The following is a 56,224-nucleotide window of genomic DNA, read 5'->3' as shown; positions in this document are numbered from 1 at the left end:
TCGTTCTCAAATTGTCCCCGACAGTGGCAGAATAACCGTCCGGCTCGATCAGAAACTATAGGCCGCCCCAAAAAACACGGAGCGCCCGGTCGTGCTGAAGACGCGCTGCGCCTTGCGGTCCTTGCCGCTATATTGATCGCCTTTCTGATCGGTGAGATTCAGGAAATCGCCGGTGATCTTGAACCGCTTGGTGATCGCGAGCGACATCGAGGCGTCGATGTTGGTGGTGCCGTAGCTGTAATAGCCATCTTCTACGCCGGGCTTGAACGGCATGCCGATTAGATAGGCGCTCCGGTACGCCGCCGAGACATGGGCAGAGAACCGTCCGTCATCATAAAACAGCGTCGCGTTGACGGCGTGCGGCGAAACGTTGACGAACTGATCGTGCGTTGCCGGCGCGTTGGGCGCTGTGGACAGGTAGTAGAGCACGGACGACTTCACATAGGTGTAGTTCACCGCTGCCCCGAAATGCCCGAGGAAGCCGGGCAGGAAGGTAAAGGGCTGCTGGAGATTGACCTCGACACCCTCGATATAGCCGCCCGGCGTATTGCGTGACCGCGTGACGGTATAGATCGTCGTCGCGTCTTGTCCCACAGGCAGGAGGTTGAGCGGTAGCCCGGTGTTCCCGTACGGCTCGAGCGAAGCCGTTGTCTGGATCGTGCTGCCGACATCCTTGTAGAACAAGGCGATGCCGTAAAACGCGCCCTTTTGCGGGTAATATTCCAGGCTCAAATCGTAATTCTTCGCCCGATACGGTTTGAGCAAGGGGTTGCCGATCGACGCGCTTTGCGCACCGAAATTCGTATTGATCGATCCGCCGGGATTGAGATTGCCCAGGCCAGGACGCGCCATGACCTTGGCCGCCGCGGCGCGTAAGATCAGACGGTCGGTGACGTCCAGCGACACGTTGGCCGAGGGCAGGAAGTCGTCATATCCGTTGGGCACGCTGACGCGCGTACTGCCGGTAAAGCCGGCCGACACGACATCGGTGCGAACATAACGCAGGCCCAAATTGCCCCGCAGCGAGCGACCGTCCAGTACGTCGAAGTTGAAATTGACCTGGCCGTAAAGCGCTTTGTCTTCCTCGCGCACGTCCCTGTTCTGACCAAGCGCAGCGGAACTGTTGACGGTGAAATCGCCATATTTGTTGACGCAATTGCACAACAGATCGAGCTTGCTGATGAAGGCGTTGACGTCGGGCACCACCCAACTGCTGACCGAACCCGTCGGGAGGCCCAGCCCCTGGCCAAAGCCGGTCACGCTGGTGCTGAGCGCCGAGAGGTTCGGGAAGTCAGCGGCAAATTGGGCAAAGCCGAACTTGGTCAGATCGGGCGTATTGTTGCCGCTGGCCGCGGGACGCTGATTCTGACGCGCGTTGAAATTGAATCTCTTATATTGGGCGCCGGCCTTGAACGACAAAGCGCTGTTGGCGCGATAGGTGAAGCTGGCGGCGGCGGTGAACAGATTGTTCTTCACGCGCGCATTCACCAGCCGGATATCCGGCGTCAGGCCAGTTCCGGCGTTGGTGAAGGTGACGTTCGCGGCGTTGTTGACGTCGTAGCCATAGTTGATCAGCGGGCGCCGGCTGTCATTTCGCGCGTCGTAGATATAGCCGTTCTTGTTGAAGCCGTCATAGGAAATGAAGACGTCATAAGGCTGATTGAAATCCGACCCGGCCGCACCGATTTTCGCATCGAAGGTCAGATCGTCGGACAGATCCTCCTTCAGGGTAAGGCCGAATTCGTAAGTCTTTGTACGAGTCTTGCTGACCTCCTGGATCTGTTTGATGTCGACATTGTTGAGCTTCATGTAATCGACCTGCCCGGTCGGATCGACATTGACGTCGATCAGCTGCGTATCGACGCGTCCGGCGAACAATGGAAATGCGGCGGTCGCGCCGTTGACGTTGCGGTTATTGGACGCCAGCGACAGGGCGAAATCCTTGCGATTCTGGTCGAATTGCGAATAGACGCCGTCCAGCGTGATCTGCGTTTTCTCGGACGGTTTGTATTGCAGCGCGACCGTTATGCCGAGCCGCTTTTGGTCGAGCGTGAACCGCCCCAGCCCGGGATTTCTCGGCAGGAAGACGTTCGGCTGGTTGACCTTCGAATAAGCGGCGTCGTTTGACGGGAGGCCGGAGAAACACTGATTGGCCGGCCGATTGCCCGTTCCGGAAAGCGGATTCACGTAAGGGATCGGCGTATTCACGACCTGGCTACCGGGTTGGTTGGGATCGTCGGTCGCGCGTCCGCAAAAGCCGTTGAGCGCGTCCGAATAGTCTGATTGCGACGTATCGCTATAGCCGTCTTCCTGCGCCTTCCGCGTACTGTAAGCGACCGATACCAGCGCGCCGAAATCGCCGAACGTATCGCTGATCAGTCCAGCGACGCGCGGAGCGAAGGTCTTGTTATTGTCGTAATAGGCACCCTGCCCCGACACCGCGAAACGGAAACCCTTCTTGTCGAACGGACGCGCGGTTTGAAGATCGATCGTCGCGGCCAGCGATCCTTCGTCCATCTCCGCCGATTGCGTCTTGCTGACGGTGACGCTGTTGAACAATTCCGACGCGAAAGTGGAGAAATCGAAACCGCGCGTGCGGTTGATGCCGGCGACCTGGCCCAAGGTGGATCCGGTGGTCGCGGAATAGGCCTCGATACCGTTGAGCAGGGTGCGAACGAAATCGCCGCCGAGCCCGCGAACGGTCACGTTCCGTCCCTCACCGCCGTCTCTGGTGATCGAAACGCCCGGAATGCGCTGGATCGACTCCGCCAGATTGGCGTCGGGGAAGCTGGCCATGTCGTCGGCCTTGATGACATCGACGATATTGACCGCGCTGCGCTTGCTGTCGATCGCGCTTTCGAGCGAAGCGCGGTAGCTGGTCACGACGATATCGTTGGGGGCGCTCGTGTCCTGGTCGCTCGGCGCAGCCTTTTCAGGCCCCTTGTCGGCGGCGGAACCGGCCGGCGGCGTCGCTTGCGCATAGGCAGCGCCGGAAAAACCGATCGACACCGACGCCGTGGCCAGCGCCAGAAGCGACGGCCGCAGAATCCGCGCCCGACTGCGACCAATGCTCTTCGAAATCATCCCCATTTCCCTCTCCCGATGAGGGCAGCTTCGGCGAGCCGCCTCTCTTTTCATTTCGGATGCGCCATCGACAGTTGAGCCGCCCCCTCCAGAGCGAAAACACTGCGAGGGCTCGCATCACCTCCCATGCGCCATCACGCGCAAACCGATTGTCCGACAGATTACGTCGCGCTGTAAAGACCAAATATTGCGTGCATGTTCCATATTGTGGGAAAATGAGAGATTTTCTCGTTGAAGCGTTTTCCGAGGCTCCATGATTCTATTTCGGCAAACCTGGTGTGAGGGTGGCGATTCGGTCTCAACTCTCGCGACCAGTCGGACGCACGATCCGCAAATGGACCCATTCCGATCTTAGGATTGGAGGTGTCGCGACGGGCGCCAAGAGGGCACTTGCGGTGGCTGGCTGGGGGTTGAGGCGATGACGCAGATCGAGCGGCGACAATTCTGGACGGCGATCCATCGCTATTCGGGGTTGGCGATGCTTGCCTTCCTGGCCATCGCCGCCGCCACCGGCTGTCTGCTCTGCTTCGAAAAGCCGCTCGATGCGTGGCTCAACCCCGAATTGTTCGCGCCGAGCAGCCCCGCGCTGATCCAACCGCTCGCCGCGGTCGAACGTCTCGAACGCGACCATCCAGAGCTCGTCGCGACCTATTTTCCGGTCAATGCGAAGGCGGGCCGCAACCTCATCGTTGCGGTCGAGCAAGCCCCCGGCAAGCCCGCGCTCGATTATGATCAGGTCTTCCTTGATCGCGCGACCGGAACGGTCGCTGGCACGCGCAGGACTGGCCCAGGATGGGACCGCCCGCATCTGATGCAGGGCGTCTACCAGCTCCATTTCACGCTGCTCGCAGGCGACTGGGGCCGCTGGCTGATGGGCCTGATCGCGCTGACCTGGCTGATCAGTAATCTGGTCGGCATCTATCTGACCTGGCCGCTCAAGCGCCCGTATCTGCGCAACTGGAAGAGGACCTGGACCTTCAAATGGTCGAGCCCGCTGCCGCGTCTGTTGCTCGACCTTCACCGGTCGAGCGGCTTGTGGCTGATGCTGCCGCTGGCGGTGCTTGCCTTTACCTCGGTGGCGATGAACTTCTTTGGGGAAGCGTTGATCCCGGCTGTGAAGCTTCTGTCGCCGGCCCGGCCCTCGCCGTTCGACGGCCCTGCATTGGCGGCGCCCGTCGCGCGCACGATCGATTATCGCCAAGTGCTGGCCCAAGGCGCCGCGCTTGCCCAACGCAACCATCTGAGCTGGGCACCGTCGACGCTGCAATACGAACCCGATCGCGGGCTGGTCGGGCTGCGCTTCAGTCCGGGTGGGATCGAGAATTACCGCGCGCTCGGGCCGGTGACCTATTGGTTCGACGGGCGCGATGGCCGCTTGGTGAATGAAGATAATCCGTACAGCGACAGCGCCGGGTTCAAGCTGATGCGCTCGCTCTATCCGCTTCACACTGGCGAGATGATCGGAACGGTCGGCGTCGCGCTCGACCTGGTGCTCGGTATCGTCACGCTCGGCATGTGCGTCACCGGGGTCTATCTCTGGCTCAAGCGCCGCCGTCCGCGCGTTTCCGCCCGTAAGACCCGACGCAAACGCGCCGCCGCGGCACGAGCAGCCAAGACTAGCGCCTAAAGTCCGTTAAGCTTCCAGCCGCTTGCGGTTGATCCGCCGCATCCAGCGGACCAGCGTTGGGTCGGGGTGCCGGTCGAGTATTTCGCGCAACGTCCCAATATTCTCGTCCTGCCCCAATTTGAAGCGCGGCTCGATCCGGGTGACGTCGGCGCGAAAGGCGATGATCGCCTGCTCCATCGCGCGGTAGCGTGGGCCGGCGTCCGCCGGACGCCATCCGGTCTTCTCCTCGGCATCCATTGTCTCGACCAGTTCGAGCAAGGCGGCGTCACCGCCGGCCGGCTCGAGCGTGATCCTGGCCTCGACGCGCACTTGCCCGTAATTCCAGGTCGGCGCCCAGCGTGGGTTGGTGACATGGGCGTTGGACACATAACCCTGCGGCCCGGTGAACAGGATCAGCGCCTCGGGCGATGTCTCGAACGCCGCGACCAACGGATTGCGGCGGCCCATATGACCGATCAACGTGACAACCCGCCCCTCCGCATCGGTCCGCGCGAGCAAGGGCAGCAGATGCGGCTGGCCGGCGTCGGCGCAGCGCGGCAGCACCCAGGCCAGCGGATAGTCGGCGATCAGCGCCGCGATAACTTCATTCTCGATCGCGTAGATCGAGAAGTCGACCAGCGTAAATCCAACCGCTTCGCTGGCCGGTTGCGCCGGATCGGATCCGCTCGGTTCGGTCAAATCTCAACCCCTTTGCCCGGCGCAGCCGGTATCGATGACGCTCATGCTCCGCGCCTTTGGCCGATGCGACAAGCGCCAAGTCCGACAAATTGCGGGGACCAACCGCCGCCTTGTGCCGCGCTTGGCTTCGGCTAAGCTGGACCCGTCCATATTGGATTGAATGGGAGAAGCGGGGACCAATGCTGCGCCCCTGGAAGATCACTCTCGGCGAACGGATCGACCCCGCTCGGCCGACGCCGATCTATCTCCAGATCGTCCATGCGATCATCCACGAGATCGAGCGCGGGCGCCTGCCCTCGGGCACTTTCCTGCCCAGTAGCCGCGAACTCGCCCAGCTCTTGTCGGTCAATCGCAAGACCGTGGTCCTCGCCTATGAGGATTTGATCGCGCAAGGCTGGCTGACATCGCACGGCACGCGCGGGACGATGGTCTCGAGCCTCCACGACGACGACAAGCCGGCACTGCCGGCAGCTGCCCGGCGCAACGCGGAAGCGGAGCGAGACCGTCCCGCTTATCGCTTCGAGCCGCCGCCCGAACGCGCGCTCGCCTGGTCGGCGGATCGCGGTATCAAGCTCGACGAAGGGTCGCCCGATGGCCGGCTGTTTCCCGTCGACATATTGAGCCGCGCCTATCGCACCGCGATCAAGCGCAGCGCGCGTGCCGACAGCATGTCGTATCGCGACCCGCGCGGGACGGCGCTGTTGCGCGCGACGATCGCCGACATGCTCAAGGCCGAACGCGGGCTGGCGGTGACCGCTGATCACATCTGCATCACGCGCGGCAGCCAGCACGGCATCTTCCTTGCCACCCAATTGCTGATCGCGCCCGGCGACGCCGTGTTGGTCGAGAAACTGACCTACGAACCGGCGGTGACCGCGTTCGCGGCGCGAGGTGCGCAGATCGTGCCGGTCGGGCTCGACGATCAGGGGATCGACGTCGAGGATGTCGAGAAAGCGTGCCGCAAGCACAATGTGCGGGCGATCTTCCTGACGCCGCACCACCAATTCCCGACCACTGTCGCGCTGCGCCCCGAACGACGGCTGCGCTTGCTCGAGCTCGCTCGGCAATTCGATTTCGCGCTGATCGAGGACGATTACGACCACGAATTCCATTTCGAATCGCAGCCGCTGCTGCCGATGGCGAGCTACGCCCCGGCGCGCGTCATCTATGTCGGATCGCTGTCCAAGCTGCTGCTGCCGGCATTGCGCATCGGCTATATCGCGGCACCGCCGCCGCTGATCGACGCGATCGCGCATCAGGTCTCGACGATCGACGGCATGGGCAACAGCTTCACCGAGGATGCCGTCGCCGAGCTGATCGAAAGCGGCGAACTCCGCCGCCACGCGCGCAAGGCGTCGCAAATCTATGCCGACCGTCGCACTGCCTTTGCCGAGGCATTGCGGGGCCAATTGGGCAACAAGGCCGACATTCGCGTGCCCGATGGCGGGCTGGCCTTCTGGCTGCGCTTTCCGGATACCGCCTTGCTCGACCGGATCGAACGCGCGGCTCCCGCTTTGGGTCTCCGTTTCGCCGACTCCCGCTCGTTCGCGACCAGCCCCGACGCCGAGCGCGGGCTGCGGCTCGGCTTCGCCAGTACGACCGAGGCCGAAGCGCGCGCCGCGATCGCTTTGCTTGCTCAGGCGGCGGTGTAACGCTGCTTCCCACCGACAAAGGTGTGCAGCACCTTGGCGTCCTGAACCTTGAGCGGGTCGGTCGTCAGCAAGTCGCGGTCGAACACCGCGATGTCGGCGTAGAAGCCGGGCGCGAGCTGGCCGGTGCGGTCCTCCATGAACCCCGACCAGGCATTGCCGCGCGTATAGGCGACCAGCGTCTGTTCGGCGGTCACTTTCTGGTCGGGTAGCCAGCCATTGGGATTGGCGCCGTCGATCGTTCGCCGGGTGAGCGCGGCGTAGAGCCCGGTCAGCGGATCGAGCGGCGCCACCGGCCAGTCCGACCCGAACGCGACATGCGCGCCGCTGTCGATCAGCGAGCGGAAGGCATAAGTACCGTTCAGCCTTTTCTCGCCGATCCGCTTCACTGCCCAGCGACCATCGTCGATCGCGTGGAACGGCTGGACCGAAGCGACCACGCCCTGTTTCGCGAACCGCCCGATGCTCGACGGGCCCAGATGCTGGGCATGTTCGATGCGGAAGCGACGGTCCTTGGGCCCGTTGGTCCGTGCGACATCGGCGAAAATGTCGAGCATGTCGTCATTGGCGCGGTCGCCGATCGCATGCGCCGCGACGTGCAGCCCATGCGCGTCGGCCGCGCCGATCCATTCGCGCAGGTTCGCAAGGCTTGTCACGCGCACGCCGCGCTGCCCAGGCGCGTCGGTATAATCGTCGTAGAACACCGCGGTGCGCGACCCGAGCGACCCGTCGGTCAGCGCCTTGACTCCGCCCCAGCGCAGCCAGTCGTCGCCGCGACCTTCCTCCGCGACGATCTTCGCCATTTTCTCCCAATCGACCAGCGGCACGAAGGCGTAGAACCGCATGTCGAGCGCCTTGCGGGCATGTAGTCGGCGCAAAGGACCCCAGCTGGTCCAGTCTATCTCGGGATTGTGAATGTGGGCGACGCCCTTGCTCAGCCCGTGCCGGATACCGAGCAGCACCGCGTCATCGGCATCGGTATCGCTCGGCGGGGGGATGACGCGATCGACCAACTTGGTCGCATTGTCCTTCAGCACGCCGGTCGGATTACCCTGCGCGTCGCGGACGATCACGCCGCCGGCGGGGTCAGGCGTGTTGCGGTCGATACCCGCGAGTTTCAATGCGACGCTGTTGAGCAGATAGGAATGCAGATCGGTGCGCGGCAATGAGACCGGCGTGTCGGGCGTGGCCGCGTCGATCCACTCGTGCGTCGGTAAGGCGCGCCCCAGTCTCTGCTCGTCCCATGTCCCACCGAGGATCCATTTGCCTGGTCGCGCGCGCGCTGCCGCGCCCAGCCTGGCGGCAAAATCGGCGCGGTCGGTCGCGCTCAGCAAGTCGGGCTGGGTCAACGTCACCGAACCGTGCAGGAAATGGGTATGACCATCGGTGAAGGCCGGCATGGCGAACGCGCCGCCGAGGTCGATCACGCGCGTCCGGACCGTCGTCCGCGCCTTCACGGCATCGGCACCGAGCACCGCGATGCGGTCGCCGACGATGCCCAAAGCGGCCACGCGCGACCGTCCGGGTATGCCGGTCCAGAACGCCCCGTTGACCAGCGCGACGTCGAGCCCGCGATCGGCAGCGAGCGCGCCGACGCGCCACGCCAGCGCGGTGGTGGCGGCTGCGCCCAGGAAAGTGCGGCGATCCATCATTTGCTCCCCTGTCGTTCGCGACCGGACGATGCTGCTCCTTACCGCCGCACAGGCGAAACATCCAAGCTCGCGAGGCCGAGGGGTCCAAGCGTTGGACCCGTCGATATCCGCATTTTGGATGTTTCCGGTTCACCAACTTGGACCAAGCTGCGACGGTGTAGGGGCGCCGGCGACATCGGGCGGAGCGACAGACAGTCCGAGCGAGGCGCAGCAGGAGACACATAGCGGCCTGTCCGCGCTCGAACAAAGGGGTCCAACGTGCGCATTTCTCGCTCTCTCAGAACCACGTCTGTCGCTACATTGGCGCTCGCTATCGCGCTCGCCGCGCCCGGCATGGCGCACGCGCAATCGGCCGCCGCGGCGCCCGCCAATGCCAATGACGACAGCTACGCCAACAACGATAAGGACATCATCGTCACGGCGACCAAGCGCGCGGAGAGCCAGAGCCAGATCGCCATGCCGATCAGCGCGATCAGCGGCGATCAGCTCAACAAGATGAACGCCAATAGCCTGTCGGACTATATCAACCGGCTGCCCGGCGTCGTGTTCAACGATTATCAGCCGGGCGTCTCCGAGGTCGTGATCCGCGGCATCGCGGCGACTACCTATCACGAGCAGGGCCAGACGACCGTCGGCTATTATCTCAACGAAATCAACGTCGTGGAACCCGGCTTCCCGATCGGCATTCCCGACGTCGACACGTTCGACCTCGACCGCGTCGAGGTGTTGCGCGGACCGCAGGGCACGCTGTTCGGCTCGTCGACCCTGGGCGGACTGGTCAATTACGTGGTCAAGACCGCCGACCCGACCAAGCTCGACGCCGCGGCCGAAGGGCTGATCGGGTCGACCGCGCATTCCGGCGGCGACCTCAATTATGCCGGCAAGATCATGTTCAACCTGCCTATCATCAAGGACAAGCTGGCGGTCCGCGTGATGGCGTTGCAACGCTACGACGCCGGCTTCATCGATAATGTCGGGCTGACGCCTGAGAAGAAGGGCAGCAACGATTTCCGTACGCGCGGCTTGCGCGGATCGATCGTGTTCACGCCGTTCGAGGGGACCAAGATCACGTATCTCGGCGCCTATCAGGACACCAAGCTCGACGATCAGACCTATATCACTTACGCCAACAGCTACAGCCGCAGCACCGGGCGGGTCGAACCGCAAACGACCAGCTTCCTGCTCAACAGCCTGCGCCTAGACCAGGATCTGGGCAACGTCGCGACGCTGACCGTGCTCGGCGCGATCGACGAGAAGAAGAACTACACGCTCTTCACCGATCCTTATGGCTATGTCACCGGCACCTTCACCGGCCCGAACGTGGCCTATGACTATGCCGACGCGAACGCGAACATCAAGACGATCGAAGGACGGGTCGCGTCCAAGGACAATGGCGGCCCGCTCAACTGGCTGATCGGCGTCAGCTATATGCGCGCGACCAAATTCTCCTACGACCAGATGTTCGCGCCGGGCGCCAATGCGTACATCACCGCCAATCCGGCCGGCTTCGCCTATCCGGCCTCGGTGCTGGCGCCCAACGACCGCATCTACGGCTATCTGTCGGACACGCTGAACACCGATTTCGGCGTGTTCGGTGAAGCGACGTGGAAGCCGCTCAAGGGCTTCGAGATCACTGTCGGCGGGCGCTATTACAGCACCCGCGCCGAGGGTGACGTGACCAACAAGGCAGGCTTCGTCAGCGGTAGCCCGGTCGACCTGTCGGGCCACACCGATCAGAAGGACCATGGCTTCACGCCCAAGGCGTCGCTGGCGTTCCGCCCCAATTCGCATTTCCTCGCGTACATGACTTATTCCCGCGGCTATCGCGTCGGCGGGATCAATCCCAATGCCGGCCTGCTGCCGACCATTCCCACCGCTTATGCCAGCGACAAGGTCGACAATTACGAAGCGGGCATCAAGACCACCTTGTGGAACCGGCTGACGATCGACGCCTCGATCTACAATATCGACTGGCACGGCATCCAGGCGCGCCTGTTCGGTCCGGCGCCGCAATATTATTCCTACGTCACCAATGCCGGCAGCGCCAACATCGTCGGTGTCGAGTTTGCCGGATCGTTCCGCGCGACGCATGCGCTGACGCTGAGCACCAACGTCACCTATTCGGAGGCCGAACTCACCACCTTCCTGCCCGATACGTTCGCGGTGGGCGGTGGCTATGTCTCGGGATCGACGCTGCCGGGATCGTCGAAATGGTCGGTCGCCAACACGATCAGCTATGATCGCGACGACTTGCCGGGCAAACCCTCGTTCGAGGTCGCGCATCGTTACCTGTCCAAGGCCCCGGTCGCGTTCGGATCGACCAATACGCGCGGCGATTTCAACATCTTCGATGCGCGCGCCTCGTTCACTCTGGCGAGCCATTTCCGGCTGACCGGCTTCGTCAACAATCTGTTCAACGAATACGGCATCCTCAACGCGCCATTCACGTCGCAATTCGCCCCGGCTTATTCGATCGTGCGGCCGCGCACCTATGGACTCCGTATCGACTGGAAGCTGTAACGGTGCGGATCATGATCCGCCGTCTCACCGCAGCCCTGCTGATCGCCCTGTCCCCCGTGCCGATGGTACAGGGGGCGAACGATCCGGTGCCGATCCCCGCGGCATCGGGCGGACCGATCACGCCCGACGACATCATGAAGCTGCGCGACATGCGCGATGTCGCATTGTCGCCCGACGGCCGCACGGTCCTGTTCACCGTGCAGGCGCAAATGTCGACCTTCGCCTCGCCGCACCAGACGATCTGGGCGGTACCGAGCGACGGCAGTGCCGCGGCGCGACCGTTCATCGTCAGCGCGGGCATCGACAGCGCGCCGCATTGGTCGCCCGACGGCAAGTGGATCGCGTTCCTGTCCAACCGTCCCAACCCGCTCGCGACGGACAAGGGAACCAGTTTCGCCTTCTCGACGACGACCGCCGCCGGTCCCAATCCGCCGGTCGCCGGCACGCCGCCGGCGGGCGCGGCGGAGCCGGGAATTGCGTCGACCCAATTGTGGCTGATGCCGGTGAGCGGCGGCGAGGCGATCCCGCTGACCGCGATGCCCGGCGACGTCAACGACATTGCCTGGTCGCCCGACGGCAAGCGGATCGCCCTCCTGAGCGTCGACCCGCAGTCGCCTCAGGAGAAACAGGCGATCGCCGGTGGCGCCAACTGGACCGAGGTCGACCGCGACCGCCATTTCAGCCGGCTCTGGGTCCTCGACCTCGCCAGCCACGCCGCGCGCCGCGCCTCGCCCGAGGGTGTCAATGTCAGCGCGATGGACTGGTCGCCCGACGGCAAGCGAATGGCATTGCGCGTCGCCGACACGACCCGGATCAACGATTATTTCTATCATTCGCGACTGGTCCTGTTCGACCCCGCGAGCGGCACGATCGGTAAAACGCTGTTGGAGAACGCCGCCGAGGGGCCGTTCTGGTCGGCCGACGGCAAGTCGATCCTGAGCGAGGTGATCCGCTTGCCGGGCTTTATTGGGCTGGGCTTGCGGATCTGCGACCTCGACACGGGCGCGGTCCGCCCGCTCGCCGACGATCATCCCGGCCTGTTCACCAATATCCGCTGGTCGGCCGACGGCAGATCGGTGCTGGCGCTATCGTTCGAGAAGACGCGCTCGGCCATCGTGCGGATCGATCGGCAAAACGGAACGGTGACGCCGCTCGCGGCACTCGACGGCGAATCCAGCGACTTCGACGTCAGCCGCGACGGCCGGCAGATGGTCGCGGCACTCTCCAGCCCCGACCGTCCCGCCGACGTCTGGGTGATCGCCGGCGGCAAGGCGCGCGCGATCACCCGGATCAACAGCCAGGTTACCGACTGGAAGCTCGGCAAGGTCAGCGAGATCAGCTGGCGCAACAGCAAGGATGACAAGACGATCTACGGCGTGCTCGTCACGCCACCCAATTATGTGCCCGGCACGCCGACCAAGATGGTGGTCGAGATCCATGGCGGTCCGGAATGGGCGTGGTGGTCGGGCTGGCTCGGCAGCTGGCACGAATGGGCGCAGATGCTCGCGACGCACGGTTATGTCGTGTTCCTCCCCAATCCGCGCGGATCGGACGGCCAGGGCACCGATTTTGCCCGCGCGGTCGGCAACGACTGGGGCGGGATGGACTATCAGGACGTGATGGACGGGGTCGAAGCGCTGATCGCGCAGAAAGTTGCCGATCCCAACCGGCTGGGCATCGGCGGCTGGAGCTATGGCGGGTTCATGTCGGCCTGGGCGGTGACGCATGGCGACCGCTTCAAGGCGGCCGTGGTCGGCGCTGGGCCCACCGACCTGGTGCCGTTCGCAAGGATCACCGACACGCCCGACTTTCCGCTCGGCTATTTTGGCGACCTGACCAAGCACATAGCCGACTACGACCGCAGTTCGTCAGCGCGAATGCTCGAGAATGTGCGGACGCCTGTGCTCGTGCTGCACGGTGAAAATGACACGCGCGTCCCGGTAACGCTGGGTCTCGAATTCTATCGCGGGCTGAGGATGCTGGGGAAAGAGTCGCAGATGGTGAAATATCCAAGCGAGCCGCACTGGTTCCACGATCCAGCGCACCAGCGCGATGTCCAGCACCGCGTGCTCGCTTGGTTCGACAACCATCTTTGATTGCTCAAAGCGACCTTTGTTCCGTGCCCGCTATGATCGGCCATGACGTCCAATGCAGGCGGGACGCTGCTCGCCCGCCATCGGGCCGCGGCGCGCCGGTCTCGTTCTAAGGGCCGTGCGCTTTCTTTTGGAGCTGATGCCTTCGCCGCCAAGGAAGCGCGATAGCGTGCCTGTATCTGCCCGCGACGAGCCCGGTTCGGATCTACGAGATCCGTGCTTCACCAGCGCGCAAGGCGTCCGCGTTCGTGTGAACGGAGGCCTAGCCTAACGCGAGCTCATGCTCGTGTGGCGCCGCGGCGCCCACTACGACCTTCGCATCATCAGACCATGCATGAATATACCATGCTTAGCATACCGATACCGGCCTCACCCATCTCACTGGTGGCGCAGGGTCTTCTCGAATCCCTCATTCGCTTTCGTCATCTTGGCCAGTTTCCTGAGATGCGTGCGAACATGCCGTTCGAACCGCGCATCGTCATAGGTACTCGTCGCCTGATATTCGTCTTGGCCGATAAGCTCCTTGAGGCGCGTGGCGAACGCAGCCTGGTCATTTGTGCAAGCGGCGCCCTTTAACGCGCGGCAGGTCCATTCCTCGGCAGCGGCCTTGTCATAGTCGTCCCGCGCCTCATAGCCGCGCCTGTCCGCCACCGCCTGGTCGAGCCGCGAGGCCTCGAAACGACGCTCAAGCCATTTGCGGACCAGCTCTCCGTCCCACGGTTTCGACAGATTGGTCATCGCTCTTTCCCAGTCATTCGCAGCAAACGGCCGGCGTTATGCACTTGCCAATGTGATGCTGCCGTTCGCATCGCTATAGGCTGAACGAGATCAAGGCAGTTAGATCGACATATGGCCCGCAAGCGTTCGAAACACGACCCCTATGACCACCTCCCGCAAGGAGACGAGGCTCCAGCAGCGCCGGTGCTCTGCTGGCTCTGTGGTCGGCCGACCGGCAAGACGGTCGTCTGGCATCATCCCGTGCCCAAGAGCCGTGGCGGCCGCGATGTCGTGCCGATGCATTCGATCTGCCAGCAAACGCTGGTCGCCAATTTCACCAATTCCGAACTACAGCGCCATGGGATGGAGGTGGCGGGCCTGCTCGACAATCCGAATGTGCGCAAATTCGTGGATTGGGTGGCGAACAAGGATCCGGACTTCACCGCGACCATTGCGAAGAAGCAACGCTGATGGATAAACGAATGGCTGGTAATATTTGATTTTGTTCGGGAAAAAATACCATTCCGGACGTTGCCAGGATGAAATCCGAACAAGGGGAGCGCTTAGGTCCCTTGGTAGCGGAGGAGGGTTGCGGCCTGGACAGTCCGCTCAAGAAGTTCCGCGCCTAGCTGAGGCAGAGCGACCGCTGGCCATCATCCTCGAGCATGCCGGCCTCGCCGCGCAGCTTCAGCAGGGTGGCGGGTTCGATCAATTCCTCGGGGTCGCCGGGGATCGTCCAGAACACATTGGCCTGCGCCGTCAGATGCTCGTCCTCCGACGGGGGCTTGATCACGACCAGCATCGTGCGCGTGACCCGCACCGACACCGCGCAGTCGCATTCGCGCACGTGGAGCGCCACGCCGGGCTGGTCGCTGATCGTCGCGCGCTTGCCGTCGATCGACAGCACCGCCGTCTTGCCCTTCTCCAGCGTCTCGTTGCCGATCACCAGATACCAGTCACCGCGCAGCTGCTTGACGATCGACATGCGACTCACTCCGTTCCGTTGCCATGTCCAACATGAGAACAAAACAGGAATGAAATGTCAAATCAGCGCGACCAGAAGGCGGGCGTGCGCTCCTCGATCAGCCCCGGCCGGGGCACGCACAGCGCGAGCGCATCGCCCGGCTCGCCATCGAGCCAGGCGGCATAATCGCCGCGGTCGAGCAGCACCGGCATGCGGTCGTGGATGCGGCTGACGGGTGGTGCGCTTTCGGTCATCACCATCGAATAGACCCGGCCCCATTCGTCCGAGTCGCGCCACACACCGGCTGCGGTGAGCAGCGGGCCATCACCCCAATACCAGGTCACCGTCTTGCCGCCCTTGGGCCCCTCGGCCTCGGCGAAGCGCGACAGCGGGATCAGGCAGCGCCGCGCCTTGAAGCTCGTCGACCAGAAATTGGTCGCCAGCTTGTCGGTGCGCGCGTTGTTGACCGGCTTGGGCTTGAGCCGCTGGCCCCTGGCGCCGATCGGCGCGAACGGGAAGCCCCAGTGCATCTGGCGCAGCATGCGGTCGGCGGTGACGACGCGGCCGGGAAAGCCGGGGTGGACATAGACCGGGGGCGTGTTCGCCGCGACCTGGCCCGACAGGCCATATTCGTCGCGCAATATCGCCTCGTCGATCTCATCGGCATAGCGGTTGCACATGCGCTCTTCGCTGAGCGCGACGTCGATCGCTGTCAAGCGGGCGCGCTCGGCCTGGTGCACGGCGAACGCCGCCGCCGCCCGCTGCCGGCGCGAGTCGGCGACCTGCCGCTTATGGTTCGCGCGCAGCAGGTGGAACAGCGAACCCGCCAGCCGGTCGCTTTCGGGATCGTACGAATCGCCCATGCCGCCAATGTGGAACATTGCGCGAACAAATGGCAAGGGGCCTAGGGCTTCTCCGCCTTCGCCCGCGCCTCGGCGAGCTTGGCCTGGGCGATCGCGTATGCCGCCACCGCAGCATCGCCGCGCGCCGCACACGCTGCGTAGAGGACCGCCGCCTGAGCATCCTTAGTCGCAAGGTCGCCGAGCGATCCTGTGACCGCGGGCAGTGCCGGGCACGGCACCTGCACGTTGGCGGGCAAGTCGTCGATCGTCGGGAATCCGATCGCCGGCCGGGCGTCCCCGCATCCGCCTGCCATCAAGGGAACGGCGAGGATGGCGATCATCAGGCGCTTCATGGCTCGGCTCCCGGTCGCGGCTGGCGCGATAGCGCGCGGCCGGCGTTGATCTGATCGCGAACCTCGGGCGTCAGGTCGCAATTGGGATCGGCGTAGCGCGGCGCCGCGGCGATCGCCTTGGGCATCTCGGCCGAAATCCGCGAACTGGTCGCGTCGATCGCCGCCAACTTGCCGCCGAACCGGTCGAACTCGGTGCGCAGCGCGCCGCTCAGCGATGTCTGGAAATCGGCGAGCGCGGCCGACCTGGCCGCCTTCTCCGCGTTCCACTTGGTCTGCACCTCGTCGCGCCCGGCTTGGCGCTGCGCCGCGTCGTGCGCATTGACCGCGAGCACCAGCCCGGTCACCGCAGCAATCAGCAGCAGCGCCGCGCCTAACCCGACGGCGATCTTGCGCCCCGTCGACAGCGCGAGAAACCACCCGATCATGGCACTACCTCCGTCTTGGTCGTCGTGGTGACGGTCGGCGCCGGCGTGGGCGCGGGATCGTCCTGGCCGCCGCTGGCGGAGAATTCGGCCGCGCCGAACTTGCCGCTGATCTGGCGCATGGCCACGGTAAAGCTCAGCCCGATCAGGACGATCGCGATCAGGCAGATCATGCCCATCGCCAGCCGATAGACGAGCGGCGCCTCGCTGCGGATCAGGTACGTCATCCAGACCAGCACGGGCAGCATCGCCATCCCCGCGCCACAAAAGACGAGCGTCGTCACCGTGCGGCGAAAATCGAAATCGGTACGCATCACAGCTGCGTCGCCACGTCGAACGACGGGCAGGCCTTGTTCACGTCCGGCCAGTCGCGATGCCCGCGTACCACGATGCCGGGATACTTCGCCTTGTATGCAGCCACGATCGCCCGCAGCGTCGCCTTTTGCGCGGGCGTGCGGGTGTCCTTGGGGTGCGCGTTCTGCGCATCCATCCCGCCGACATAGCAGACGCCGATATTGCCGGTGTTGTGCCCGCCGACATGCGCGCCCTTGGCGGTATCGGGCAGCGTGTGGTGATCGACCCCGTCGAGCGTCACCACATGGTGATAGCTGACCTGGCCGAACTTGGCGGTGTCCCACTGGCCGATCGTCACGGCGCTGACGTCGCGGCCCTCGGGCGTCGCGGCGCAATGGATGGTCAGGAACTTGATCGGCAGCATCGTCATCGTCAGTCTCCTATGGTTGGTTCGTGGGCCGCCGCGTCGAGCGCGCCGAGCGCGTTGGTCATGTCGAGCGGCAGTTGCGGGTCGAGCGGGAACGCCACCGCCAGGATCTGTTCGGCCTGGCGCAGCGCGATGCTGTCGGGGTCGATCGAGCGCAGCCCGGTCGCGACCAGCTCGAACGCGACGCGCAACGCGGCGTTTTCCTTGGCGCGGGCGATATCGCGGCGCTCAAGCGCGGCGACTCGCCCGGCCAGGTCGTCGCGCTCGGCCGTCACGCGCTTGCGGAACGCCGACCAGCTTTCGGCGAGCTCGTCCTCTTCGCGCGCGAGCCGGTCCAGCCGCGCCGCCTGCCGCCGGTCTCCCCAGGCGAGCAGCCACGCCCCCGCCTTGCCCAGCGCCCCCAGCACCGCGACGATCCCGCCGATGATCGCGGCGATATCCCAGCCGCTCGGTGCCCCCGGCTCGCTCATCGCGCGGCGTTTTCCATGGTCGGTGTCTCCGATTGGCCGGCGCACGTGGAAAGGCCCCCGCGATCGCTCGCGAGGGCCTGAACAAATGCCCGGTTTAGGTTCAACTATTCGGCCGGAACGGCCTCAGGTTTGCGCCGTCCGAACCGGAGCGGCAGATCGATGAATTCGCGAACCGTTCGCGGCTCGTCGATCTCCGCCAGCCCGACCGCGGGCCATTCGTCTTTCGCCGGCCAGTAAGCCGTCCCGAACAGCCGATCCCAAAGCGTCGTCATCGCGCCGAAGTTCTTGTCGAAATGCCGTTCGTCCAGCGAGTGATGGATGCGGTGAAACCGGTTGTCGACCAGCAGCACCCGACCCCAGCCCAGGCAGGCCGAGGTGCTGGAATGAACGTAGGCTTGTTGCAACCCCAATATGCCCGCGACCAACGCTAAGGCGCGCACGTCGGTCGTCACAAAGCTGGCCGGAATCGTCATCAGAAAGAAGCGAAAGAGTGGCTCGCTCAGATGGTGATAGCCGCTCCCGCCGTGCAGGTCCCGGATGGAATGGTGAACCGCGTGGAAACGCCAGAGGAAGGTGTGCTGCGCGCGATGAAACCAGTAGAAGAAGAAGTCGTTTATCGCCGCCGCCACCAACGGGCCGACGACCAACGCCGCCCAGCCCCACCCCTTCAACCACCCATCAACCGGGATTTTCAGCAGAGGGTCAATACCGAAACTTCGCCAAATCGAACCTAGCGACAATGCCACCACAACACTGACCGGGATGGCCAGCATCCAGAAAAACCATCCTCTCAATCTGGTCGCTATAGGCAGACGATCTTGCGGCGCGGCCAACTCGGTCAGCCATAGCAGTGCGATATTGAAGCCCGCCGTGAACAACACGACGCCGATACTGCCAAGCAATCCAGCTGACCACCCCATCGAGGGAGTATGCGCCTCCTCATCGGGGGCCGCAATACTAGCAGACAATGAGCTGCCGCCGACGCGCGACTGGACCGCCGCCGCCCGACATCGCTGCATATTGAAACGCGAGCGAATGAGGCCGCTGGTACATCGCCCAGGGGTCTTTGCTGAGCAGCCCGATTTCCTGCTTCTCGAGTTGCCGCCCCCAAATTCCAATCGTGTAATAATCGTCGAGATCGCCCCCACCACCTTCGTGGGTGCCTAAATAAAGATACGCTGCGGCGCCGGTTCGCGTCGGTGTTCCGGAATTGCTGCCGACAAGCTTTCCATCGCGCCAGCACTCCATCCCACGTGGGCCACAGGTATACATCCACACCGACGGAGCGCGGGCGACCCAGGTCTGGCCAGAAACCGTCAATCGGCTCGATCCGTTCGTCGAACCACCATAGTCCCAATAGATGTTGCCATCGCTATAGGGAGCATGCGCGCCGAATCGCGCTCCGCCAGAACCGAAATTGAACCCAAGCAGGCCAGAGGCGCGATTGGTCGTATCGCGCTTCGCATAGACGACCATCAGCGTACATTTGCCGTCTTGCGGCAGGTCGTTGCCATGCGCGATGCCCGCGAGCTGATCGGACGTGCTCACGTGGCTCCGACAGGGACCGAATGGCCCCGTGCCGATTTGCCCGCCGGAAGGTGTAGGAACGCACCGCATGGCGCCATTCCACCAACCAGATGGCCCAGCGTTGCCCGACACGATCAGCTTGGCGGCGAGCGACGATCCGAAGTCGATCGGCGTGCCGATCGGCGGGGCGGAAAAGACCTCCGACATCAGAGCGCCGTCGTCTTGTCCAGCCGAGCCTCGATCGTCACCGCCTGCCCGGTGTTGCCCGTACCCTGGACGCGGATCCACTGCGCGCCCTCGGGCAGCCTGAAGGCGTAGGTTGCCACCGCGCTGGCGGCTGAATCGTGAGTGATAGCCGCGAAATCATAGGTATTGGTGCCCGTGTTGTCGTCGGCGCGTTGGACCTTGGCGGTCAGACCGATGGTCGGCGCCGTACCGTTGGTCACCTTGATATAGATCGTGCCTTCATAGGCGCCGGACACATCGATCCAGCTGCCCGAAGTCGTCCCGCCGGCGCTGTTGCTGGTCGACGCCAGAAGCGCGACGTTCGATTTGGTGAGGGCCATTACATCGATCCTTTGAGTGTGACTGCGACATTGGCGCAGGTGGCGTCGACCGGGCTTGGTGCGACGATCTTGATGACATCGCCGGCTGCGATGCTTTTCGATGTCCCGGACGCCGTTGCAAAGGTGAAGGCACCGCCGGTCGAGATCGTGATCGTGCCGATGCTGCTGAACGATGTGGGACTGGCGGCGAGCGACCGCTGCACGTCGAGCACGAAGCTGGCCGTCGGATTCGTGCCGCACGCCCCCTTGCTATCCGGACTCGCGAAGTTGGCCGGCAACGTGAAGGCGTCGGTCACAGGGTGAATTGCGATCACTTCAGAGACCGCTGGAGTTGTCGTGAAGAAGAAGCCAATTCGATAGTATTGCGTACTTGGCGCCAGCGGTTGCCCACTCGCCCGCTGATACGCAACACATACCCAATTGCCCGATCCGAGCGACCTAAACCGGGCGATATCGCCCGCGACGGTCACGATATTCGCGGCCGTGGGAAGGATCAGTGAAGTGGCATTGTAGGTCAGCGTCAGCGCGCCGGTGAAGCGCACCGTCCGCTCGGCGCCGGCTGCCAGGGTGCCGAGCGCAGTGATTGTTGTCGTGCCCGTCACATCAACAAAGTTGCCGGTCGCGGTCGATAGATCGGTCGTGCCCGCCGACGCAATATCGGTGCCCTTGGTGAAGAGATGGTCGACCGAGGCGATGATGCTCAACACGTCCGACAAATTGTTCGCCGCGATCATGTCGCCAGTGCCGGTTCCAGTCCCGGCGCCGATCGCCGTACGAAATGCCGACGCGCTCAGGGCGGAAATGCTGTTGTCGGCGTTGATCCGAATGAACGTGATCGCGCTCGGGTTCGCCAGGGAGAACAGGTTTCCGCCTACCGTGGTGGCGGCCATGTTATGCTCGAGCACGAACCACGACGCGCCGACCGAGGCCTGGGTGCCGCCGGCGTTGTCGGCGCTGGCGACATAGACATCGCCGGCGTCGACACTGGTCCCCGACGCGCCGCCGATCTTGCCAGCGACGGAAACCACATAGGCATCGCCCTTGTTCGCCGCCGGATAGTTCGGGTTCGCCGAGCAATCGGTGCTGCCCTTGAGGTCGAACAGGCCGGCGACATTCGCCGCGACAAACGCCTTGACCGCCTTTTGCGTCGCGAGCTTGCTGTCGCTGTTCGCCGCTAGCGTCACGTCGGTGTCGTAATCCAGGCTTGCCGCGGTGCCGCCGCCGGCGACCGCGGCCCAGGCGCTGCCAGAATAGCGATAATTGACCGCCTCGTCCTGGACGAAGAAGGTCAGCCCGGCGAACGGCGCGATGAACACCCAGGCGGTCGACACCTTGACCGCGATATACCCCGCCTTGCCCGTCCAGGCGCCCGTAGGCGATGCTGGGACGATAAAGCAGTCTCCGTCCGCCTCGGTCCCTGCCGGCGCCGTACGGTCCTTGTCGACCACCACGCGCGCTGCCACCGCTTCCAGATAGCGCGTGATCTCGTTGACGGTCGTCTCGGGCGTTGCCTGCCCTTCCTCGAGGACCGGCGCGCCGATCCGGGGTGTCGTCGTCATCTGTGGTTCCTCTAAAAGGTGCCGGTTGCCGCGAAGCCGCGCCCGACCGTGTCGCTGATCTGATAGACGGCGAGGTTGAGGTCGCCCTCGGCGACGTCGCCGCCGTCGCTCGCCTGGTCCGCCGCGTCATAGGTTGCGGCCGGGCTCGACAGCCCGGAATAGGTCCGCACCACCGCGCCGCCGCCGTCGAGCACGACCAGCGCATATTCCTCGCTCGCCTCGCCCAGCGGGATCGTCGTGCCGCCAGTCCAGGCGCCGCCGATGCGCGTGCGGCGCACCCAGTCGATCGCCCAGTCGCCCGTCGCCGGATCCTTGACCGCGCGCAGGCTGGCCGGGGCATAGGGCTTGAGCGTCGCGCCGGTGAAGTCGAGCGGGATGACAAACGCGCTTGCTGCGTCGCGGCCGACCGTCACCGCCTTGAACACGTCGCTGTCGCCGACGTCGCTGGCGCCCATCGCCACCCGGCCGGTCGCGGTCAGCAGCACGAACGCGTCGCCCGGCGCGTGCAACCCGCACGCCCATTCGGTGCCGCGCCGCCCGCGCTTGAGTCCCGACAGCGTCCAGCTGGCGTCGATATTCAGCGTCGCGGTCGTGAACTGGATCAGCTCGGCGCCGAGAAGCGCCAGGTTGAGCTGCGGATTGCGGTTGCACTCGGCCTCGGTCGCGCCGGTCAGATTGCCATATTGCAGCGTGATCGTGACCGAGTTGCCGCGATCCCACAGCCAGGGGTCGGCATCGGCCAGCGCCCCGGCCGCATAGCCCCAGGTCGACGGCGCCGCGCTCGGCACGCTTGCCCATTCCTCCTCGAACGTCGCGCCATCGTCCAGGCTGCGCAGGATCGTCGCGCCCGGCCAGGTGCCGGTGACATAGGGCGCCGCTGCGTAATAGAGCAAAGGATTGACGTCGTTGTCGGCGTCGCGGATCAGCGGCATGTCGAGCACGAAGCCCTTGCTCGGCGTCGCGACCAGGATGACCGAGGGCGCGCGCCCGTCGAACCCGGCGCCGGCCTGCCCGGTCAGCACCGCCACGCTAGGGTCGTCGCGCTCCCATTCGGTGTGCAGCACCTGGTCGGCACCGGGCGAGCACAAGGTCATCCGCGCGACCTTGGCCACGCCGTCGAAGGTCAGCAGGTGCACGTCGCCCGGCTCGAGCGCGACGTGCTGTGCGGTCAGCCCGAACGTGTACGTCTCGCGCCCGAACCACCGCCGCCGGTGCATCCGCTCGGTATATTGCCGCGCCTCGTCGACATGCGCGGCCCAGGGGGTCATGTCGATCGACAGCTCGCGCGCGCCATCGACCCGGTCGAGCGGGCGCGCCACGCTGGCGCTGTTGGTCTGCTGGTCAGCGGCGACGTCGGAAAAGCTGAGCGTCAGCCGGCGCGGGATATCGGTGCCCTGGCCGCGGTCGACCGTGTGCGTCGGCGAATCGTCCTGCTCGCCCTTGACGAAATCGGCCATGTCGATCGTCGCGCCCGCCGCGTCGCCGCGCGGCTTGAACGCCAGCACGAAGCCATGCTCGCGTGCGTCGACGTCGTACAGGTCGAGCAGCGGGGCGAGGATATCCTTGCCCGTTCCCTGGCTCCACGACCAGCCGTCGACCGTCGCGGTCAGCAGCGAGGTGTCGAGATGGGTCGGATCGATCCCCGCCAGCCCGGCGACGAAATCGACCACGTCGCCCAGCGTGGCGGCGCTGCTGCCGATGCGGTCGAGATAGCGCCAGGTGATCACGTCGGCGAATTGCGGGCCGCAGATCAACGCGTTGTTGACCGGGTCGTAGATCACGCCATCCGAATCCTCGACCTTCCAGTCGAGCAGGTTGACCGTGCGGATGGTCGACAGGTCGGCGAGCGAGACCTCGATATTGCTGAGCCAGATCGACTTGGCGCCCGGGCGCAAATTGGCGAATTGCTGGCTGACGATCTGTGGATCGATCGAGGGCGAGGCGGTGCCCGTGATCGCGCCGCTGTCCTGGTCGATTGCGAACAGCGTCGTGCCATTCCAGCACACCACGAAATGGTCGTCATGATGGGTCGCGCTGATCCCGACAATGCCGCTCGGCGTGTCCGACGGGTCGACGATCAGCAGCCCCGGCGACCCCGGCCGCACGTCGGTGTCGACCAGCCGATAGAGATAGATCAGGTGATCGCCGGTCGCCGCCGCCCAGATATCGCCGTGCGAATCGGTGAAGAAGGCGCCGACGTTGAACTGGTGGCCGGTGTCGTCGAGCGGCACGTTCTGCACCACGCCCGACCCCCCCGCCAGCGTCAGGCTATAGAAGGTCTGATAGACGTTGTGGCGGGTGAAGATATGTTCCTTGCCGGTGCCATCCTGCAGCACCCAGCATTCCTGCTGGTCGCGCGGCGTGCCGGACATGCCCGACCAGTCGGCGACGACGCCCTGGTAGCCGAAGCCGTCGGGCGTGAACCCGACGATCGACTTGAACCCGCTGTTGTTGATGCCATAGATCGCGCCGCTGTTCGACACGCCGATCCGGGTGACATTGCTGTAGATCGAATGCGGCAGCGTGCCCGATACGATCCGCGATCGCGTCGCCACATCCCAGATCGCATAGGTGTCCGACCCAGCGAAGAAGCGCGAGAAATCGGGCGAGAAGGTGAAGCCGGTCAGCTGCGTCAGCCCGGGCGGTTGCCCCTCGAACGTCTCATAGGGGAAGGCGGGCGACGGGTCGGTGATCGCCTCGATCTCGATCTGCGGCACGCGGTTGCCGAACTTCTCGACCGGGATTTCCTCGAACATCGCATAGGCGACGCCGCGATAGGCCGGGCAACTGCCCGCGCCATGCGCCGCCTCGACCGTCGCCTGCATGCGCGGATCGGGCATCTGGTCCTCGGTGCCGAGGTAGAAGCGGATCGATTCGAGCAGGTTGAACCCGTCGCTGATGCTGAAGGGAGTCTGCGGCCCGGGCCCGGTCGCGTCATAGATCAGGTGCTTGTCGGCCCAGATGCGCGTGACGCCGCCGATCGCATGCCCCGCGATCGCCACGGCGAAGGTGGCGTAATATTTGTAATTGTTGAACTTGCCGCCCTTGGTCTTGGACTGCACCTTCACTTCGCGCAGTTTCTCGGCGAAGATGATCGGCAGCGCGAGCCGGCGCTTGCCCCGGAAATAGGCCAGCGGCGTGCCGTAATCGGCGACCGTCACCGACAGGTCGGTCACGCGCGGCCCCTCGGTCGTGTGCGACGCGGTCAGCGCCATGCTGGTCGCCATCAGGGCGGCCTGGATACCCAGGCTGACGGGGTCGAGACTCATCGGGCGGCACCCGAGACGGGCACGCGCTCGCCGCGCTGCCATGCCTCGAAATCGAGGAATGTGGTCCCCGGGGGCCCGTGCAACTCGGCGAGGATCGCCTCTTCCTGCGGCGTCCAGGCGCGATATTGCATCGCCGACGCACGCCAGCCGACCAACGGGGCCTCGTCGAGCGTCACATGCTGACGATCCCAATCGACCCAGATCCCGCGCGGCGCGAGCCAGCGCGCGCGAAAGATCAGCTCGCCATATTCGGCCGACACGTGACGAAGGTCGACGATCGTGGCATCGCGCGGCGCGCTCGCGATCGGCTGGAAATCGCCGCTCATGCTTCGATGCTCCGCCAGCGCCAGATCGAGTCGAGCGGGTAGATGCCAAGCACGCCGTCGAGCGGCTGCTCGAACACGCACCGCCGGCCCGTCGCCGCGCAATGGACCAGCGATCCTTCGCCGGTCGCGATCGCCAGATGCTGCGCCGTGCCGCCGACCTTGAGCAGCAGCACATCGCCCGCCTCAATGACTCGTGCGCGGTCGAACAGATCCATCAGCCCGCGGCGAAGTCGGATCGGATCGATCTTGCTATAATCGCCCGCCAGCGCATGTACACTCATCGCCTCGGGACGCCCGACCTCACGCGCGACGCCCGCAATGAAGCCCTTGCAATCGCACCCGAGCCCCTTGACCGACTGGCCAAACTTGAGCGGCGTGCGATCCCACGACCTCGCCTCGGCGACCAGCGCCGCCGCTTCCTCAGGCGCCAGCGTCATCGGGCACCTGATATTTGAGGACCTGGTCGGATCCCGGCGTCTCGGGGAACGCCAGGTACATGTTGAGAATATTCTCGTACGTCATGCACGTGGGCACGGTCGGGTCGTCGGTCGAACGCAGCTTCGAGCAACCCCGGCGCAGCTCGAGGGTGTCGCCGACTTCGGGCGCCGCTGCCAATGGCTCGAACAACACGACGCCACCCGTCGACGACCAACCGAACAATTCGATCGGTGCATCCCCTGCGAGCGCGCCCGACGTGAACGTCGCCGTGCCGATGTTGAAATAATTATCGGCATAGTCGCCCGAAAACGTCACCGTGAAGCGCAATGCATCGGTCACCGCCGTGACCGTCGCATCAACCGGCACGACGACGATCTTGCAATGCGAGTCGCCGAAATCGGCCTGGCAATAGGGGGTGATGACGCTGCCGATCGTCTGATTGAAGCGGTCGGCCTCGCCGCGCAGCTGCAGGACAAATTCGTCGCCTTCGACCCGCGCTTCGCGGATGCGCCCGTGCAGCAAGGGTGCGACGCCGGCGACGTCGGGGGAGGCGCGGAAGAACCACGCCTCGGCATCGTCCCACGCGCCGCCGAGCAGCTCGGGCCGCTCGACCACCGGCCCGATCGGCCCGCGAAACTCCGCCGAGCTTGCATCCAGGCCGACCGACAGCGTCAAGGCGTTGACCGTCATGCCGTAGCCGAAACTCTCGTCGCCCTCCCCGAGGTCGGCCGTGACCGGCACGTCGAGCGTCGTGAACCCGAACCGCTGCCCGTCGCGCCGCTGAACCATCAGGCAATCGGCTGGAGTCGCCTCGATCGATGCCAGATAGGCGCCTAGGGCGCCGGTGATGACGCGGGTCAATTTCCCTCTCCCGCCGGGAGAGGGAGGGAGCGCCCAACGGGCGCGGAAGGGTGAGGGTCGAACACTGCGGTCACGCGGTGATGTGCTTGACAGCCCACATGACAGCCTCTTCCACGCGCTCAATCGCGATATTCAACTCGCGATCGAACGTCATGACAGCCATCGGCTCGCCGTCGATCTCGCCGGCCGGCTCGGGCGGCGTGCGAAGGCTGTCGATCAGGGTCAGGAACTCGGCGCCCTTGTCCTTTACCGCAACCATCTGCGCCTTCTCGGCATCCGACAGCACGCGATAATTGTGACGCACCGAGTTATTCGCCGTCCGATCATCGGACTGGCTCGCAACAGTATTCATCGTCTTCTCCTCTGAAAAACCGGTCGAAGTACCACTTCGACCGGAACTACCCGCGCACTCCCACCAGCGGGATGCTGCCCGCGCTCTGCGAATTGATCGTGTCGAACGTGACAGACAGCCAGTCGTCGTCGAACCGCACCGGCACATCGAACTCGAAGCCAGCGGTGATCACGGCGCCATCGGCCGGGGCGGTGTCGAAGGTCACCACGCCCGTGCCGCGCGTCACGCTGAAGTCGCCCTCGGCGACCGCGACGCCGTCGACCGCGATAATCAGCGTCCCCGCCACCGGCCACAAGATCGGGCGATCGTAATGGTTGCCGGCGCCGTCCGAATAGCGCTTGACCAGGTCGAACGTCGTGGTCGCGCCGTCGCCGGTGCCGAGCGGCTGGTCGAGCATCGTCGGCGCCGACCGCCCATCGGCCGCGCTCGTATAGTCGAGCCAGTCCTTCATCAGGAACGATTCGAGCCGCCCCTTGCGCACGTAATGAAACGCCCTGATCTCCGCGAGATCGGCCGGGGTCTTCACGTTGTGCGCGATCTCGTATTTGGGCAGCGGATGCACCCATTTGGCGAGGCGGTGTTCGGCGCCCGAATCGACCTGGGTGATCGTGGTCGAGAACATCGGGCCGCCGGCCGAGCCCTTCGACCACTTTTCCGGCAATCTTACGTCGACGGTCATCGTTGACTCCTCGGGGCGGCCAGCCCCTTGCGAACCGCGCGGCCTGCCATCAGCTGCATCCCACGAGCGTTGACCGCGGCAATCCGACGCGGATTGCTCGGCTGCGGCGAGTTGAAGACGGTTTGGAATATCGTCGTACCGCCGCCCCCAGCGACGGCCGGTTCCATCTGGCGCGACTGCTGATTGTTGAGCACCGAGATCCGGCCACCGCCGCCGTTGAAAAGCAATTCGCGGCCATTCTCGCCCACCCAGGACAGCCCGCGCGGGAGGTCGTCGGTGCCGGATGCGAACCCCGGCAGCGACGACAACAGCGACGACGCCGAGCTTGGCGAGAAGATCGAGCCGCCGACATCGCCCCAGTCCGCGCCGAGATTGCCTGCCAGCGCGCCGCCGCCGCCACCAATGCTCCCACCAAACAGCGACGCCAAACTGCCGAGAATGCTGCCGAACCCGCCACCGCCCCCGCCGCGCGATTTTTGCAGCGCCTCGGCGATCGGCCGGAACAGCACCTCGTCGAGGAATATCTCGAGCAGGCCCTTGAGCATCGGATCCTTGACGCCGAGCGCGTTGGTCAGCGCGTCGTCGATCCCGTCGCGCACCTGCGTCAGCTCGTTGGTGACCAGGGTCTCGACGCGGTCGTTGATCGTCTTGGGGTCGGTGTCCTGCAGATACTTGCCGAGCGCACCCTGATTCTGGCGGTCGATCGACTCGACCTTGAGCGGATGCAGCCTGTCGAGATTGGCGAGCGCGGCCTGTGCCTGGTCGGCCTGTTCCTTGGTCGCCCTGCCGAGCCGGAACAGGTCGATCGTTTCCTGCGCCTTGATCCGCGCCTGTTTTTCTTCCTCGTCCAGGATCTCGAGTGCCAGGTCGCGGCGATCGGCGATCGTCTTGGCGAGGTTTTGCTCGGCGTTGAGCAGGTCGCGGCGATTGTCGCTCGCCGACAATTCGGCATCGACCGCATCGCGCAGATGGTCGGCGAGATTGTCGGTCTCGATCGTGAGGATCTTCTCGCCGGCGAGTTGCTTCGATTTCTCGACCAGCACCTTGCCCTGCAGCACGGAAAATTCGCCGAGCGCCACCTTGGCGTTGATGTCGGCCTCGGTCTTCTGCTGCTCGACCGCGATCTGGTCCTTGGCGAACTGGGCGATCGCGTCGATATCGTTGATGTTGGCGCGCTTCGCCGACAGGATACCGCCATCCAGCTGCGCGAGCTGGTCCTCATACGCCTTCTGGCGCCGGATCGCTTCGTCCGCCGCGCGATCGTCCGCGGCAGCACCGCTGTCGGCCTGCGACCGGCTTCCTTCGACGTGGAAGTGACCGCGTTCCTTGAATACCTTGCTAAGGTTGACGCCTTGCGCCGCGAATACCTTACGCAGCAGTTCGGGCGTAACGCCCGCGCCGAACTGGATATCGAGCGCCCAGCGTCCCTTCGCGCCTTCGTGCGCGCTGGTGCCGGGCGGGGCCACGGGATTGTCGGCCGGTCGCCCGGCTGCGACCCAATTGTCGTACAGCTGCTTTTGCTGACCATAAGTGCGGCTGACCGAATTGACCTGCAATCCCGCGCCGCGTGCGATCTTGGCAGCTTCCTCTGGCGTTAGTTCGCGACCGGTCTCGCGGTTACTGACCCGAGACGCCTTGTCCGCCTCCCGTTGCGCGTCCAGCGCGGCCTTGCGCGCTTTCTCGATCACCGCGAGTTGCGCGGTCAGCACGCCGGTCACCTGCTTGCCGGCGTCCGCTTCTTTCCGAGCCGAGTCCTTGGCAGCCTTGGCCTTGTCGTCGTACAATTTATTGATCCGCGCGATCGGATCGGCCATCCGCTTGGCCTCTTCCTCGGCGAGATCGACGCGCGTCTTTTCGACGTTGATGCGTTCCTGCTTGAGATCGGCTTCGGCCTTGGCGAGCGCATCCTTGACCACCTGCCGATTGGCCGCTGCCCCAGCGACCGCTTGGCCGCCGCTCGGGTCGCCACCAGCCATGTGCGCCTGCAGTTCGAATTCGGCATCGGCTTCCTTGAGCAGCGCCACCGTGCGCTCGCGGATGGCGACGATATTATCGAGCTTTTTCTTCGCCGCGATATTGGCCTGCTCGCCCGTCGTCCGCTCGGCATCGGCTTGCTTCTTCAGCGCATCCGTTTCGGCGTTGATCGCCTCGGTTACGCCCTCGAGCGTTTTCTGGTAGAGCGCCTTAGCCGCCCGCGACGCCTCGGACTGCTTTTCGTCCTCCTTCATTTTCGCGACCAGGTCAGCAACGCTGTGCCCGGTCTCGAACAATTTGGAGCCGAGCAGGCCAAGCAGCGACACGGCAGTGATGACCGCCAGCCCCACTGGACCGCCGAGCACCGAGGCCATGACGCTGCCTTCCTTGGCCACCATCGCCAGGCCGCCGACGACCTGACCGCTCTGCTGCGCGAACACCTGCATCAGCGGGGTTCCGGCAGACAGCTGGGTGGTGACGTCGTTGACCTGGAAGCCCAGGTTGGTCAGCCCGGCCCGCTGCGCGCCGGACAGGCCACGTTGCGCCGCGGTCTGCGTCTTGATCGCGGCGATCGCGCCCAACGTCATCTGACGTTCGCGCTGCAGCGCCGCCGAGCGCTCATCGGCACTGAGCACGCCGGCAAGCTCGGCCTGACGCACCTCGCGCACCGTCGTCAGATAATTGCTGATCACCGCGTAAAGGGGATTGTACCGCGCACGCAGCCGGTCGGCCGCCGATGCCTGGTTATCCTCGGCCTGGGCGGCCGATTGCATCGCCGCGGTGACCGCCTGCCCCTTGTTGGCGACGCGCCCAAGCACCTGCTCGAGCGTGGCAGCCGATAGCGCGGCGCGGTCGACCGAGGCGTCGCCAGCCACCAGGCGCTGGGTGCCGGATCGCATGTCGACCCTCGGCGCCACCACCGGCGCCGCTGGCGTGGCATTGGCATTCTTGACCTCGCGGGCATATTCCGCCGCCGCCTGCTGTGCCGCGACCAGGGCGCGCGCCGTGGCGTCGACGCCACGTGCCGCGGCCTGATTCTCCGCCTTGAACAGCGACAACCCGCTTTTCGCTTCGGCGATCGTCCGCTGATAGGCCTCGGCACCCATCGTGCCGGCCGCCAACGCGGCCTTGGCATCGGCGAGTTTCTGGCTCGCCGATGCCTGCGCGACGCCGAATGCCGCCGCGCTATTGGTCGCGCGCGCCACCGCCTCGTCATGCGCACCCGCCGCGGCGCTCGCCGCCGCGATCGCGTCGATGCTCTGGGTCGCGGCCTGCCCGACCGTGCGGAACGCGGCGACAGCTTCCTGCTGCCCCTTCACCCGCACGGCGTAGTTCAAGGCGCGATCGCGAGAGGCCATCGGAGCTCCAACAGAAAAGGCCCCGCGACGACGCCGCGAGGCCGGTTAACATCACTTACGGTCGGGACCGGTCAGTCCCGCCGGTCGCGCGCCGCGCGCATCTTATCCCAGGTGCGGCGCACGATGTGGATCGCCGCCATCGTCCAGGCCGCCTGCACCGGCACGCCGTCCTCGGGAAGGAACCCGTCCTCCCGGTTGCGCGCCAGCTTGACCACCAGCCAGCTGAGATCGGTGATCAGATAATCGGGGTGGACATGGAGCCAGCGCATGCCGGCGCTTTGCTGCGGCAGGAACGTGTCCCCGCGCAGCGGATAGGCTGGGGTGAAGGTCTCGCCACCGGCGAATGCTTCCGGGTCGAAGGCAAACGCCGCGGCGAGTATCAGTTTTTTTCCTGGTCCTCGTCGGGCACGAGCAGGCGCATCGCGAAGCCGGTCAGCACCGGGCGATAGGCCTTGGGGATCGCCTGATAGGCCGCGCTGGTCAGCCGCCCGTCTACGTCGCGCGGCAATTCGTCGTCGATCTCGCGCGTTACCGGCTGATCGCCCTCGCCTTGCTCCACCTTCGTCTCGGCACGGCGCACCAGCAGCTGGCGGACGATCTCGATCTGCGACAGATCGTCGAACAGCGCGCGGTCGGCGAGCAATTCGGCATAGGGCATCCAGTGCCGCGCGAGCATCGCCTCGATCGCCGCCACCTCGGGACCGATCTCGCGGCATTCCGCCTCGCGCTCCGCCCTGAGCCGCGCCATCTCGGCCGCCCGCGCCTCAAAATCTGGCTCGTCGATCTCGTCCTCGGTGATCGGCGTGATCAGCCGATACCAGTCCTCCATCACCCCATTCTGCCGCTGCGCCTCGGCCGGGTCGCCCGCCGCCGCGCCCAGCGCCTTGATCCCGGCCGCCGCGGCGACCCGGATCTCGGCCTGGTGCGGGCGCCGCACGCCGCGCTTGGTCAACGCGTGACGCAGCAGCGGCGTGTCGTATTCGGTCGGCGTGCGGAAGCCATATTTCAGGCTCCCGATCTCGCACCAATGCAGGTCGCTTACCCGTGCCGCCATGATGTCACCAGAACAGCAGGTAGAGCGCGGAATCGACGCCGACCGCCTCGAACGGCAGGCCGTCGGCGCTGATGCCGTCGAGATCCTCGTCCTCGATCCCGGTATAGGCGAGGCGGGGTATCAGCAGCGACACGCGGTTGCCGTCGACTTCGCCCCAGTTGAGCCACAACGGCTTGACGCCGCCGGCGATCAGGTCGGCGAACGCGTTGCGGTCGCTCAGCACCAGCAATTGCGGGTTGATCCGGCCGGTGACCTTGCGCGAGGTGACGCGCGCGGGGTCATAGCCGAATTCCGCGCCCGGGCAGTCGCCCTGGGTGATCTGGTTGCCCAGGTCGAGGGTGAAGTTGCGGAAGCACACCCGCGTGCCGTCGAGCCAGGCATCGGCATCGCGCAGCGGGCGCGGACGCACGCTGTCGAACACCGCGCCGGTCGGATTGGCGACGTCGTCCGGCTCGTGCATGATCCCGCGCAGGGTGGCGGTGAACTTTCCGGTCTGGCGCGTCTGCATCGCGAAGGCGAGGTTCGCCGCGGCGCCGGTGATCTTGTGCAGGATCGCATTCCCGCTGCCCGAATTCTTCTTGTAAAGATAATCGGTGATCGTCTTGAGCGCGGTCGACGACGGCACGAACAGATTGCCGGCCTTGACCGAATAGGTCGTGGTGGTGTCGGGCGTGACGTCGAAATCGGGATAGACCGTCGCCGTCTTGGTGCTGGTGTTATAGGCGGTGATCACGCGGGTCTGGCCGGGCCCGGTACCACCGGTCGTTTCGAGCACGAAGCCGGTCAGGTCGGTCGCGGGACCGCCGCTCGCCAGCTGGATGGTGGAGGTAGTGCCGGCGCGCGCGGTGCCGGCGCTGTCGGCCGCCAGCGTGGTCAGGCCCATCGCCGCCGCCTGCAGATAGGGCGCGAATTCGGGCGCCGTGCCCGGCGTGCCGCTGCCCTTGGCATAGAAGCGGTGCGTGCGCTCCATATAGCCGCCGCCGACGATCGACTGGGTCGAATCAAGCGAACCGGACACTTCGTCGGTCTGCTCGAGCTCGAAATTGGGATTGGCCTTGGGCTCCTCGACCAGCACGGCGTCGGTCGCCGGCACCGGCGACGGATCGGTGCCGGACGTGACCTCGGTCTTGGCCAGGACGAGCCGGTTGCGCATCAGGAAATCGCTCATCGTCGGTTACTCCGCAGGGGTTTCGGGATTGGTCGCATCGGCCAGTTCGGGCGGCGACAGCGCTTCGGCGATCTGTCCAGCGGATTGCCGAAAAATCTGGACAACCGGCTCGCCCGTCTTTTTCGCGCGTCGTGGGGCGGACACTGGCTGCGCCATCCCCGCGCGGTCGAGCCGATCGATATTGACGGCCTCGGCATGGTCGACGCTCGGGTCGATGACATGCGTATCGCCGCTCCGGGCGGTGACGCCCGTGCGAATATGCTCCGTCATTGTTGTGCTCCTACCTAAGGGCCAGGCGACGAGGCATCGCCCTCGCGCGTCATGTACTGGACGGTAAAACCGATCGTCTGGACGCCGACGATGCGCGCGCCGCTGACCGACCGGCCAACATACGGCTTCGACAGGGCACCGCGCAGCACGCCGATCGCCAGCCCGCCGAGCTGGATATCGTTCGGGTCCTGCAGCGCGTCGCAAATCGCGACGAAGCCATCGTCGAGCAGAACATAAGCCTTCGCCGTGCTGCTTTCGGCGACGACCATGCCGACGGTGAAGTCGGATTCGTTGGTCTCGACCGAGCCGGTCAGATCGCCAGGCTCGGGCTCGCCGCCCTCGTCGAAGACGATGGCGTCCATCTGGTCCTCGCCGACCGGCTCGCTCGGATTGCGGAGCACCGTCTTCCAGCCGAGATCGGCGCGCACCGCCTCGAGCTTGGCCGCGATCGCGTCGAAGATCTGGCGCCGCACCGATGCCATCAGGCGAGCCCCGCCTCGCCGGCCCGGCGATCCCACACGCGGTCCATGTTGCGCTCGAAAATCGCCTCGCTTTCATCGAGGATCGGCTGCAGCCCGCCGAGACGGGGCGGCAGCGTCACGCTTTTCATCAGCACGTCGAGCAGGTCGGTGTGACCGGTACGTTCGTCCTTGCGCAGCAGATAGAGCTTGTTCGGGTCGTTGCGGTCGGCGCGCCAGAACGTGCTGGTGCCGGCCGCCTTGTTGTACCCGGTCGGGACGAAGCCGCCGCGCGCCTGCAGGAACGCCGATCGATCGTCCTCGGCGATGCGCAGCCATTCGCCTTGCGGGCGGATCGTCGACCCGTCCAGATGGGCGAGCAGATAGTCGATGAAGCTCTGCGGACCCAGGCCGCGGCCCAGCTTGGAATAGATCAGCCCGGCGAACTGGCCCTTGGCCGCCATGTCGTCATAGAGCGCCGACTGCACCATCGCATTGGTCGCGCGGCTATGGTTGTTGCGGGTCGGCGCCGATCCGGTGAACACCCCGTCGAAGAACGTGCGCAGGCTCTGCTTGAGCTTGTCGATCGTCAGCACGACCGTTTCGACCGAGGCCTGGGCGATCACCACCGCGCCATCCTCGATCCCGGCAGCGAACGCCTTCATCGCCTTCACGTCGAGGAACTCGACGGTGAAGCCGCCGCCGCGCGCGCCGGCCTTGTGGAAATTCATGACCGAGGAGCCACGCGCGCCGGCCAGCATTCCGGGAGAGGATTTGCGTACCATCGGGTCAATCCACCAGGGTCAGGTCGGCGTGCCAGAACGCGCCGGTCTCGTCCCGCTCGGGCAGGCCGCGAATGGTCAGTGTCTCGTCGACCACCAGGGTCACGCCGTCATCGGCGAAGTGGCCGACCTCGAGCGTGCCGTCGCGGTCGAGCACCGGCACGTCGTCGGCGCAGATCCAGGCGGTGCGCTGTGAAGTGGTCGCACCCTGGTCCTTCGCCATGAAGCGATTGCGCGCCTGGCCCTTGTCATAGATCAGCGTGAACGGGCCGATCGCCGTCCCTCCGCCAGGCGCCGTGTAGCGCGCGGGCGCGGCGTGTTCGTCCGCCGACAGGAAGGACGCGCGATCGGCCGCGCTCTCGACCGGCATGGGTCAGGCCTTGGCCGGCGCCGCTGGCTTGGTCGCCTCGGCAAGTTGGGCGGTCAGGTCGGTGACCTGCTTTTCGAGCTCGACGATTTTGGCGTCGCGCAGATCCTCGATCGCATGGGCGTCCTTCAACGCCTTTTCGAGATCGGCAACCTTGCCCTCGGCATCGGTTGCCCTCTGCTCGGCCGCAGCCACCTCGAGCGCGGTCGGGCTGTCGCCCGCCTCGGTCACGACATGCGCCAAGCGTTCGACGATATGGCCGCGTGCGACCAGCGCCTCGACATCGGACGGCTTGAGTCCGTGCTTGTCGAGTAGCGCCTTGGTCAGGTGCGTACCGGCAGGAATGATCTGGCGCGTCGGCTCGTCGCCTTTGGACGCTGCCATGCGCGTCGACAGCTCTGCCCGCGCGATAAGGATTTTCTTCATGGGAGTCTCCGGTAGAAGGGAGCCGGGCGGCCGGGGCCGCCCGGCCGATATCAGCGGACGGTCGCGAACAGCGTGCCGTCGATGCGGCCCGCCGCGGCGATCGGGTTCGTGATCGTCTCGACCCATTCGACGCCGGTGTTCGGATCGATCCAGTTGTGCGCGAAGAACTCCGCCTCGGCGTAGTTATTCTCGGCGTGCTGCGGGCACCCGAACAGGATCCCGCCTTCAAGGCCGCCCTGCGCGATCAGGCCGACCGAATAATCGGGCAGCAGCTTTTCGGGCGTGCCGGCGTCGTTTTCCTGAATGTCGTTATAGACGTAGAACTCGGTGTCGCCCGCACGACCCTTGAAGGTCGGCGCGCCAGGCACGCCCTTGGTGAAGCCGAGATCCATCGCCGTGGTCTGACCCAGCGTGCGGTCGATCATCTTGTCGAACTTCGGGTCCGCCTTGAACAACTGCCAGGCGAGACGATCGAACAACGACGCCGTGACCGGCGCACCGCAGTCTTCCGCGACGGTGTTGGACCAATCCTCCCAGTCATCCCACGGCGAAACGCCGCTTTCTCCCCAGCGGTCGGTCGTCAGCAGCGCCTTGGTGTGCGAACCGGTACGCTGGAAGTCGACCGTCACCGACGGATAATCGTCGGCAACCAGCGTCATCGCGCCGGTCTGCAGCTGCTGAGCAGACTGCCATTCGAGCGACCGGGTGATCTTCTTCTGATGATCGGTCAGGTACATCTCGCGGATCGCGGCAGCGCGATCGCCCGGCGTCATGTCGCCGCCGATGCGCTCGCCGGCCATGCGCGACATCACTTCCTTGCCGGTGATCTGGTTTTTCGGCTTGTAGCTCGCCGGGACCAGCGACTCGAGGCGGAAGCCGCGCGGCTGATGCACCTTGCCGGGCGAAGTCGGCGCCACCAGTGGGGCGCGGCGACGGTCGGGAATGACCCGATCGAAATAGACCTCCGCCGTGGTGAAGGTCAGGCGGCGCGGATACATGATCCGCTGCAGGAAGCTGCCCGGGACGTAATTGTCCGGGATAAGCGGGTTCAGCTCGTCGGGCTGAAACGTGCCATAATCGTCCATGTTGGTTCTCCGAAAAAACGAAGGCCGCCCCAAATGGGACGGCCCTGGCCGGGGCGATCAGCCCGCGAGGTGGTGAATGGGATCAGTCGTCGATCACGAGGCCCTTGCCGCGCAGCCCCTCGCGGATGCTGGCGATGGTGTGCCCGGCGCCCAGCGTCAGCGCCGACCCCACCATCTGCCCGGTTTCGTAGGCGATAGCCTCGACGTCGCCGCCGCTGGCGTCGGCATCCTGCGCCAGCACGAAGTCAGGCGTCTGGGACCCGTCGGTCGCCGCAGCCGTCGAAAGCTTGCGCTTCAGGCTGGTGGAATAGCTGACCACGATCGGGATATAGTCCCCGACGGCCCAGTCGGCGCTGCCATCGGCGATCGTGCCGTTGAGCTGGCCGTTATAGGCGACCGCGACCGTGCCGATGCCATCGATCGTACCGTCGGGACGGACGACCTCGTATTTGCCGGCGTTGGTCGCCGCTGCCGTGAAGCGCAGGTACCAGGTGCCCGCCATGGCGCCGGCATCACTGGTCCAGGTCCCGACCGCGCCGTTGCCGACGGTGCCGCCCGTGCCACTGACCGGCGTGCCGGGGGTTACGGTCGCCGACGCAGCGGCAAGAACAGGACCCATCACGGATCCGGCGACGAACGCCGCACCGGTGACGGTGATCTTGCGCGTGGTATACGTCCCACCAGCGACGATCTGCTTGGGCGCGAACGTCGCGCCCTGGGTGTAATCGGCCTGATCATAAGCCATTGTCTGTCTCCACTAAGGGGCCCGGAAATTCTGGCGGCCCCGTGAAAGGATCGGCGTCGCCGCCGGGTTACTTGGCCGCCTTCGCCTTCTTGGCGTCGGCATAGGCCTGGCCGCGATTGACCTTGGCGCCCGGCTGCTGGTCGGCCGCCTTGGCCGGCAGCAGGTCGGGCTTCGCAGCGTCAGCCTGGGCACCGGCGAGCGCAGCCGCTGCGGCTTCGCCCTCGGCGTTGCGCAGCGCGATCGCGAAGGCGCCCGGCTGGATGCCATCGGCGATCGCTTTCGTCAGCGCGGCCTGATTACCATCGCCGGCGATGGCCTGCAGGCCGGCGACGCGGTCGCGTTCGGCCTGCTCGGTCGCCGCCTTGGTATCGGTCGTCGCCTTGGCGACAGCCGCGTCGAGGTCGGCTTGCGTGAGTACCGGGGCATCCGCCGCCGGTGCGGTCGTAGTGGTGTTCATGCTCGTCTCCAGAATTCGCGCACCGGGCGCGGTTGCGACGGTGCGCGAGGCACCCCCGTTCACGGCCTGGGCAAACTCTTTCATCGAAGCGTCCCAGGGCATGATCTTGTCGACGAGGCCGGCCGCCAGGCCTTCCTCGCCACCGTAAAAACGCGCTTCCTGCGCGATTATCTGATCGACCGACAGGCCGCGGCAGTCCGCGACGTGTGCGATGAAGTCCCGCGCGCAGAGGTCGACCTCGCGCTGAAACTTGGCGGCGACTTCGGGATCGAGCGGAAAATCGGACGACCCGTCGGCCTTGTGCGCGGCCGAGGTGATCATCGTCACCGTCATGCCGTCCTGTTCGTTCGCCTTGGAGAAATCGACATGCGCGATCAGGGCGCCGATCGACCCGACCCAGCTATACGGCGCGCAAGTGATTTCAGGCGCGCAGACCGCCAGCGCATAATCGGCCGAGGCCGCGCAGCCGCGGACGATCGAGCGCATCGGCTTGACCGCCGCCAGCTCGCGCAACGCGGTCGCCGTCTCCATCATGTCGACCACCGACCCGCCGCCCGAATCGTGGTCGAGGATCACGCCCTTGACCCGATTGTCGTCCTTCGCGACCCGCGCCTTGAGCGCCAGCCCGCTATAACCGGTCATGCCCGACGCGGGGTCGAGGCCGTTTTCAGGCATCAGCGTCCCGCGCACCCGGAACACCGCGACGCCGTTCCAGATTTCATAGGGGTCGAGCAGCGCGCCCGTGTTCCAGTCGCGCGGAAACATATCGGCATCGCCTGGCATCAGGTCGAGCTCGGATCTGGCCGACTGGGCCAGCTCCTGCAGCTGCGCGATCGGCTTCACCCCCGCCTCGCCAGCGACAACGAGCGAACCGATATTGAGCCGGGGCCCGAGCACGCCCAGGATGATCTCGGCCTTGTGGCGCGAGATCGCCACGGGGCGATTGAACATGTGCTCGGACAGGTCGGCGAGCGAATAGCGCATCGTCAATTCCCTTCCTGGCCGCTGCCGGTGCCACCCGACGCGCCGCCGGCGATATTGTCGGTCGTGTCGGTTGCCTCGGCCGTGCCGTTGCCGCCGCCGACCACGTTGGGGATCGGCAGCTTGCCGTCGACGAACCGCTGATGTTCGGCGATCCGCGTCGTGATGTTGGCGTCGTAATCGCCGCCGTTGAGCTCGGCCGTGATCTGCGCCCCGGTCGACCAGCCATGCGCTTCGTGAATTTCGAGCGCCTTGGCCTCGCGCGCCGGGTCCATCGACAATTTGCCGTCGCCGCGGAACCGCACCCGGCTCCACGCCGCGCGCTTGTTCTCGTCGGTCAGGAAGCCGGGCAGCTTGTAGCGGCCCCGCGCGACCTGCTCGAACAGCCAACATTCGTAGCGCTGGCGCTCGCATTGCCCGGCCAGCCAGTCGCGCCGCGGCTTGACCAGAATCTGATACAGGCTCTCGAACGCCGCGCGGCTCGCGGTGTAGCTCGACAGGAAGTGCAGCAGCAGCACCTCGACCGGGATGCCGGTCGCCGCGCCGATCTGCCGCGCCAGCCCCATGAAGAACGGGTCGAACGCCGGGTTCGGGCGCCCGGGCGTCTTGATGTCGACCTCGCTGTCGCTGTCGATTTCCAGCACCGTGCCGGGCTCGAGCGTATATTCGGGCCGGGCCGCCTCGTCGGGCTGCAGGCCACCGCTGACGATGCGATGCTCGTCATCCGCATAGATCGCCTCGGGCAGCGCCCCCGCGCCCGGCGACTTGTACGTGATCGCCAGCATCGCCGTCAGCACCGCGGCGAACGCCTCGGCCTGGGTCAGCGTCGACACCTTCTGGATGATATCGAGCACCGGGGCCAGGAACGGCACGCCGCGCGTCTGGCTGGCGCGCTTCTTCCGGGCGACCAGGAACGCCGTCGGCAGGCCGGTCTTTTCACCCCAGGCCGGGATGAACATCGTGTCCGCCGCCACCCGGGTGCGGAACGCGCCGGGGTCGCGTTTCAGCACGCTGAAGGCGATCGGCGCGCCGTAATCGTCCTGCACCACGCCGGCGATGCACACCTGGCCCGCATAGGGCCCGCTCGATAGCCTGAGTCCCTCGGTGTGGCCGTTGGGCGAAACGATCCAGTCGGCCTCGTACATCTTCCACGCCGTCGCCGATCGGCGCCCGCGCTGGTTTTCCGGCATCACGCGGACCTGCAGCACGTCGCCGCCAGTCATTTCGGCGCGCATCGTGATTTCCTGCAGCGCATAGCCGGTCGACGATTGCTCGGCGTCGGGATCCTTCGACGCCATGTACTCGTCGTAATCGACCCGCATCCGCTTGAGGATCGGCGCGAGCGCCTCGGGCGTCATGCCGACTTCCTCGGGGTCGATCTCCGGAATCGCCATCAGCCCGGTGCCGATGGTGAACTCGATCGGCCGCTCGATCGCCGCCGTCGCCAGCGGCATGTTCGCCGTGGCGTAACGCGACGCGCCGATCAGCGTGGTCTGGCCGCCGATATAATCGACATTGGCCGAGCGCGGCCGGCGCTTGGTGCCGCGAATGCCGCCGCGGCGACCGGCGTCGTAGATGCTCGGGCCGGTCAGCCCTCCCAGCGGCACCTCGCTGGTCAGCGCCGAGGCCGCCGCCATCGCGCTGCGCTCGGCGATGCGGCGCACGCCCGCCGACGGCGAGACGAAGCCGATCGCGCGGTCGATCAGGTTGAGCCGCACGTCCATCAGCAGCCGATCCGCGCCACGCCGCGACGGGCGCGGCCAATACTGGCACCGCTCAGCCGCGCCAGGTCGGCCTGGGCTTGCTTGTACCCGGCCTGCAGATCGCGGAGCGGCGCGCGCACCAGCTCGCGGCCATCGGGCATCTTGTACGACTGGTTGCCGAGCGCGGCCTGGATCGACGCACGATATTGCGCGACCAGGTCGCGCTGGTCGTCGATCTCTTCCTGCGATGCCGCCATGGGTGTGCCGAGCCTTTGTTGGTCCCGCTCGCGAAAAGTGGGGCAGTCTTGCTGGACTGCCCCGCGAGGTCAGGGAGGTTGCCGAGGGGGTGCGGGCACGAAAAAACCCGCGCCGGTTTCCCGGGCGGGTTCCACATGCTCGCAACTTTTCGACGATTGCTGCCTTGTCAAATGATCGAGTGGCGCGTCAACCCGGCCACAGTTACAAAGGCGCGTTCAAAGTATCGCGCAGATTGCAACCGATAATCGCTGGCTAATTATCGTCCGGCTCGTCGTCCTCGATCGCGCCGCTCAGGTAAAGGCGGCCGGGGATCGAATATTGTCCCTCGTCATCCTCGTTTTCGGTGCCATCGCTTTCGGCCTCGCCGTCGCCGTCCATCGCGTCGAGCAGCGAGATTCCCGCCGCGACGAACAATTCGAGCGTGATCCTAAAGTGCAACCACTCGCTTGCCGCCTCGGCGGCCACCCCGTCACTTGCTCGACTCTTTGGATGATCTCGCGGCGCAATTCGCATTCCAGTCTCTCCCCACGCACACAGGCGAGCGAAATCGCCCGCCCTCCCCCGTGCGCCCCCGGCGCCCATTGAAGCGCCCGATGGTGACCGAGCCGTTACCGGGCGAGGTCAACGCGCCGGTGACCACTTGTTAAAAACACCCGAAATGAAACTATTACGGTGCGGGGTCGCCGAGCGCGAGGCAAAGATCAGCCATGGAGCTGTTGAAGACGAATGGCGTATTCGGCGTAACCCTCGCAGTCGCGGTGCGACAACAGCCGGCCGTCGGCAATCCGAAATCTTCGCCCATCTAGTTCGATCGTCGAACCGAGCCGGCAGCAGTTTGCGGCCTCGTCGATCGTGGATTCTTCGACGGTCGCGGCCTGCGAAAGCGCCCTTCGGTCGGCTGGTGCCCCAACCGTGAGCAACAGCACGGACCCCTCGCCAGGGATAATTGCGGTGACCAGCGCGTCGTCGAACCCGCTCGGGGTGTTAGGATTGGCGGGCCGCCGTTCGATGGTTTCGTCGTCCTCCCAGGAGGCTTTCCTCAAAGCACCGATAAGTGAATCGCTGATATTCTGTTCCATACCCTCTCCTATCAAATCACCGCGCCCGATGCACCCGAACCGACCGCCTGGGCCCACCACGCCGCGGCGCCGGGCCCGGCGAGGGGCTGGGCATGGGCGCGGCCGGGGGCATGTCGCGGGGCGGCTCAGCGTCGTCGCGGTCCTCGACCGGTGCCTTTTCCGGCGCGGCCAGCTTGCGCGGCGCACCGCGGGGCGGCCGGGCCCATTCGGGCACCCAGGCCAACGACGCGTCGCCATCGGCGAAGCGCAGCACCACGGTGAAGGCATAAATGTAAAGGTCGAGCGTCTCGTTGGGGCGGTGATCGGGGCGGGTCCATTGGCCGTCGATATTTTCCTCGGCGCGCATTTCGGCGATCCAGGGCGCGGCGACCAGCGCCGGCTGGGCCTCTCCACGCTTGCGCGGGAGCGTGTCGCCGGGGAAGGTGATCGACCCGCCGCCCCCATCGGCAATCCGCAGCCGGGTATCGACCATGTCCTTTTCGCGGTTGACGTTGGGGCGATAGAGCTCGGCCTGGGGGGCGCCCTTGATCTGGCGCTTGGCGTCGATCGTCGGGGGCGGCAGCAATTTGTCCTGCGGACGGTTGTTGCCCTTGATCAGCGTCAGCGCGGTAGCCGGCACTTTCGGCCGGCCCGATCCGACGTCGCCGGCGACCATCGCGTGCCACCATTGGAACGCATTGTCGGTCGCGTTTTCTAGCCCGCCGGTGTCAACCGCCGTATTGAAAATCTTCATGCGACCGGCGCGACCGTCCGCCATCGGATAGGTCAGCGACAGCACCTGTTTGTGCAGCACCGACCAATCCTCGGGGCGGATGAACGGGCGCAGCTTTTGCGCGCGACCGTCGCGCTCGATCGTCAGGATCTCGAACCGGTCGACCAGCCAGGCGCGGAAGCCCGAGCCGAACGCCCACACCGCGACCTCGAACCGATTGCCGTGCTGGTCGATCGAGGCGATCAGGCAGGTCGCGCCGTTGGGCACGGTGCGCAGGCGATGCGTCGATAGCCGGGTGCGGGCGAGCAGTTCCTCCTCGGTGACGCCGGGCTCGCCGGTGCCGCGCGGGACGTAGTTCTTGCCGATGACGTTCTGGTAGAAGGCGCGCAGCGGGCCCTCGTCCTGCGAGGTGGCATAGGCGAGCTCGGCATTGCGCCATTGCCGCGCCATCGCTGCCCAGGAGCGCATGCCCATCAACCCGTCGAAATGGACCGAGCAGCGCTTGGTCGCGACCAGCTCGCCGGTCTTTCCCTCTGGGTCGGCGCGACGGCTGGCCGCCTGTTCGCCGCGCCCGATCCAGCGGCCGGTCGCCATCAACGCGCGCTTGTCGCTCTGCTTGTGGTCGACGCCGCAGGCCGGGCAGACCACGCCGGCGCTGTTGGCGGCGTCCTCGGCGGAGCCGGTCGTGTCGAATTTCAGGACGTGTTCGGTGTCGAGATTGAACGGCTCGCCGCAGTCGAGGCAATCGACCCACCAAAATTCGTTGGTGCCGGCCAGGCGTAGCGCGACGATGCCGGCGCGGTCGCCCTTTTTCGGGGTCGAGTTGATGTAGACCTTGGTCTTTCCCATCATCTCGAACGAGCCCATGCGGCCCTTCAGGCCCGACAAAGCATCGCCCTCGCCGCCGATATCGTCGGGGAAGTCGTCGTAATCGTCCTCGCGCCCGCGGCTGAACGGGCGCGACCGGAACGTCGTGCTGACCGGGTGCAGGAAGTGCATGTCGCAGCCGCGAAACTGCTTGAGCACGACATTGTCGGCGCCGCCCGCCAGCTGGCGGTCCTTGGCGCGGGGCAGCATCGCGCCATCGGGGGCCCGCCACTCGACCGCGCTGTCGATCATCGGTGTGAACTGGGTGGTGACGTAGGACGCCATCGATCCCTTGTCGCTCATCACCGACAGGAAATCGGCCTGGTCGTAGAGGATCGTGTGCAGCTGCCAGTTGTTGCCGATCTCCGACTTGCCGGTCTGCGACGGGCCGTCGACGATTACCTCGTCATAGGGGCTGTCGGCGTGGAGCATGTCCATCGGCCGATCGAGGAAGCGCATGTCGTGCGGGCTGTCCGCCCAGGGGCCGCTATAGCCCTGCGGGTTGACCAGCACGCGATGGCGGCGCGTCGATTCGGAGACCGAAACCTTTTCCGGAAAGCGCAGCTCGGCGAAACAATCCGCCACCACGGCGCCAGCATCGGCAAACGCCGGCGGGGTCGAGGTGGCGGGGAGGTCAAGCATCGTTGATGCCGAATTGCCAGGGCTGCTTGCCCAGGTCCCGAAGCCGCTGCGCCGCGTCGCGCAACTGCCGCTTGAGGCGATCGCGTTCCTTGCGAATCAAATCGGCGTCCCGACGGATGGTGCCGCTGTTGCGCAACAGGGAAACGATCAGCTCCCAACTTGGTGCGTCCTTGTCCCGCAACGGCGCGGGGACGACCACGTGTTTCTTGCCGTCGCGCATCTCGATCAGCCCGGCCCAATCGGGGATTTCCTCGGCGCTCAGCAGGCCGGGCGGCGTCACGTAATAGAACCGGTCGCTGAACAGTCGCGCCTCACGCTGCTTGCCGTGGCTATCCCGACGGAAGTCGGCGCGCGAAATCTTGATCTCATAGGCGGTTGCGGCGTAGCCCTTCGACTGGCACGGCGCGATCGTCCAGAAATCGCAGCGTCGCGCACCAGTCGAGAGCGCCAACTCGCTTGCCCAGATCATCGTGTCGTCGCAGGCCGCGATCAACGCGTCGAGGATATCGGCCGCGGTCACTGTCCGTCACCCGGCTGGGCGATGCCGATCGGCCCGAGCGAGGTGACGAAGGCGTCGACGGCGCGGGCGATGATGCCCTCGAGCGGGCGGACCTGGCCGGGTTCGAGCCCCGCGACGATCGCGAATTCGCCGGGGCTGAGCGCGAGGCGGCGCCGCAATTCTACGCAGGCACCGGTCAGCACGTGCTGCAGCTCGGCCTTTTCGATCAGCTCGCCCATCGCCTTCCGGAATTCGAGGCCCTTGAACGCCGCCTCATATTCCTCTTTGCGCTGGCGGCCCGACAGGTTGAGCGTGTCGCGCGCCTCGGCATTCTCGCCGACCAGGTCGAGCCGCATCTGCGCCAGCTGCGCGCGGCGTTCGGCGCTGGCGTTGGTCTCGTCATCGCAGCGTTTCTGCCACCACTCGACGCCGCCCCGCGCCTCGATCTCATAGCCGCGACCGCGATCGCCCTTGCGCACCAGCCACGCCGGTTCGCCCTCGACGGTCCGCAGGTGCACCCGCATCGTCTCCGGCGTGATCCGGCACAACTCGGCGAATTCCTCGAGGTTGACGATCAGCGCGTCGGTCATTTCCTGTCGCCCCCGGCCATTTTGGCGCGCCGCACCCCGCCAGCCAGTCCAAAAAGCAAAACAAAACCACGAATTATCACCCACTTGGCGCAATTAACACGCTTCGCGCTGCCGCATCGCATTGGTTCAGGGCGCGCTGGGAGGACCCGAAGGGGGGGTGCCCAGGCGGACGGTGCCGCGGCATCGCGCGGATGGATGGTGGCCGCTGCCGAGGTCACGCCGTCACCTCGAGCCAGGGCTGGCGCGGCGCGGACGGGCGCAGCACGACGAAGCCGAGCGCGCGCATCGACAGCTGCCAGGCCAGCGCGTCGAGTGCCTCCCACCAGCGAGCATAGTCTGCCCGTGACCGCGCCACCTCAAGATCGCCGCCAACGGTGATGATCGGGCAGAACCGTGCGCGCCCGTCATCGGCGGTTTCCCAATGGGCCTCGCCTGGACGTATCCATGCGATGGGAAAGTGGCGTTGCTCGGCTGCCCAGCCATCGGGGCGGCCAGCCTGCCGGGCATAGTGCCGCACCAGCGCCCCTCCCGCCAGGCCATCGACTGCATGCGCGACCGCCTCGGCCACGGGATGGACGCAGTCGCGGACGATGACGCCCGAGCCCTGCACCCGGCATCCCATGTGCGCGATGTCGGCGAGCACCGCACAGCCATCGCTCGACCGACCGCGCGGCTCATAGCCCATCGCCTCAGCCTCGACCGCATAGAGACCACCCATGCCCGAGCGATCCACCCGCTGATCCCGATACGCCCACACCGCCAGCGCCTCGACGTCCATCGATCCCGTCGCTTCCCATGGCCGAGCGGCAGGCGCGCCCTGGTGCCGCACCGGCAGACCCCCGCCACGCGGACGCCGCACCACCACGCCACGTGCCGGCGACATGGGCCGCACGATGCGATCGTCGCTCCCTTCCATCGGTGGAACCGTCATCGCTCAATCCTTCCAGCCAATCGGCCAAGTTAAATCATTGGAAACAGTGTTTATCTTTTCTCACATGGAACCATTGGAAGGATTGGAAGGGTTATCCTGTCTTGTGCATGCGCACCTGCCCGCGCCCGCACCTGTCATGGAGTTTCAAGAAACCTTCCAACCCTTCCAAACCCGCACAAATCCGCGCTTTCTCCCTTCCGCGATGGTTCCGTGTCCCTTCCAAAGTGGAAGGATCAAATTCAAAGTGGCCCGTCGTCGAACGGCGGCCAGCCGGGGTCGCCGGGCGGCGGATGCGCGTCGTCGACCCCGCCATCGGGCGGCGCGTTGCGCTCGATCGACATGTCGATGTCGGCGCGCACCTCGCCCTTGTCGTCGACGAAATCCCATTCCTGTTTGGTCAGCCTGAACCCCAGCCACTGGATCCCGTTCGACGCCTTGTTGTCGAACCCGCGATCCTTCATGGCGCGCGTCAGGCCCTTGTTGCTCCACGGATTTTCGCCCGCTGCCTTGCACCACGCGCAATAGACTTTGTAGAGGACCGACGATTGCGTCCGCGCCCCCTCGTCCTCGGCCGTGCACAGCCGCAGGAAGCTCGCCAGCGGGTCGCTGTCGTCGCGATAGGCAAGGCTCTGGATGGTGACGTCGTCGGGCTCGACAAAGCCGTTCTGCATCCAGTCGACGACCCCGCGCACCATCCACGCCAGGATGCCGGCATGCTCGCCCGCCAGCCGCGTCGGCAGCCCGCGATCCTTTTGATGTTCCTCGAGGTGCGATTCCCACAACAGCACCTTGGCGCGCCGCCAGATGCCCTCGGTCCCCTGGACGATATCGGGTTTCTTGTTGCACCAGATCGTCCATTTGAAGCTCGGCGTGAAGCGGAAGAACGACCGGAAATTGTCGCGCGCCAGCATCGGATCGCCGCCCGTGACCGAGTTGATCAGCGGTTCGTTGAACTTCGACCCAGCCCCCGGCTCGCCGCTGGTCAGGAAGCGCACGCCCGGCAAGCGCACGATGTCGGGCGTCGCCTGGTCGCCGCGTTTCTTGATCCCTTCGTCGAGGAACGTCTCGACGTTGGTGATCTCGCCATAATCGCCCGCGGCATCGCGCGCCGCATTGCCCACGGTCGACTTGCCGTTGGCCGCGGTCGGGCCCCACCAGATATGGAAGATTTGCTCGCCCATGTCGCCGGTCAGGCAATAGCCGAGCCACTGGCGCAGATAGCGGCGCCGCTCGCGTTTCGGCTGCGCCCATCGGATCAGCGCCTGCCACTCGTCGGCCTTGGCGTCGGGTTCGTAATCGCACGCCGTCAGCTTGGTCAGCAGATGCGCGCGATCGTGCGGCATCAGCTCGACTCGCGCCGGCCCGTCGTCATCGGGCGGGATGAAGCGCAGCGTGCCGTTATGGCAATTGAGCAGCATCGGGTCGGTATCGAAATCGGTGATCTCGACCGTCAGCCAGCGCTTGGCGAGGTTGGCGATGCACCCCAGCCGGCCCGAGCTTTCCGACGATCGCCCCCACGCACCGAGTTTCTTCGACAGCGGCTCGGTCTTGCTCCCCGCGACGACCGCGCGATCCATCGCGCCCTCGGCATCGAGGTGATCGCGGCGCAGCTTGTGCACGGCGACGAATTTCGCCCACGCCTCGTCGCCCATCACCAGCCCGTCGGTCGAAAAGCCACTCCCCGCGACCAAATGCGCCTCGTCCTGGATGGCGCGCACCGTCTCGAACACCGCGCCCAGCACCTCGGCCGGCGTCGCGTCCTTTTCCTGCACCAGCACGCGGTAGCGCCGCCCGTCATAGCCGAGCCAGCCCTTGGCCGTGGTATAGAGGAAATCGCGCCCGAACCGCTCGCGGAACCGCTCGGCATTGCCCAGGTCGGTGCGCTGGAAGCCGGCGCAGCGATAGGTCGCCAGGTCGCCGGTCAGGTCGTACCCCTTGCGAACCCCCGCCCAGAACGATTTGCGCATCGCGGCCAGGTCGAACGCGTCCCCGAAGTCGGCGAAAGCTTCCTCGCCATCGACATAGTCGATCAGCCCGGCCCGCATCCGCCGCCCCAGCGCGAAGGCGAAGCCGTTGGCCTGCTTGTCCGACACCGCATCGCGCGACCGCTCGCGCTCGAGCCACAGCCGGTGGACGCGCCGCAGCACCGCCTGCACCCCCGCCCCCTGCTCGGACAAGGAAGGCCCGATGCTTCCATTCGGAAGCATGTCGTCATCGCTCAGTCCCGGGGGTGGCGGGGGAAAGGCGAGATCGTAGCGCGCGCGCCACGACGCGACATATTGCGCGCGCGTCTCGTCGTCGCGGATCGCGCCGGCAATCGCCGCCAGCCGCTTCCACAGCGCCGCCCGCGCTTCGGGGGTGCGGGGGATGGTCAAGCGGCCACGCTCTCCGCCATCACGTCGGCGAACTGCGCGGCGACCAGCGCGCACGCGATCGGCGGGCAGACGCTGTTGCCGCACTTGGCGACCTGGGCCGTCTTGGTGATCGGCGCGCCACTCGAGTCGTGGTCGATGATGTAGTCGGGCGGAAAGCCCTGGGCGTTGAACAGCTCGCGCGGGTTCAGCATCCGCATGCCGATATCGACGATGACATATTCCTCGCCGTCGATCGTCACGGTGACCAGCGCGTGCCGATCCTTGGTCGTCACCGTGCCGAGCGGATCCTCGATCCCATGTCCCTCGGCTTCGTTGCCGTAATATTTGAGCAGGAACGCGCGGATTTCGCCCATATGCGTGCCGCCGGCGCTGATCGTGTGCAGAGGTTCGTCGGTCGGCTGGCCGTCGCGGCTGGTCCCGCGCAGCTTGATCAGGTTGGACGCGACGACCGCCTGCAGCGGCCCTTTCTGGACGATCGTCGACACCGGCTCGTCGGCGCCATGCCCAGGGTTGAGCTTGCGCCCCTCGCGCGTCTCGCTGAATTGCGCGAGGAAAGCGGTCACCGCGGCGTGATTGTTGCGCTGGGCCATGACAGTGCCGAGCGGCACCTCGGCGGGCTTGGCGCGCGGCTCCTGACCCTGCCGCTCGCCGTTCCCGCAATGAACCATGTGCGCCGCAACCAGGACAGCATCCGCCTTGGTAGTCGTCGTCGGGTAGGGGCCAGCGACGTCGACCGGCGCGCTCTGCCCTCGTCGACCGCCACAGCCGACGATCACCGGGGAAATGGCCACCTCGACCAGCGCGCTATCCTGCGACGTCGATATCGTCGGGAATGGCTCAGTCGATTCGTGCTGCCCCTTGCCGCGCCGCTTACCCTTGCTGTCGACATCGCCGTGCGCGGTGCGGGCAAAGAAAGGCGCGACGGTCGCCTCGACCACGCCCAGCGGCGCCGACCCGCCCGGCCGCTTGACGAAGCTGTTCGCCGTGACGGTGTGCATCGGCTCGTCGACCGCGTGGCCGACCGCGCCGTTGCGGAACTTGGTGACATGCGGGACGACCACAGCGTGCTCGCCTCGGTTCGCCCCGGTGACTGTCGCCATCGGATCGTCGATGCTGGCGCCCCGCGCACCAGGCTGATGATGCGTCAGCGGCACGATGAACGGTCGCGGATTGTTGACCACGAACTTCATGATGCCATGCGCGATCCGCGCCAGCGTCTTGTCGGCCAAAGGCTTCTTGCGATCGAAGATCGATGGGCACGGGATCGACCAGTCGATGATCTCGGCCGCGGTGCGCCACGGCAGGCGCTTGCCCGCCAGCACCTCGGGCGAGTCCGGCTTGCCGTGCGTCGGTTCTGGCCAGACGATCGGCCGGCCGTCGCGGCGCGCGATCATGAAGAACCGCTTGCGGATCGTCGGCGCGCCATAGTCGCACGCGCGCAGCTCGCGGAACTGCAGCTTGTAGCCCGCCTTGCGTAGTTCCTTGCACCATTGCTCGAACGTCTCGCCGGCGCGTTCCTTGATCGGCTGACCCTCGCCGTCGAGCGGGCCCCAGGTGCGGAATTCTTCGACATTTTCGAGCAGGATGACGTCGGGCTTCACGCGCTTCGCCCACAGCACGACGATCCACGCGAGGTCGCGGATCGACTTCTCGCGGGGCTTGCCGCCCTTCGCCTTGCTGAAATGTTTGCAATCGGGCGAGAACCACGCCAGTTCCACCGGCTCGCCGCCGGTCACGTCGAGCGGATCGATCCGCCAGATATTGTTGCGGATATGCCGGGTCGTCGGGTGATTGACCTCATGCATGCGGATGGCCTGTTCGTCGTGGTTGATCGCCACGTCGACCGCCCTGCCCAGCGCCATCTCGATGCCGGTCGACGCACCGCCGCCACCCGCGAAATTGTCAACGATCAGGCCCATCACCCTACCCCCACGACATCATCGAAATCGGAATCGGCGCACGGCAGCGCGCGCTCGGCCACCATCTCATCGGCCGCGCGGAACACGTCCCCGGGGTGCCGAAACCGCCGCGTCGGTGTCGGGCCGGTCTCGTCCCAGTCGCAGAAATGGTCGCGCACCATCGCGTCGAGCGCGCCCCAGGCGGTTTCCTCGCTCCACTCGGGCTCGTAATAGCCGCTGACCGCGCCGACCATGATCGTGCCCGGCCATGGGTGCGACGGCATGCTCACCTTGACATAGGGGTAGCGCGTCCCGGCACGGCATCGCGGCGCCAGGACGATCTCGCCTTCGCTGAAGGTGTCGGTGTGACACGACGGGCACCGCTCCCAGTGCTTGCGCGCCTTGATCACCAGCCCGTGGTAATTGTCGTCGGCTTCCGCGCGGAATTGCTGCCGATCGTCGCCAAGCAGCGGCAGATAGGGCGCCGCACGCTTCGACAGCTTCTTGAGAATCCGCAGGTTCACGCCGCCACCCCCACCACAGCATCAAAAACGAAATCGCTCAGCGGCATCGCGGCCGACAGCACGCGCTCCACGCCCTCGCGCCCCTCGGCGCGTGCCAAATCGTCGGGATCCATCCCGTCGGGCAGCAGCGCGACCGCCAGGCTGGCGCCGCCGCCCGCCCCCGCCATCGTCGTGCCCAGCATCGGCATCGCCCGCTCGCMCGCGCGCMGCGCGGCGCCGCGCCCGGCCTTGTCGCCGTCGAGCAGCAGCACCGGGCACTCGCACACCCGCCACGCGCGCTCGAGCTGCGCTTCGGTCAGCGCGGTGCCCATCGGCGCCACCACCTCGGCCACGCCGACGCCGTCGAGCGCGATCGCGTCGAAATAGCCCTCGACGATCACCAGCCGCCGCGCCTCGCGCGCCGCCGGCGCCGCGCGGTGCAGATTGTACAGCGTCCGCCCCTTGTCGAAATGCGGCCCCTCGGCCGAATTCTTGTACTTCGCCTGCTGCCGGTCGGACGTCGCGCGCCCGCCGAACCCGATCACCCGCCCGCGCGCATCGTGGATCGGGATCATCAGCCGCTGGCGAAAGAAATCGACCCAGCCGTTATCGCCCTCGACCAGCAGACCGACCGCAGCGAGCTCGTCGACCGAGCGCCCCGTCGCCGCCACCCCGCCCATCCGCGGCGCCAGCCCCAGCCCGAACCGCGCGACCGCCGCCGCGCCGACGCCGCGATCGGCGAGCATGGCGATCGCCGCCGGCTCGGCCGCCAGCCGCCTGGCATACCAGTCCGCCGCCGCCTCGAGCACGCCGCCCGCCCGCTCGATCCGTTCCTCGCGCTCGCGATAGTCGGGCGACGGCGCCGGCACCTCGAGTCCCGCGCGATCGGCCAGATCCTTGACCGCGTCGATGAACCCCAGCCCCTGCCGCTCGGTCAGCCAGCGGATCGCGTCGCCATGCGCCGAACAGCCGAAGCAATGATAGAATCCCTTGTCGTCGTTGACGTAGAACGACGCGGTCTTCTCATTGTGGAACGGGCAGCACCCCTTGTGCTCGCGCCCCGCCTTGGTCAGCTTGACCGAGGCGCCGACCAGCGCCGACAGCGACGTGCGCGCGCGCAGCTCGTCCAGAAATTGCGGCGATAGCGACAAAAGAACCCACCCCTGAAATCGGAGAAAACGACCACCCCGCGTGGCCGGCATGCGTGTGCGATGGCGTCAGGTCGGGGCGGCCGGTTTCGCCAGCGCGTGCCCGCAGGTCGGACAGGTGACCGTGACGGAAATGGCCGCCGGCACCGACAACCAGTCGGCGATCGTTTCCATCGGCACCGCATAGGCAGCCGCCAGGTCACGACATATCGCGATCGACGGGCTCTTGATCTTGCCGTTTTCGAGTTGCGACAGGTACGCGTTGCTGACACGGCCATCGGTGATCGCCTCGACGTCGCGCAAGGTGAAGCCTATCTGCTCGCGGCGCGCCTTGAGGGATGCGGCGACGATCACCGCGATGCCCTGAAAGCGACCGGCATGGCCGAGTGTTCGACGCCATCCAGCAGGCGGCCAGCGGCGCGCCTGCCGCATCGGCTGACCTCACAATCGGGCGCGAAGCGGTGCCGCTCCCTGCCATTGGCCCGCGTCATGTCGACCGGCGCCCATTCGCCCCATTGCTTGAAGAAGAACGGAACGCCGGCAGCTGCGCATTGATCGCGAAGGGCGCGCGGCCCGCACGGGTCGATCGGCCGCGCGCCCTTGCCGCTTTCGCCGCCGACGATCAACCAGTCGAGCAGCGCCAGCCATTCGTCGCGCAGCACGATGCGGCCGAGCATCGGCTCGATCGACAGCCCCACCCAGGGAATGCCGAGCTTTGCCTTGAGCGCGAGCAGCCGCGGGATATCGCGGTCGGCTTCTTCCTGGTTGACGACCGAGATCATCAGTCTGGCATGCTCGGGCCATTCGGTGCGCCCGATCGCCGCCAGCCGCTTCTCGATCACCGTGACGCGCTTGGTGACGATCTGGATTTGCAGCCGGTCGCACGCTTCGATCCGGCCCCACGCCTCGTCGAACCATTCGATCGGCACCTCGGTGTCGAACAGGTCCGACATCGACTGGATGAACACCCGCCGACGAGGCGTCGCATGAATCTGCCCGATATGATAATCGGCCGCCCACCACGCATAGTCGTTGTCGAGCCGATGGATCAGCTTGACCGCGCCCTTGATCTTCCGCCGCGGCGCGCCGACGCCCCAGATCCCGCCACCAAACCGCTCGGACCAGGTCTCGGCATAGCAATGGTCGCAGCCTGGCCCGACCTTGGTGCATCCCCACCAGAAATTGACGGTCGCGTCGGTCCATTCGATGCCGGTCGTGGCGCTCATTTGCCCGCCCTCCGCACCGCGCGGGCGCCGCCGGTCGCGCCATAGACCTTGCTCGTCGCGCCCGACGACACGCGGACGTCGCGATACTCATCGCCCTTGTGCGCCTCGCGAAACGCGATCAGGTCGCCGTCGACCAGGTAGATCGCGCGAGGATTGCCATGGCCGTCGACGCGCAACCGCTCGATCGCCGCGTCGATCCGCGCCAGGATCGTGTCGGCGCCGACCGCGATCACCCCCGACAGCCGGGCATCGGCGATGCGCTGGTCGATGAAGGACGCGCGCGGGCGCGGCAGTGGCGCGGACTCGCGCGTGGGCGACACATCGCGCACCGGCACGCTCGAAATCGGCCGATCGTACTGGCCCGCCCGCCTGTTCCAGGGATCGGTGCCCATCATGCCGCCTCCACCGCTCGGCTCAGCAGAAGCAGGATGAACGGCGCTATCTCATCGGCACTGCAATTGCCGCGGACTCCCGGCTGCGCCCGCAACGATTGGACATAGCCGACCAGCGCATCCGCGACCTGCGCCGTCGCGGCATGATGCGCCGGGCGGTCATCCCGCGACGTTTCCACTTCGATTGCCGCCAGCATCGTCTCGACCGACGTGAATTCGGTCGGGTGGGTCGTTTCCGATCCGGCATAGGCATGGCTGACGCGATGGTTGCGATCACCCCACAGCTGCAGGCGAAGCTGTCGCAACCCGATCGTCTTCTTGAAAGTGACGACGCGGCAACCGCCAACCCGGTTATCACCATCGGCTTCCCATCCGCCCAGCTTGCGCAGCGCATCGGTATAGGGTCGAATATTGAGCGACTGAGCCGCCACGTCGGCGGAAATCGTTTCAAACGAGTCCATCACAAAACCCCTTCCTGAAAACCGCCCTCGCCCAGCCGCCGCGCGGCGATCGCCGCCGGGCTGTGGGCATTGAGCCAGTCGACCGCCTCGATCGCCGCGGCGCCCTCGCGATGCTTCGCCTTCGCCGCGCGCGCCGACGCCAGCCGCCCGCGGATATCGTCGGGCACCCGCGCCCAGCAGGAATCGCACACCGCCTGCCAGTAACGCCGGGTGCGCGGGCATCCCGCCACCGGGCAATCGTGCGCGCTCTGCCGCCCGTGCTTCATGCCGCCCTCCGTTGCCGGCGCGACCAGCGCAGCTCGCGGTTCGTCTCCGCCGGGATCAGCTGGTAATGGTCGCGCTCGATGCACAATGTCCGCTCGCAGCGATGGTCGAGGTTCATCCCCGCCGGCACGCGCGGCTCGGCGAGCATCCCCTCGACCCAGGCGACCGCGACATGTACCCGCACCGATCCGATGCCGGGGATCCAGATCGAGCCATAGGGCCCGCTTGACGGCCGCCCGCCGCCCTTCGACTGCGCGCCGGTCCACAGCCGGCACGGCGTTGTGAGCCCGTTGCGCGAGCCGAGCAGCACCCGCTGCCGCGCCGCGATCCGCGCGGCGACCAGGACACGAAGGCATGCCGGGAGCGTCATGCCACCTGCACCTCGGCGAACATGCCGGCCGACGCCGCCAGCCGGCGCCGCGCGATCTCGACATAGTCGGGCGACAATTCGCAGCCGATCGCGTCGAACTGCTCGGCATCGGCCGCGATCAGCGTCGATCCTGATCCCATGAACGGGTCGAGCACCACGCCCCCGGGCGGCGTGATCAGCCGCACCAGCCAACGCATCAGGTCGACCGGCTTGACCGTCGGGTGCTTGTTGCCCTTGTCGAGGTCATGACAGCCGGCGTGCCGCTCGGCCTGGTCCGCCTTCGCCGAATAGAAGAACCGCGCGGCCGAGCCGCCTTCGTCGTCATGGCCCATCAATACTTCGGCTTGACCGACGAACTCGCCCAGGACTCCACTGCGCTTACCACTGCGCGCCTTCGACGGAGCGTCATTGCCCGGAAAGGCGGCGAGCACATCGGCGCCGCCGTCGTGGATTACGTTCGCAGGCCAGCGGCCATTGACCGGGCGAGGATCACCATCCTTGCCCAGCCCCATATTGCCTTCGTTCCAAGTCTGGCCCCCAGCCCCAGCCCCAGCCCCAGCCCCAGCCCAGCCAGTCACCTTCTCGCTGTCAATGCGGCATGCGTCGATGTTGAGCGCCCCGGTGCCATGTGCCAGCACGTTCGCCGCGACGGTCCCCTCGAGCGGCTTGCGCGCCAGCACGATCGGCTCGATCGCCGGTTTCAGCGCGGTGCCCCAGCCTTCCCATGCTGCCGATGCTGCCGCAGTGACATCACGTTCGAAGCCAGGGCGTATAGTGCCATGCGCCACATCGAGGAGCGCACCGCCGCGAATATCGTTGGCGATGTGCTCGCTGCCAACGACCGGGCGCGCGTCACCATTGTGGCGGTCGATCCCCTTGCTGACATCGTGCGACTTCGGAAAGCCGCTGCCATAGAGCCAGGCGATCTGGTCGCGGATCTCGAACCCGGCATCCTCGATCGCGCAGACCATGCGGTGATAGGTGCGCGTGCCGGAAAAGGCGACCAGGTGCGCGCCGGGCTTCATCACCCGCAGCACCTCGCGCCAGGTCGCGGCGCGGAACGCGACGTCGCCGCCGTCCCAGGTCTGGCCCATGAAGCCCTTGCTGGCGCGCGCATAGGCGCCGGTCTTCCCCGCCCGCGCCGGGGCCGCGCCGGGTTGCCCGAACCGTTTGACGATGCTGGTCAGGTGATAGGGCGGATCGGTGACGACCGCGTCGACCGAGGCCGACGGCAGCTCGCGCAGCCGCTCGCGCATATCCCCGGTCAGGATGCGGACGGTCACGGCTCGCCGCACCCGCGACCGACCAGCTCGCCCTGCTCGCCGCCGGTGAAGACCTGCCACGGCACGAAACGCTCGCCGTGCGGGCACCAGAAGCCCCAGTCGCGGACCTTCGGGCCGGTCAGGAACAACGAGACGCAGCGCCCGCCCTCGGGAACGATCAGCCGGTGCGTGTCGGTCGCCCGCCGGGTGACGCAATCGCCCGCCACACGTTCATGGCTATAGGCCTCGAGCCATGGCTGCTGCTGGTAATAGGTGACCTCGGTATAGCCGCCATCGATGATGTATGACGTGTTGCCCCAGGGATGATCGTGCCCGGCGCGATCGTCGTCGCTGCGCAGGATTTCGTGGAGATAGACGTTGCACGCCTCGTTGCGCGGGATGATCCACCACCGGCGCAGATACGGGTTCGCCGCCTCGCCGATCACGAAGTCGGGCGCGCGCGCCATGACGCCCGCCGCCCATGCCGCCATCTGCTCGCGGCTCGCATATGCCAGCGCCGACATCGTCACACCCGCATCGGCATGAGGAC

General features: G+C 66.0%; 59 protein-coding genes (1 of these 59 only partly in view). 5 read left to right on the top strand and 54 right to left on the bottom strand.

The features are described 5' to 3' along the window. Positions 1–48: 48 nt before the first annotated feature. Positions 49–3,084, bottom strand: coding sequence for a TonB-dependent receptor (locus AC1DSD_RS17130; RefSeq protein ID WP_478031774.1), 3,036 nt, complete (start codon positions 3,082–3,084; stop codon positions 49–51). Positions 3,085–3,502: 418 nt separating this feature from the next. Here AC1DSD_RS17130 and AC1DSD_RS17125 point away from each other — a divergent pair, with 418 nt between their 5' ends. Beyond that, positions 3,503–4,711, top strand: a complete 1,209-nt coding sequence (locus tag AC1DSD_RS17125; RefSeq protein ID WP_478031773.1) for a PepSY-associated TM helix domain-containing protein — start codon at positions 3,503–3,505, stop codon at positions 4,709–4,711. A gap of 6 nt (positions 4,712–4,717) precedes the next feature. Here AC1DSD_RS17125 and AC1DSD_RS17120 read toward each other — a convergent pair whose 3' ends face one another. Beyond that, complete coding sequence (locus tag AC1DSD_RS17120; RefSeq protein WP_478031772.1) at positions 4,718–5,389, bottom strand: FMN-binding negative transcriptional regulator; 672 nt, start codon at positions 5,387–5,389, stop codon at positions 4,718–4,720. A 179-nt stretch (positions 5,390–5,568) separates the two neighbouring features. Here AC1DSD_RS17120 and pdxR point away from each other — a divergent pair, with 179 nt between their 5' ends. Continuing rightward, positions 5,569–7,041 (top strand): MocR-like pyridoxine biosynthesis transcription factor PdxR, encoded by a 1,473-nt coding sequence (gene pdxR / locus AC1DSD_RS17115; protein ID WP_478031770.1) that lies wholly within the window; start codon positions 5,569–5,571, stop codon positions 7,039–7,041. On the opposite strand, the gene AC1DSD_RS17110 is transcribed toward pdxR, so the two are convergent. Further along, positions 7,026–8,687, bottom strand: a complete 1,662-nt coding sequence (locus tag AC1DSD_RS17110) for an amidohydrolase (RefSeq protein WP_478031769.1) — start codon at positions 8,685–8,687, stop codon at positions 7,026–7,028. The two genes, pdxR and AC1DSD_RS17110, sit on opposite strands and share 16 nt — an antisense overlap. Before the next feature lie 261 nt (positions 8,688–8,948). Here AC1DSD_RS17110 and AC1DSD_RS17105 point away from each other — a divergent pair, with 261 nt between their 5' ends. After that, positions 8,949–11,210: a TonB-dependent receptor gene (locus AC1DSD_RS17105; RefSeq protein ID WP_478031768.1), complete on the top strand. Its 2,262-nt coding sequence runs from the start codon at positions 8,949–8,951 to the stop codon at positions 11,208–11,210. Positions 11,211–11,221: 11 nt separating this feature from the next. Next, positions 11,222–13,306, top strand: coding sequence for a S9 family peptidase (locus AC1DSD_RS17100; RefSeq protein WP_478031766.1), 2,085 nt, complete (start codon positions 11,222–11,224; stop codon positions 13,304–13,306). 375 nt (positions 13,307–13,681) lie between these two features. Here the strand turns inward: AC1DSD_RS17100 and AC1DSD_RS17095 are convergent, their stop codons facing one another. Then, entirely contained in the window at positions 13,682–14,041 is a 360-nt protein-coding gene (locus tag AC1DSD_RS17095) for a hypothetical protein (protein ID WP_478031765.1), read from the bottom strand. Between the two features lie 111 nt (positions 14,042–14,152). Here AC1DSD_RS17095 and AC1DSD_RS17090 point away from each other — a divergent pair, with 111 nt between their 5' ends. Further along, positions 14,153–14,491, top strand: a complete 339-nt coding sequence (locus tag AC1DSD_RS17090; RefSeq protein WP_478031764.1) for a hypothetical protein — start codon at positions 14,153–14,155, stop codon at positions 14,489–14,491. A 154-nt stretch (positions 14,492–14,645) separates the two neighbouring features. On the opposite strand, the gene AC1DSD_RS17085 is transcribed toward AC1DSD_RS17090, so the two are convergent. The 50 genes from AC1DSD_RS17085 to dnaN form a co-directional block, all read right to left on the bottom strand. After that, on the bottom strand, positions 14,646–15,005 hold the full coding sequence (locus AC1DSD_RS17085; RefSeq protein WP_478031763.1) for a hypothetical protein: 360 nt from the start codon (positions 15,003–15,005) through the stop codon (positions 14,646–14,648). Positions 15,006–15,067: 62 nt separating this feature from the next. Next, on the bottom strand, positions 15,068–15,865 hold the full coding sequence (locus AC1DSD_RS17080; RefSeq protein WP_478031762.1) for an SOS response-associated peptidase: 798 nt from the start codon (positions 15,863–15,865) through the stop codon (positions 15,068–15,070). Positions 15,866–15,888: 23 nt separating this feature from the next. After that, positions 15,889–16,179: a hypothetical protein gene (locus AC1DSD_RS17075; protein WP_478031761.1), complete on the bottom strand. Its 291-nt coding sequence runs from the start codon at positions 16,177–16,179 to the stop codon at positions 15,889–15,891. Continuing rightward, the gene (locus AC1DSD_RS17070; protein WP_478031759.1) at positions 16,176–16,604 is read right to left on the bottom strand and encodes a hypothetical protein; all 429 of its coding nucleotides are present in this window, start codon (positions 16,602–16,604) and stop codon (positions 16,176–16,178) included. Before AC1DSD_RS17070 ends, AC1DSD_RS17075 begins: the two co-directional genes overlap by 4 nt. After that, positions 16,601–16,915 carry a hypothetical protein gene (locus AC1DSD_RS17065; RefSeq protein ID WP_478031758.1) on the bottom strand — a complete coding sequence of 105 codons (315 nt, stop codon included), beginning with the start codon at positions 16,913–16,915 and terminating at the stop codon, positions 16,601–16,603. The genes AC1DSD_RS17070 and AC1DSD_RS17065 overlap by 4 nt, the downstream gene beginning before the upstream one ends. After that, positions 16,915–17,325: an N-acetylmuramoyl-L-alanine amidase gene (locus tag AC1DSD_RS17060; protein ID WP_478031757.1), complete on the bottom strand. Its 411-nt coding sequence runs from the start codon at positions 17,323–17,325 to the stop codon at positions 16,915–16,917. The genes AC1DSD_RS17065 and AC1DSD_RS17060 overlap by 1 nt, the downstream gene beginning before the upstream one ends. Positions 17,326–17,327: 2 nt before the next feature. Then, the gene (locus tag AC1DSD_RS17055) at positions 17,328–17,792 is read right to left on the bottom strand and encodes a hypothetical protein (protein ID WP_478031756.1); all 465 of its coding nucleotides are present in this window, start codon (positions 17,790–17,792) and stop codon (positions 17,328–17,330) included. Between the two features lie 104 nt (positions 17,793–17,896). Beyond that, the gene (locus AC1DSD_RS17050) at positions 17,897–18,673 is read right to left on the bottom strand and encodes a sterol desaturase family protein (RefSeq protein WP_478031755.1); all 777 of its coding nucleotides are present in this window, start codon (positions 18,671–18,673) and stop codon (positions 17,897–17,899) included. 76 nt (positions 18,674–18,749) lie between these two features. Next, on the bottom strand, positions 18,750–19,526 hold the full coding sequence (locus AC1DSD_RS17045; protein ID WP_478031754.1) for a hypothetical protein: 777 nt from the start codon (positions 19,524–19,526) through the stop codon (positions 18,750–18,752). Continuing rightward, the gene (locus AC1DSD_RS17040) at positions 19,526–19,885 is read right to left on the bottom strand and encodes a hypothetical protein (RefSeq protein WP_478031752.1); all 360 of its coding nucleotides are present in this window, start codon (positions 19,883–19,885) and stop codon (positions 19,526–19,528) included. Before AC1DSD_RS17040 ends, AC1DSD_RS17045 begins: the two co-directional genes overlap by 1 nt. Then, positions 19,885–21,444: a DUF2793 domain-containing protein gene (locus AC1DSD_RS17035; RefSeq protein WP_478031751.1), complete on the bottom strand. Its 1,560-nt coding sequence runs from the start codon at positions 21,442–21,444 to the stop codon at positions 19,885–19,887. The genes AC1DSD_RS17040 and AC1DSD_RS17035 overlap by 1 nt, the downstream gene beginning before the upstream one ends. Before the next feature lie 11 nt (positions 21,445–21,455). After that, positions 21,456–24,713: a phage tail protein gene (locus tag AC1DSD_RS17030; RefSeq protein WP_478031750.1), complete on the bottom strand. Its 3,258-nt coding sequence runs from the start codon at positions 24,711–24,713 to the stop codon at positions 21,456–21,458. Further along, positions 24,710–25,039, bottom strand: coding sequence for a hypothetical protein (locus tag AC1DSD_RS17025; protein ID WP_478031749.1), 330 nt, complete (start codon positions 25,037–25,039; stop codon positions 24,710–24,712). The genes AC1DSD_RS17030 and AC1DSD_RS17025 overlap by 4 nt, the downstream gene beginning before the upstream one ends. After that, positions 25,036–25,476 carry a C40 family peptidase gene (locus AC1DSD_RS17020; RefSeq protein ID WP_478031748.1) on the bottom strand — a complete coding sequence of 147 codons (441 nt, stop codon included), beginning with the start codon at positions 25,474–25,476 and terminating at the stop codon, positions 25,036–25,038. The genes AC1DSD_RS17025 and AC1DSD_RS17020 overlap by 4 nt, the downstream gene beginning before the upstream one ends. Next, positions 25,460–26,338, bottom strand: a complete 879-nt coding sequence (locus AC1DSD_RS17015) for a DUF2163 domain-containing protein (protein ID WP_478031747.1) — start codon at positions 26,336–26,338, stop codon at positions 25,460–25,462. Before AC1DSD_RS17015 ends, AC1DSD_RS17020 begins: the two co-directional genes overlap by 17 nt. A 70-nt stretch (positions 26,339–26,408) precedes the next feature. After that, on the bottom strand, positions 26,409–26,690 hold the full coding sequence (locus AC1DSD_RS17010) for an Acb2/Tad1 domain-containing protein (protein ID WP_478031746.1): 282 nt from the start codon (positions 26,688–26,690) through the stop codon (positions 26,409–26,411). A gap of 46 nt (positions 26,691–26,736) precedes the next feature. Further along, a complete protein-coding gene (locus AC1DSD_RS17005; RefSeq protein WP_478031745.1) occupies positions 26,737–27,369 on the bottom strand; it encodes a DUF2460 domain-containing protein in 633 nt (210 codons plus the stop codon). After that, positions 27,366–30,701, bottom strand: a complete 3,336-nt coding sequence (locus tag AC1DSD_RS17000; protein WP_478031744.1) for a hypothetical protein — start codon at positions 30,699–30,701, stop codon at positions 27,366–27,368. Before AC1DSD_RS17000 ends, AC1DSD_RS17005 begins: the two co-directional genes overlap by 4 nt. Positions 30,702–30,772: 71 nt before the next feature. Next, complete coding sequence (locus tag AC1DSD_RS16995; protein ID WP_478031743.1) at positions 30,773–30,970, bottom strand: hypothetical protein; 198 nt, start codon at positions 30,968–30,970, stop codon at positions 30,773–30,775. Between the two features lie 110 nt (positions 30,971–31,080). Next, positions 31,081–31,755: a hypothetical protein gene (locus AC1DSD_RS16990; RefSeq protein ID WP_478031742.1), complete on the bottom strand. Its 675-nt coding sequence runs from the start codon at positions 31,753–31,755 to the stop codon at positions 31,081–31,083. Between the two features lie 4 nt (positions 31,756–31,759). Further along, complete coding sequence (locus tag AC1DSD_RS16985; RefSeq protein WP_478031741.1) at positions 31,760–32,923, bottom strand: phage tail tube protein; 1,164 nt, start codon at positions 32,921–32,923, stop codon at positions 31,760–31,762. A 6-nt stretch (positions 32,924–32,929) separates the two neighbouring features. After that, entirely contained in the window at positions 32,930–33,193 is a 264-nt protein-coding gene (locus AC1DSD_RS16980; protein WP_478031740.1) for a hypothetical protein, read from the bottom strand. Between the two features lie 14 nt (positions 33,194–33,207). Beyond that, complete coding sequence (locus AC1DSD_RS16975; protein WP_478031739.1) at positions 33,208–33,675, bottom strand: hypothetical protein; 468 nt, start codon at positions 33,673–33,675, stop codon at positions 33,208–33,210. Further along, positions 33,675–34,436: a hypothetical protein gene (locus AC1DSD_RS16970; protein WP_478031738.1), complete on the bottom strand. Its 762-nt coding sequence runs from the start codon at positions 34,434–34,436 to the stop codon at positions 33,675–33,677. The genes AC1DSD_RS16975 and AC1DSD_RS16970 overlap by 1 nt, the downstream gene beginning before the upstream one ends. Before the next feature lie 4 nt (positions 34,437–34,440). Then, the gene (locus tag AC1DSD_RS16965) at positions 34,441–34,803 is read right to left on the bottom strand and encodes a head-tail joining protein (protein ID WP_478031737.1); all 363 of its coding nucleotides are present in this window, start codon (positions 34,801–34,803) and stop codon (positions 34,441–34,443) included. A 3-nt stretch (positions 34,804–34,806) separates the two neighbouring features. Then, positions 34,807–35,226, bottom strand: coding sequence for a hypothetical protein (locus AC1DSD_RS16960; protein WP_478031736.1), 420 nt, complete (start codon positions 35,224–35,226; stop codon positions 34,807–34,809). A 50-nt stretch (positions 35,227–35,276) separates the two neighbouring features. Further along, positions 35,277–36,311 (bottom strand): major capsid protein, encoded by a 1,035-nt coding sequence (locus AC1DSD_RS16955; protein WP_478031735.1) that lies wholly within the window; start codon positions 36,309–36,311, stop codon positions 35,277–35,279. Positions 36,312–36,393: 82 nt separating this feature from the next. Continuing rightward, positions 36,394–37,056, bottom strand: a complete 663-nt coding sequence (locus AC1DSD_RS16950) for a hypothetical protein (RefSeq protein WP_478031734.1) — start codon at positions 37,054–37,056, stop codon at positions 36,394–36,396. A 67-nt stretch (positions 37,057–37,123) separates the two neighbouring features. Further along, positions 37,124–38,497 carry a S49 family peptidase gene (locus AC1DSD_RS16945; RefSeq protein ID WP_478031732.1) on the bottom strand — a complete coding sequence of 458 codons (1,374 nt, stop codon included), beginning with the start codon at positions 38,495–38,497 and terminating at the stop codon, positions 37,124–37,126. 2 nt (positions 38,498–38,499) lie between these two features. After that, positions 38,500–40,218: a phage portal protein gene (locus AC1DSD_RS16940; protein ID WP_478031731.1), complete on the bottom strand. Its 1,719-nt coding sequence runs from the start codon at positions 40,216–40,218 to the stop codon at positions 38,500–38,502. Further along, positions 40,218–40,454: a hypothetical protein gene (locus AC1DSD_RS16935; RefSeq protein WP_478031730.1), complete on the bottom strand. Its 237-nt coding sequence runs from the start codon at positions 40,452–40,454 to the stop codon at positions 40,218–40,220. Before AC1DSD_RS16935 ends, AC1DSD_RS16940 begins: the two co-directional genes overlap by 1 nt. A 253-nt stretch (positions 40,455–40,707) precedes the next feature. Beyond that, the gene (locus AC1DSD_RS16930) at positions 40,708–40,893 is read right to left on the bottom strand and encodes a hypothetical protein (RefSeq protein ID WP_478031729.1); all 186 of its coding nucleotides are present in this window, start codon (positions 40,891–40,893) and stop codon (positions 40,708–40,710) included. 263 nt (positions 40,894–41,156) lie between these two features. Continuing rightward, positions 41,157–41,534, bottom strand: a complete 378-nt coding sequence (locus AC1DSD_RS16925; protein ID WP_478031727.1) for a hypothetical protein — start codon at positions 41,532–41,534, stop codon at positions 41,157–41,159. Positions 41,535–41,550: 16 nt separating this feature from the next. Then, on the bottom strand, positions 41,551–43,755 hold the full coding sequence (locus AC1DSD_RS16920; RefSeq protein ID WP_478031726.1) for a terminase gpA endonuclease subunit: 2,205 nt from the start codon (positions 43,753–43,755) through the stop codon (positions 41,551–41,553). After that, a complete protein-coding gene (locus AC1DSD_RS16915; protein ID WP_478031725.1) occupies positions 43,748–44,275 on the bottom strand; it encodes an MmcB family DNA repair protein in 528 nt (175 codons plus the stop codon). Before AC1DSD_RS16915 ends, AC1DSD_RS16920 begins: the two co-directional genes overlap by 8 nt. Then, entirely contained in the window at positions 44,272–44,844 is a 573-nt protein-coding gene (locus tag AC1DSD_RS16910; protein WP_478031724.1) for a hypothetical protein, read from the bottom strand. Before AC1DSD_RS16910 ends, AC1DSD_RS16915 begins: the two co-directional genes overlap by 4 nt. Before the next feature lie 214 nt (positions 44,845–45,058). After that, a complete protein-coding gene (locus tag AC1DSD_RS16905; protein ID WP_478031722.1) occupies positions 45,059–45,775 on the bottom strand; it encodes a hypothetical protein in 717 nt (238 codons plus the stop codon). 239 nt (positions 45,776–46,014) lie between these two features. Then, positions 46,015–48,150, bottom strand: a complete 2,136-nt coding sequence (locus tag AC1DSD_RS16900; RefSeq protein WP_478031721.1) for a DNA primase family protein — start codon at positions 48,148–48,150, stop codon at positions 46,015–46,017. Continuing rightward, positions 48,147–50,069, bottom strand: coding sequence for a DNA cytosine methyltransferase (locus AC1DSD_RS16895; protein ID WP_478031720.1), 1,923 nt, complete (start codon positions 50,067–50,069; stop codon positions 48,147–48,149). The genes AC1DSD_RS16900 and AC1DSD_RS16895 overlap by 4 nt, the downstream gene beginning before the upstream one ends. Further along, complete coding sequence (locus AC1DSD_RS16890) at positions 50,069–50,572, bottom strand: hypothetical protein (RefSeq protein WP_478031719.1); 504 nt, start codon at positions 50,570–50,572, stop codon at positions 50,069–50,071. Before AC1DSD_RS16890 ends, AC1DSD_RS16895 begins: the two co-directional genes overlap by 1 nt. Continuing rightward, positions 50,569–51,702, bottom strand: coding sequence for a DNA primase (gene dnaG / locus AC1DSD_RS16885; RefSeq protein WP_478031718.1), 1,134 nt, complete (start codon positions 51,700–51,702; stop codon positions 50,569–50,571). The genes AC1DSD_RS16890 and dnaG overlap by 4 nt, the downstream gene beginning before the upstream one ends. Before the next feature lie 66 nt (positions 51,703–51,768). Continuing rightward, positions 51,769–52,053 (bottom strand): helix-turn-helix domain-containing protein, encoded by a 285-nt coding sequence (locus tag AC1DSD_RS16880; protein ID WP_478031717.1) that lies wholly within the window; start codon positions 52,051–52,053, stop codon positions 51,769–51,771. Beyond that, complete coding sequence (locus AC1DSD_RS16875; protein WP_478031716.1) at positions 52,050–52,925, bottom strand: DUF5131 family protein; 876 nt, start codon at positions 52,923–52,925, stop codon at positions 52,050–52,052. Before AC1DSD_RS16875 ends, AC1DSD_RS16880 begins: the two co-directional genes overlap by 4 nt. Beyond that, on the bottom strand, positions 52,922–53,320 hold the full coding sequence (locus AC1DSD_RS16870) for a hypothetical protein (protein WP_478031715.1): 399 nt from the start codon (positions 53,318–53,320) through the stop codon (positions 52,922–52,924). The genes AC1DSD_RS16875 and AC1DSD_RS16870 overlap by 4 nt, the downstream gene beginning before the upstream one ends. Next, complete coding sequence (locus tag AC1DSD_RS16865) at positions 53,317–53,778, bottom strand: hypothetical protein (RefSeq protein ID WP_478031714.1); 462 nt, start codon at positions 53,776–53,778, stop codon at positions 53,317–53,319. Before AC1DSD_RS16865 ends, AC1DSD_RS16870 begins: the two co-directional genes overlap by 4 nt. Beyond that, complete coding sequence (locus AC1DSD_RS16860; RefSeq protein WP_478031713.1) at positions 53,778–54,044, bottom strand: hypothetical protein; 267 nt, start codon at positions 54,042–54,044, stop codon at positions 53,778–53,780. The genes AC1DSD_RS16865 and AC1DSD_RS16860 overlap by 1 nt, the downstream gene beginning before the upstream one ends. Continuing rightward, the gene (locus AC1DSD_RS16855) at positions 54,041–54,412 is read right to left on the bottom strand and encodes a hypothetical protein (RefSeq protein ID WP_478031712.1); all 372 of its coding nucleotides are present in this window, start codon (positions 54,410–54,412) and stop codon (positions 54,041–54,043) included. The genes AC1DSD_RS16860 and AC1DSD_RS16855 overlap by 4 nt, the downstream gene beginning before the upstream one ends. Then, positions 54,409–55,695, bottom strand: a complete 1,287-nt coding sequence (locus AC1DSD_RS16850) for a DNA-methyltransferase (RefSeq protein WP_478031711.1) — start codon at positions 55,693–55,695, stop codon at positions 54,409–54,411. Before AC1DSD_RS16850 ends, AC1DSD_RS16855 begins: the two co-directional genes overlap by 4 nt. Then, positions 55,692–56,198, bottom strand: a complete 507-nt coding sequence (locus AC1DSD_RS16845; RefSeq protein ID WP_478031709.1) for a hypothetical protein — start codon at positions 56,196–56,198, stop codon at positions 55,692–55,694. Before AC1DSD_RS16845 ends, AC1DSD_RS16850 begins: the two co-directional genes overlap by 4 nt. Before the next feature lie 2 nt (positions 56,199–56,200). Beyond that, positions 56,201–56,224, bottom strand: the end of a protein-coding gene (dnaN, locus tag AC1DSD_RS16840; protein ID WP_478031708.1) for a DNA polymerase III subunit beta. 1,269 nt of this gene lie beyond the right edge of the window; 24 of the gene's 1,293 nt are visible here — the last part of the coding sequence; its start codon lies off the right edge, out of view — the gene reads right to left on this strand; it ends in the stop codon at positions 56,201–56,203.

The sequence above is a fragment of the Sphingomonas sp. P4_D12 genome (assembly GCF_056401895.1).
Note: the sequence above shows the minus strand (reverse complement) of the source record. Positions and strands in the feature narration are given on the sequence as shown.

Coding starts and splice junctions, on each gene's coding strand:
- AC1DSD_RS17130 (WP_478031774.1), bottom strand. CDS start 3,084: ATGATTTCGAAGAGCATTGGTCGCAGTCGGGCGCGGATTCTGCGGCCG.
- AC1DSD_RS17125 (WP_478031773.1), top strand. CDS start 3,503: ATGACGCAGATCGAGCGGCGACAATTCTGGACGGCGATCCATCGCTAT.
- pdxR (WP_478031770.1), top strand. CDS start 5,569: ATGCTGCGCCCCTGGAAGATCACTCTCGGCGAACGGATCGACCCCGCT.
- AC1DSD_RS17110 (WP_478031769.1), bottom strand. CDS start 8,687: ATGGATCGCCGCACTTTCCTGGGCGCAGCCGCCACCACCGCGCTGGCG.
- AC1DSD_RS17100 (WP_478031766.1), top strand. CDS start 11,222: ATGATCCGCCGTCTCACCGCAGCCCTGCTGATCGCCCTGTCCCCCGTG.
- AC1DSD_RS17095 (WP_478031765.1), bottom strand. CDS start 14,041: ATGACCAATCTGTCGAAACCGTGGGACGGAGAGCTGGTCCGCAAATGG.
- AC1DSD_RS17090 (WP_478031764.1), top strand. CDS start 14,153: ATGGCCCGCAAGCGTTCGAAACACGACCCCTATGACCACCTCCCGCAA.
- AC1DSD_RS17085 (WP_478031763.1), bottom strand. CDS start 15,005: ATGTCGATCGTCAAGCAGCTGCGCGGTGACTGGTATCTGGTGATCGGC.
- AC1DSD_RS17080 (WP_478031762.1), bottom strand. CDS start 15,865: ATGTTCCACATTGGCGGCATGGGCGATTCGTACGATCCCGAAAGCGAC.
- AC1DSD_RS17075 (WP_478031761.1), bottom strand. CDS start 16,179: ATGAAGCGCCTGATGATCGCCATCCTCGCCGTTCCCTTGATGGCAGGC.
- AC1DSD_RS17070 (WP_478031759.1), bottom strand. CDS start 16,604: ATGATCGGGTGGTTTCTCGCGCTGTCGACGGGGCGCAAGATCGCCGTC.
- AC1DSD_RS17065 (WP_478031758.1), bottom strand. CDS start 16,915: ATGCGTACCGATTTCGATTTTCGCCGCACGGTGACGACGCTCGTCTTT.
- AC1DSD_RS17060 (WP_478031757.1), bottom strand. CDS start 17,325: ATGACGATGCTGCCGATCAAGTTCCTGACCATCCATTGCGCCGCGACG.
- AC1DSD_RS17055 (WP_478031756.1), bottom strand. CDS start 17,792: ATGAGCGAGCCGGGGGCACCGAGCGGCTGGGATATCGCCGCGATCATC.
- AC1DSD_RS17045 (WP_478031754.1), bottom strand. CDS start 19,526: ATGTCGGAGGTCTTTTCCGCCCCGCCGATCGGCACGCCGATCGACTTC.
- AC1DSD_RS17040 (WP_478031752.1), bottom strand. CDS start 19,885: ATGGCCCTCACCAAATCGAACGTCGCGCTTCTGGCGTCGACCAGCAAC.
- AC1DSD_RS17035 (WP_478031751.1), bottom strand. CDS start 21,444: ATGACGACGACACCCCGGATCGGCGCGCCGGTCCTCGAGGAAGGGCAG.
- AC1DSD_RS17030 (WP_478031750.1), bottom strand. CDS start 24,713: ATGAGTCTCGACCCCGTCAGCCTGGGTATCCAGGCCGCCCTGATGGCG.
- AC1DSD_RS17025 (WP_478031749.1), bottom strand. CDS start 25,039: ATGAGCGGCGATTTCCAGCCGATCGCGAGCGCGCCGCGCGATGCCACG.
- AC1DSD_RS17020 (WP_478031748.1), bottom strand. CDS start 25,476: ATGACGCTGGCGCCTGAGGAAGCGGCGGCGCTGGTCGCCGAGGCGAGG.
- AC1DSD_RS17010 (WP_478031746.1), bottom strand. CDS start 26,690: ATGAATACTGTTGCGAGCCAGTCCGATGATCGGACGGCGAATAACTCG.
- AC1DSD_RS17005 (WP_478031745.1), bottom strand. CDS start 27,369: ATGACCGTCGACGTAAGATTGCCGGAAAAGTGGTCGAAGGGCTCGGCC.
- AC1DSD_RS17000 (WP_478031744.1), bottom strand. CDS start 30,701: ATGGCCTCTCGCGATCGCGCCTTGAACTACGCCGTGCGGGTGAAGGGG.
- AC1DSD_RS16995 (WP_478031743.1), bottom strand. CDS start 30,970: ATGCGCTGGCTCCATGTCCACCCCGATTATCTGATCACCGATCTCAGC.
- AC1DSD_RS16990 (WP_478031742.1), bottom strand. CDS start 31,755: ATGGCGGCACGGGTAAGCGACCTGCATTGGTGCGAGATCGGGAGCCTG.
- AC1DSD_RS16985 (WP_478031741.1), bottom strand. CDS start 32,923: ATGAGCGATTTCCTGATGCGCAACCGGCTCGTCCTGGCCAAGACCGAG.
- AC1DSD_RS16980 (WP_478031740.1), bottom strand. CDS start 33,193: ATGACGGAGCATATTCGCACGGGCGTCACCGCCCGGAGCGGCGATACG.
- AC1DSD_RS16975 (WP_478031739.1), bottom strand. CDS start 33,675: ATGGCATCGGTGCGGCGCCAGATCTTCGACGCGATCGCGGCCAAGCTC.
- AC1DSD_RS16970 (WP_478031738.1), bottom strand. CDS start 34,436: ATGGTACGCAAATCCTCTCCCGGAATGCTGGCCGGCGCGCGTGGCTCC.
- AC1DSD_RS16965 (WP_478031737.1), bottom strand. CDS start 34,803: ATGCCGGTCGAGAGCGCGGCCGATCGCGCGTCCTTCCTGTCGGCGGAC.
- AC1DSD_RS16960 (WP_478031736.1), bottom strand. CDS start 35,226: ATGAAGAAAATCCTTATCGCGCGGGCAGAGCTGTCGACGCGCATGGCA.
- AC1DSD_RS16955 (WP_478031735.1), bottom strand. CDS start 36,311: ATGGACGATTATGGCACGTTTCAGCCCGACGAGCTGAACCCGCTTATC.
- AC1DSD_RS16950 (WP_478031734.1), bottom strand. CDS start 37,056: ATGGCTTATGATCAGGCCGATTACACCCAGGGCGCGACGTTCGCGCCC.
- AC1DSD_RS16945 (WP_478031732.1), bottom strand. CDS start 38,497: ATGCGCTATTCGCTCGCCGACCTGTCCGAGCACATGTTCAATCGCCCC.
- AC1DSD_RS16940 (WP_478031731.1), bottom strand. CDS start 40,218: ATGGACGTGCGGCTCAACCTGATCGACCGCGCGATCGGCTTCGTCTCG.
- AC1DSD_RS16935 (WP_478031730.1), bottom strand. CDS start 40,454: ATGGCGGCATCGCAGGAAGAGATCGACGACCAGCGCGACCTGGTCGCG.
- AC1DSD_RS16925 (WP_478031727.1), bottom strand. CDS start 41,534: ATGGAACAGAATATCAGCGATTCACTTATCGGTGCTTTGAGGAAAGCC.
- AC1DSD_RS16920 (WP_478031726.1), bottom strand. CDS start 43,755: ATGCTTGACCTCCCCGCCACCTCGACCCCGCCGGCGTTTGCCGATGCT.
- AC1DSD_RS16910 (WP_478031724.1), bottom strand. CDS start 44,844: ATGACCGACGCGCTGATCGTCAACCTCGAGGAATTCGCCGAGTTGTGC.
- AC1DSD_RS16905 (WP_478031722.1), bottom strand. CDS start 45,775: ATGACGGTTCCACCGATGGAAGGGAGCGACGATCGCATCGTGCGGCCC.
- AC1DSD_RS16895 (WP_478031720.1), bottom strand. CDS start 50,069: ATGGGCCTGATCGTTGACAATTTCGCGGGTGGCGGCGGTGCGTCGACC.
- AC1DSD_RS16875 (WP_478031716.1), bottom strand. CDS start 52,925: ATGAGCGCCACGACCGGCATCGAATGGACCGACGCGACCGTCAATTTC.
- AC1DSD_RS16870 (WP_478031715.1), bottom strand. CDS start 53,320: ATGATGGGCACCGATCCCTGGAACAGGCGGGCGGGCCAGTACGATCGG.
- AC1DSD_RS16865 (WP_478031714.1), bottom strand. CDS start 53,778: ATGGACTCGTTTGAAACGATTTCCGCCGACGTGGCGGCTCAGTCGCTC.
- AC1DSD_RS16860 (WP_478031713.1), bottom strand. CDS start 54,044: ATGAAGCACGGGCGGCAGAGCGCGCACGATTGCCCGGTGGCGGGATGC.
- AC1DSD_RS16855 (WP_478031712.1), bottom strand. CDS start 54,412: ATGACGCTCCCGGCATGCCTTCGTGTCCTGGTCGCCGCGCGGATCGCG.
- AC1DSD_RS16845 (WP_478031709.1), bottom strand. CDS start 56,198: ATGTCGGCGCTGGCATATGCGAGCCGCGAGCAGATGGCGGCATGGGCG.